The organism is Kitasatospora sp. MAA19, assembly GCF_029894125.1.
Taxonomy (GTDB): Bacteria; Actinomycetota; Actinomycetes; order Streptomycetales; family Streptomycetaceae; genus Kitasatospora.
In genome coordinates this window covers 114,852-171,993 of the sequence record NZ_JARXYZ010000003.1, presented here as the reverse complement: position 1 = coordinate 171,993, position 57,142 = coordinate 114,852, and the positions used below count along the sequence as shown (strand labels likewise).

The window sequence follows — 57,142 nt, the reverse complement described above, 5'->3', positions numbered from 1 at the left end:
TCCCTGCGCCGCACGCTCCTGTCGTCGATCCCGGGTGCCGCTGTCACCAGCATCCGCATCGACGGCGTCCTGCACGAGTTCACCACCGTGCCGGGCGTCAAGGAGGACGTGACCGACCTCATCCTCAACATCAAGCAGCTGGTCGTCTCCTCGGAGCACGACGAGCCGGTCGTGATGTACCTGCGCAAGCAGGGCCCGGGTGTCGTCACCGCCGCCGACATCGCCCCGCCGGCGGGTGTCGAGGTGCACAACCCGGAGCTGGTCCTCGCCACGCTGAACGGCAAGGGCAAGCTGGAGATGGAGCTGACCGTCGAGCGCGGTCGCGGCTACGTCTCCGCCGTCCAGAACAAGGCCTCCGGCCAGGAGATCGGCCGCATCCCGGTCGACTCGATCTACAGCCCGGTGCTGAAGGTCACCTACAAGGTCGAGGCCACCCGTGTCGAGCAGCGGACCGACTTCGACAAGCTGATCGTCGACGTCGAGACCAAGCCCGCCATGCGTCCGCGCGACGCCATGGCCTCGGCCGGCAAGACCCTGGTGGAGCTGTTCGGTCTCGCCCGCGAGCTGAACATCGACGCCGAGGGCATCGACATGGGCCCGTCCCCGACGGACGCCGCCCTGGCCGCCGACCTGGCGCTGCCGATCGAGGAGCTGGAGCTCACCGTCCGCTCCTACAACTGCCTCAAGCGCGAGGGCATCCACACCGTGGGTGAGCTCGTCGCCCGCTCCGAGGCCGACCTGCTCGACATCCGCAACTTTGGTGCGAAGTCGATCGACGAGGTCAAGGCGAAGCTGGCCGGCATGGGCCTGGCCCTCAAGGACAGCCCGCCCGGGTTCGACCCGACCGCGGCCGCCGACGCCTTCGGCGCCGACGACCTGGACGACGCGGGTTACGCGGAGACCGAGCAGTACTGAGAGACTTGACCGCGGAGGCGGTTCTCCGGAACCGCCTCCGTCGTCGTGAAAGTCGTGCGGGCACCGTGCTCGTACGCCCGCTGCGGTACCTGGTACGGCCGCAGTAGGAGATTCAAGGAGTAATTCCATGCCGCGTCCCACCAAGGGTGCCCGCCTCGGCGGCGGCCCGCACCACGAGCCGCTGCTGCTCGCCGGTCTGTGCCGGGAGCTCTTCCAGTACGGCCGCATCACCACGACCGAGGCCAAGGCCCGTCGGATGCGCCCGCTGGCGGAGAAGCTGATCACCAAGGCGAAGAAGGGCGACATCCACAACCGTCGCCTGGTGCGCAAGACCATCACCGACATCTCGGTGCTGCACACCCTCTTCACCGAGATCGCGCCGCGCTACGAGAACCGCCCGGGTGGTTACACCCGTATCACCAAGATCGGTCCCCGTCGTGGCGACAACGCCCCGATGGCCGTGATCGAGCTGGTCGAGGCGCTGACCGTCGCGCAGACCGCCGTCGGCGAGGCCGAGGGCGCCACCAAGCGCGCCGTCAAGGAGGCCGACGAGGCCGCCGCCGTCGCCAAGGCCGACGAGGCCGAGGCCGCCGAGCAGGCCTGACACCTCCAGGTGTGATGCGGGCCCGCTTCCCCAGCGATGGGGGAGCGGGCCCGTTCCCTTGTGCCGGGACCGATCGCGGGAGAAGAGAAGCAGTGGTCAACGATTGCGCCGAGCAGCCGCCGGTGAAGGACGGCCCGGCCGACGGGTACGTCCGGGTGCGGCTCGATCTCGCCTACCAGGGCGCCGAGTTCTCCGGCTGGGCCCGCCAGCGCGGCGGCCGCCGGACGGTCCAGGAGGAGATCGAGACCGCGCTGCAGATCGTCACCCGCAGCCCGGAGCTCTTCCCGCTGACCGTGGCCGGCCGCACCGACGCCGGGGTGCACGCCCGCGGCCAGGTCGCACACGTCGACCTGCCGGCCGAGCTGTGGGAGGCGCACCGCGAGAAGCTGCTGCGCCGGCTGGCAGGCCGGCTGCCCGGGGACGTCCGGATCTACCGGGTCGGCGAGGCCCCGGCCGGGTTCGACGCCCGCTTCTCGGCGATCTGGCGCCGGTACGCCTACCGGGTCGCCGACCACCCCGGCGGGGTCGACCCGCTGCTGCGCGGGCACGTGCTGTGGCACGACCGCCCGCTGGACGTCGACCGGATGAACGCGGCCGCCGAACTGCTGCTCGGCGAGCACGACTTCGCCGCGTACTGCAAGAAGCGCGAGGGCGCGACCACCATCCGCACCCTGCTGGAGCTGCACTGGGACCGTGTCCCGGTGGACTCCTACGCCGCCCAGGAGGGCACGCTCGCGGTCGCCACCGTCCGCGCCGACGCGTTCTGCCACAACATGGTCCGGGCGCTGGTCGGCGCGATGCTGCTGGTCGGGGACGGGCACCGGCCGGTGGAGTTCCCGGGCGAGGTGCTGGCCGGCGGGGTCCGCAACTCGGCCGTCAACGTGATCCGGCCGTACGGGCTCACCCTTGAGGAGGTCGGCTACCCGCCGGACGACCAGCTCGCCGAGCGGAACCGGCAGGCCAGGCGGATGCGCACCTTGCCTGGTCAGCCGCCCGTCGCGTAATCCGTTTTGGCCGGGCGCGTCGGCTTGGGACAATCGTCCGCATGGGACACGTCGAGATTTCGCACCTGGAGTACTACCTGCCGGACGGGCGGGTGCTGTTCGACGACGCGTCCTTCCGGGTCGGTGAGGGCGCGGCGGTCGCCCTGGTCGGCGCCAACGGGGCCGGCAAGACCACCCTGCTGCGGATGATCGCGGGGGACATCCAGCCGCACGGCGGCACGGTGACGATCAGCGGCGGGCTCGGCGTGATGCGCCAGTTCGTCGGCACCACCGGCCGCGAGGACCAGCAGGCCACCCCGGGCGCACTGCCGCCGGACGCCTCGGTCCGCGACCTGCTGGTGTCCGTCGCCCCCGGGCGGATCGCCGTCGCGGCCCGCGCGGTGGACGCCGCCGAGCTGGCGATGATCGCCCAGGACGACGAGAAGACCCAGATGACCTACGCCCAGTCGCTCTCCGACTGGGCCGACGTCGGCGGCTACGACTACGAGACCGACTGGGACGTCTGCACCATGGCGGCCCTCGGGGTGCCCTTCGACAAGGCCCAGTGGCGTGGCCTGAACACCCTCTCGGGCGGCGAGCAGAAGCGGCTGGTGCTGGAGGCGCTGCTGCGCGGCCCCGAGGAGGTGCTGCTGCTCGACGAGCCCGACAACTACCTGGACGTCCCCGGCAAGCGCTGGCTGGAGGAGGCCGTCAAGGCCACCTCGAAGACCGTCCTGTTCATCTCGCACGACCGCGAACTGCTCTCCCGCACCGCCGACAAGATCATCAGCGTCGAGACCGGCGCGGCCGGCAGCAGCGTCTGGGTGCACGGCGGCGGCTTCGACACCTTCCACGAGGCCCGCGAGGCCCGTTTCGAGCGCTTCGAGGAGCTGCGCCGCCGCTGGGACGAGGAGCGCGCCAAGCTCAAGAGGCTGGTCGTCAACCTGCGCCAGGCCGCGTCCGTCAGCCACGAGATGGCCTCCCGCTACGCCGCCGCCCAGACCCGGCTGAAGAAGTTCGAGGACGCCGGCCCGCCGGAGGCGCCGCCGCGCGAGCAGAGCATCTCCATGCGGCTCAAGGGCGGGCGGACGGGCGTCCGCGCCGTCACCGTGGAGGGGCTGGAGCTCACCGGCCTGATGAAGCCCTTCGACCTGGAGGTGTTCTACGGCGAGCGGGTCGGCGTGCTCGGCTCCAACGGCTCCGGCAAGTCGCACTTCCTGCGGCTGCTGGCCGGCGACGAGAGCGTCGCGCACACCGGCAGCTGGAGGCTCGGCGCCCGCGTCGTCCCCGGCCACTTCCGGCAGACCCACGCCCATCCGGAGCTGTTCGGCCGGACGGTGCGCTCGATCATCGAGGAGGAGCACGCGCTCAGCCGCGGCGCCGCGATGAGCGCGCTGCGCCGCTACGAGCTGGACCGGCAGGAGGAGCAGAAGTTCGAGTCGCTGTCCGGCGGGCAGCAGGCCCGGCTGATGATCCTCAAGCTCGAACTCACCGGTGTGACGGCCCTGTTGCTCGACGAGCCGACCGACAACCTGGACCTGGAGAGCGCCGAGGCGCTGCAGGCCGGGCTGGAGGCCTTCGACGGCACCGTGCTGTGCGTCACCCACGACCGCTGGTTCGCCAAGACCTTCGACCGCTACCTGGTGTTCGGCGCGGACGGCCGGGTCTACGAATCGCCCGAGCCGGTCTGGGACGTGAGCCGGGTGGAGCGCGAACGCTGAGGGGTCGGCGGGGCCCTTCGGACGGTCGTCGCCGGCCGATTTTTGACCGCTTCCCGCCCGCCCGGTAACCTGGACGCTTGATGTGCGTATTGGCTCGCTCTATCTCACGTGAGAGGTCGGTACGCCGGAGACATCAGGTCGACGACCAGCGGTCCCCCTTGAATTGCGTCCAAGGTTGACCAGGCTGCTCTTCCGTCCGGGTGCTCCTGTCAGGACTCACTCACTGAAAAGCGAAGGCTACGACCGTGCGTACGTACAGCCCCAAGCCCGGCGACGTCCAGCGTCAGTGGCACGTCATCGACGCGACCGACGTCGTGCTGGGCCGCCTGGCTTCCCAGGCCGCCAACCTCCTCCGGGGCAAGCACAAGGCGATCTACGCGCCGCACGTTGACACTGGTGACTTCGTCATCATCATCAACGCCGACAAGGTGCACCTGTCCGGTAACAAGAAGACCCAGAAGCTGGCCTACCGCCACTCGGGCTTCCCGGGCGGTCTGCGGTCGGTGCGCTACGACGACCTGCTGGCGAACAACCCGGAGAAGGCCGTCGAGAAGGCCATCAAGGGCATGATCCCCAAGAACAGCCTGGGCCGTCAGATGCTCTCGAAGCTGAAGGTCTACTCGGGCGACCAGCACCCGCACGCTGCCCAGCAGCCGGTGCCGTTCGAGATCACCCAGGTCGCGCAGTAATTCGGCCACCAAGCCCCCCAACACTGAAAAGAGCTGAGGAACACCGTGGCCGAGACCACTGAAACCCTTGAGGTCGACTTCGACGAGGCCGCCGAGGCCGTCGAGGGCGAGTACACCTCCGAGGAGAGCTACACCTCCGAGTCGCTGGCCGGCCGCTTCGGCGAGGCCGTCCCCGGCGCCGGCCTGGGTCGTCGCAAGGAGGCGATCGCCCGCGTGCGCATCGTCCCCGGCACCGGCCAGTGGAAGATCAACGGTCGCACCCTGGAGAACTACTTCCCCAACAAGGTGCACCAGCAGACCGTGAACGAGCCCTTCAAGCTCCTGGAGCTTGACGGCCGTTACGACGTCGTCGCCCGCATCACCGGTGGCGGCGTCTCCGGTCAGGCCTACGCGCTGCGCCTCGGCGTGGCCCGTGCCCTGAACGAGGCCGACGTGGACAACAACCGCGCCGCCCTCAAGAAGGCCGGCTTCCTGATGCGTGACGCGCGTGCCGTCGAGCGCAAGAAGGCCGGTCTCAAGAAGGCCCGCAAGGCGCCGCAGTACAGCAAGCGCTAATCGCGTCCCTGGGGGTGCGGTCCGCCCTGGCGGCGCACCCCTGGTTGCGCGGACTGTCGCCCCGGAGTACCACGTGTACTCCGGGGCGACGTGTTACCCGGCTATCGTGCGGCGGCCGGGGACCATCGGTTGGGTTGCGAGCAGTGGTGATGGAGGACGGGACAGTGGGACGACTCTTCGGTACGGACGGCGTGCGCGGGGTGGCCAACGAGGGCCTGACGGCCGAGCTCGCGCTCGGACTGTCGGTCGCGGCGGCCCATGTGCTCGGAGAGGCCGGCGCCTTCGACGGCCACCGGCCGGTCGCGGTGGTCGGCCGGGACCCGCGCGCCTCGGGCGAGTTCCTGGAGGCCGCCGTCATCGCCGGCCTGGCGAGCGCCGGCGTCGACGTGCTCCGGGTCGGCGTGCTGCCCACCCCGGCCGTGGCGTACCTCACCGGCGCGCTCGGCGCCGACTTCGGCGTGATGCTGTCCGCCAGCCACAACGCGATGCCGGACAACGGCATCAAGTTCCTCGCCCGCGGCGGCCACAAGCTGGACGACCGGATCGAGGACGCGATCGAGGCCCACTACGGCACGCACACGCTCGGCGGCGAGGACTGGAACCGCCCGACCGGCGCGGCCGTCGGCCGGGTGCGCGAGTACACCGAGGGCTTCGACAAGTACGTCGCCCACCTGATCGGCGTCCTGCCCAACCGCCTCGACGGCATCAAGGTGGTCATCGACGGCGCCCACGGCGCGGCCGCCTACGTCGCGCCCGAGGCCTTCGCCCGGGCCGGTGCCGAGGTCGTCCACACCCTGGGGGCGGAGCCCACCGGCCTCAACATCAACGACGGCGTCGGCTCCACCCACCTGGACCGGCTGCGGACCGCCATGCTGGAGCACCGCGCCGACCTCGGCATCGCCCTGGACGGCGACGCCGACCGCTGCCTGGCCGCCGACGCGGACGGCAACGAGGTGGACGGCGACCAGATCATCGCGATCCTGGCCGTCGCCATGAAGGAGGCCGGCACGCTGCGCCGCAACACCGCGGTGGCCACCGTGATGTCCAATCTCGGCTTCAAGCTGGCCATGGAGCGCGAGGGCGTCGAGCTGGTGGAGACCGCCGTCGGCGACCGCTACGTGCTGGAGGCGATGAAGGAGCACGGCTTCGCGCTGGGCGGTGAGCAGTCCGGCCACGTCATCCTGCTCGACCACGCCACCACCGGCGACGGCACCCTGACCGGCCTGATGCTGGGCGCCCGGCTGGCCGCCACCAAGCAGCCGCTGGCCGACCTGGCCACCGTGATGACCCGTCTGCCGCAGCAGCTGATCAACGTCAAGGGCGTCGACAAGAGCCGGGTGAACACCAGCGCCGAGCTGGCCGCCGCGGTCGCCGAGGCCGAGGCCGAACTGGGCTCCACCGGCCGGGTGCTGCTGCGCCCCTCCGGCACCGAGCCGCTGGTCCGGGTCATGGTCGAGGCCGCCGACCCGGTGCAGGCCGAGGCCGTCGCGCAGCGGCTGGCCGAGGCCGTGCGGATGTACCTGGGCTGAGCCCCGACTGCGCCCGGGCCGAACCCCGGACACGACGAAAGGGCCCCCGCCGGGGGCCCTTTCGTCGTGTCGTCGTGTCGTCGTGTCGTCGTGTCAGAGCTTGCGCAGCAGGGCCCGGCGGACCTTGTGGTCCGCCCCCTTCTGCAGGATCAGGGTGGCCCGGCCGCGGGTCGGCAGCACGTTCTCCAGCAGGTTCGGCTTGTTGATGGTGCGCCAGACCTGGCGGCCGTACTCCATCGCCTCCTCCTCCGGCACCTCGGTGAAGCGGCGGAAGTAGGAGTTCGGGTCCTGGAAGGCGGTCTGCCGGAGCTTGCGGAAGCGGTCCAGGTACCAGTGCTCGATGTCGTCGGTACGGGCGTCGACGTAGATCGAGAAGTCGAAGTAGTCGGCCACCGCCAGGCGGGTGCGCCCGTCGGTGCCGGGCAGGGCCGGCTGGAGCACGTTCAGGCCCTCGACGATCAGGATGTCCGGACGCTCCACGGTGAGCCGCTCGCCCTGCACGATGTCGTACACCAGGTGCGAGTACACCGGCGCGGTGACCCGCTCCTTGCCCGCCTTCACGTCCGCGACGAAGCGCATCAGCGCCCGGCGGTCGTACGACTCCGGGAAGCCCTTGCGGGCCATCAGGCCGCGGCGGCGCAACTCGGCGTTGGGCAGCAGGAAGCCGTCCGTGGTCACCAGCTCGACCCGCGGGTGCTCGGGCCAGCGGGCGAGCAGGGCCTGGAGCAGCCGGGCGGTGGTCGACTTGCCGACTGCTACAGAGCCGGCCACGCCGATGATGAACGGGGTGCGGGTGCGCTCGGTGTCCGGCGTGTCCAGGAACGTGCCCAGCGTGCCGCGCAGCTCGTGCGTGGCATGGATGTACAGGTTCAGCAGCCGGGAGAGCGGCAGGTAGACGTCGCGGACCTCGTCCAGGTCGAGGGCGGTACCGAGGCCGCGGAGCCGTTCCACCTCCTCGGCGGTCAGCGGCAGCGGCGTACGCTCGCGCAGTGCGCTCCACTCGGCCCGACTGAGGTCGACGTAGGGGGACGGCGACGGGCCGGGCGTGGCGGCGCCCCGCGTACAGAGTTCGGTCAGCACATGCTCCATTGTGAGCCGTGGCGGCGTTCACGGTGGTTGTGGTGTCGGTCACGCACTGTTCGCAGGAAGCGGGAAAAGGGTCCCAGAACCGCCCTTATGCTGGCACGCATGTGCGGAATTGTTGGATACGTGGGCGCGCAGTCCGCCCTCGACGTAGTAATCGCAGGCCTGCAGCGACTGGAGTACCGGGGCTACGACTCGGCCGGTGTCGCGGTGCAGGCGCAGGACTCCGACGGGCAGTGGAGTCTGGTCACCGACAAGCGGGCCGGCAAGCTCGCCAACCTGGAGAAGTCGCTCACCGAGACCCCTCTGCCCGGCGGCACCACCGGCATCGGCCACACCCGCTGGGCCACCCACGGCGGCCCGACGGACGCCAACGCCCACCCCCATCTGGACGACCACCTCCGGGTGGCCGTGGTGCACAACGGCATCATCGAGAACTTCGCCCAGCTGCGGGCCGAGATCGCCGAGCGCGGCCACACCCTCCGTTCCGAGACCGACACCGAGGTCGTCGCGCACCTGCTCGGCGAGGTCTACGAGGGTGACCTCGCCGAGGCCATGCGGGTGGTCTGCCGCCGCCTCGACGGCGCCTTCACCCTCGTCGCCGTGCACGCCGACGCGCCGGACGTGGTCGTCGGGGCCCGCCGCAACTCGCCGCTGGTGGTCGGGCGCGGCGAGGGCGAGAACTTCCTCGCCTCCGACGTCTCCGCGTTCATCGCGCACACCCGCGAGGCCGTCGAGCTGGGCCAGGACCAGGTCGTCGAGCTGCGCCGGGAGTCCGTCACGGTGACCAACTTCGACGGCACCCCCGCCGAGGTGCGTGAGTACCACGTGGACTGGGACGCCTCGGCCGCCGAGAAGGGCGGCTACGACTACTTCATGCTCAAGGAGATCGCCGAGCAGCCGAAGGCCGTCGCCGACACCCTGCTCGGCCGGATCGGCACGGACGGCCGGCTCACCCTCGACGAGCTGCGCATCTCCGACGCCGACCTGCGCTCGGTCGACAAGGTCGTCATCGTCGCGTGCGGCACGGCCTTCCACGCCGGCATGATCGCCAAGTACGCGATCGAGCACTGGACCCGCATCCCCTGCGAGGTCGAGGTCGCCTCCGAGTTCCGCTACCGCGACCCGATCATGGGCCCGGGCACGCTGGTCATCGCCATCTCGCAGTCCGGCGAGACCATGGACACCCTGATGGCCCTGCGGCACGCCCGCGAGCAGGGCGCCAAGGTGCTGGCGATCTGCAACACCAACGGCTCCACGATCCCGCGCGAGTCGGACGCGGTGCTGTACACCCACGCCGGCCCCGAGGTCGCCGTCGCCTCCACCAAGGCGTTCCTGACCCAGCTGGTCGCCTGCTACCTGGTCGCCCTCTACCTGGGCCAGGTGCGCGGCACCAAGTGGGGCGACGAGATCTTCGCCGTCATCAAGGAGCTGGGCGACGCGCCCAAGCAGGTCGAGCAGGTGCTGCAGACCATGGAGCCGGTGCGCGAGCTGGCCCGCTCCCTGGCCGACGCCCGCTCGGTGCTGTTCCTCGGCCGTCACGTCGGCTTCCCGGTGGCCCTGGAGGGCGCGCTCAAGCTCAAGGAGCTGGCGTACATGCACGCCGAGGGCTTCGCGGCGGGCGAGCTCAAGCACGGCCCGATCGCGCTGATCGAGGAGGGTCTGCCGGTCGTCGTGGTCGTGCCCTCGCCGCGCGGGCGGTCGATCCTGCACGACAAGATCGTCTCCAACATCCAGGAGATCCGGGCCCGTGGTGCCCGCACGATCGTGATCGCCGAGGAGGGCGACGAGGCGGTTGTCCCGTACGCGGACCACCTGATCCGCATCCCGGCCACCCCGACCCTGCTCCAGCCGCTGGTCTCCACCGTGCCGCTGCAGGTCTTCGCCTGCGAGCTGGCGACGGCCAAGGGCCACGAGGTCGACCAGCCGCGCAACCTGGCGAAGTCGGTCACCGTCGAGTAAGGCGCCCTGCGCCCACGGCGCCCCTGCGGTGGCTGCGTCCTACCGCAGGGGCGCCGTGTCGTTTCCGCGGCGGTCGTCGGGCCGTGGCGCGGGCCCGGGGCACGCCCTAACGTCGGCGGTAGCCGACTGCTGAAGGAGCCTCCGCATGCGCCACGCCCATCGTGTCGAACAGGTCCGGGCCGCCGAGGCCGAACTGATGGCGCGGCTGCCGGAGGGGACGCTGATGCAGCGGGCGGCCGCCGGGCTGGCGGCGACCTGTGCCCGGCTGCTGACCCGCCGTCGGGGGCGGGTGTACGGCAGCCGGGTGGTGGTGCTGGCGGGCAGCGGGGACAACGGGGGTGACGCCCTGTACGCCGGGGCGGCGCTGGCCCGGCGCGGGGCGCGGGTGGCGGCGGTGCTGCTGGCGCCGGAGCGGGTGCACACGGGTGGGCTGGCCGCGCTGCGGGCGGCAGGTGGCCGGGTGGTGCTGGACCGGGAAGCCGGCCTGGCCGACTTCTCGCGTGCGGACCTGGTGCTGGACGGCATCGTCGGCATCGGCGGCCGGGGCGGGCTGCGCTCCGAGGCCCGGCCTTACGCGCAGGCCCCGCGGCGCGGCGTCGTGGTGGCCGTGGACCTGCCCAGCGGGGTGAACGCCGACACCGGCGAGGTACCGGGCGAGGCGCTGCGCGCGGACGTCACGGTCTGCTTCGGCACGTACAAGCCCGGCCTGCTGGTCGACCCGGGCGCCTCGTACACGGGGGCCGTCCAGTTGGTCGGGATCGGGCTGGAGCCGCCCGCGCCGGAGGTGACGGCCCTGCAGCACGCGGACGTGGCGGCGCTGCTGCCGCGGCCGGCCGTCGAGAGCGACAAGTACCGGCGGGGCGTGGTCGGGGTGGCGGCCGGTTCGGCGACGTACCCGGGCGCGGCGCTGCTGGCGGTCGCCGGGGCGCTGCGGGGCGGCGCGGGCGCCGTCCGGTACGTCGGCACGGCGGCCGAGGAGGTGGTGCGACGCTTCCCGGAGGTGCTGGTCACGGAGGGCGGCCCGGCCGGGGCCGGGCGGGTGCAGGCCTGGGTGGTCGGGCCGGGCGGCGGCGAGGGGGCGCGGCAGGCGCTGGCCGAGGCGCTGGCGAGCGACGTCCCGGTGCTGGTGGACGCGGACGGGCTGACCGAACTGGCCCGGCTCGGCCCGGGCGTGCTGGCCGGCCGGACGGCGCCCACCCTGCTCACCCCGCACACCGGTGAGGCCGCCCGGCTGCTCGCGGGCGCCGCCGGCAGCACGCCGCCGGCCGCCGAGGAGCTGGCCGCGACCCGGCTGGCCACCGCCCGCCGGCTGGCCGGCGACTACCGGGCGACGGTCCTGCTCAAGGGCTCCACCACGGTGATCGCCGACCCGGGCGGCGCCGTCCGGGTCAACCCGACCGGCACGTCCTGGCTGGCCACCGCCGGCAGCGGCGACGTCCTGGCCGGCCTGGCGGGCTCCTTGCTGGCCGCCGGACTGTCGCCGCTGGACGCCGCGTCCGTGGGCGCCTACCTGCACGGTCTGGCGGGCCGTCACGCGGCGGGCGACCCGGGCGCGCCGGTGACGGCGCTGGGGGTGGCGCAGGCGCTGACCGCGGTGTGGCGGGCGGTGCGGGAGCCGTAGCCGGGGCGGGACGGGCGGACGGGGCGGAACCGATCGGCCGTCCGGGGACGTCCGGAACAGGGTGACGAGCGGTGCGCCGCAGGTCGGCGCGGTGCCCGGGACCCGGGCGTCGGCCGCCCCCGCCGACGGCCCGTTCGGCGAGGACTCCGGGATGTCTGGGAGACTGACCCTGATGACAACTGCGAACACGACCGGCACGGCCACCCTGACCGACGGCGTACGGGCCGAGGCGACGATCGATCTGGCCGCCCTGCGTGGCAACCTCGCCGCACTGCGCGAGCGCGTCGGCAGCTCGGCGGTGATGCTCGCGGTCAAGGCGGACGCCTATGGCCACGGCGCGGTCGAGTGCGCCCGGGAAGCGGTCGCGAACGGGGTCGGCTGGCTCGGCTGCGCCACGCCCGAGGAGGCGCTGGCGCTGCGGGCCGCGGGCATCCGCCCGGAGCAGGCCCGCATCCTGTGCTGGCTGTGGACGCCGGGCGGGCCGTGGCGGGAGGCGCTGCGCGCGGACCTCGACATCTCGGTCAGCGGCCAGTGGGCGCTGGACGAGCTGCTGTCGGCCGTCCGGGAGACCGGCATCGCGGCCCGGGTCCATCTGAAGGCGGACACCGGTCTCGGCCGCAACGGCTGCCAGCCGCACGACTGGCCGCACCTGGTGGCCGCCGCCCGCCGCGCCGAGGCGGAGGGGCTGCTGACCGTGGTCGGCGTCTGGTCGCACTTCGCCGCCGCCGACGAGCCGGGCCACCCGTCGATCCAGGCCCAGCTGGACTCCTTCCGTGCCGCGCTGGTCCAGGCCGAGGCCGCCGGGCTGCGCCCGCAGGTGCGGCACCTGGCGAACTCGCCGGCCACCCTGCTGCTTCCGCAGTCCCACTTCGACCTGGTCCGCACCGGCCTGGCCGCGTACGGGCTGTCGCCGGTGCCGGAGGTCGGGTCGCCGGCCGACTTCGGGCTGCGCCCGGTGATGGCGCTGACCGCGCGGCTGGCGCTGGTCAAGCACGTCCCGGGCGGGCACGGGGTCAGCTACGGCCACCACTACGTGACGCCGGGCCCGACCACGTTGGGCCTGGTCCCGGTCGGCTACGGCGACGGCGTCCCGCGGCACGCCAGCGGCACCGGACCGGTGCAGATCGGCGGCAAGTGGCACACGGTCGCCGGCCGGGTGGCGATGGACCAGTTCGTCGTGGACCTGGGCGGCGACACCCCCGGGATCGGCGAGGAGGTGCTGCTGTTCGGCAACGGCGAGCACGGCGAGCCGACCGCCGAGGACTGGGGCCGGGCCTGCGGCACCATCTCGTACGAGATCGTGACCCGGATCGGCGCCCGGGTCCCGCGCCGCTACCTGGGCGGCAGCCAGATCGAGGGCCTGACCGCATGACGGCCGGAGCGGCCGAGGACGGCCCGGTCTCGGCGGTGGCCAAGGCGGCCGGCGCGGCCTCCGGGGTGAGCCGGGCGGGCGTGATCGGGATCTCGGTCGGCGTGCTGGCGGCCGGGGCGGCCGCCGGGGTGGCGATCGAGCGGCTGACCGTCGGCCGGGCGACCCGCCGCCGGGCCCGGGCCGAACTGGACGCCGAGGCCCCGTACGGCTCGCTGCGCGGGCGCCCGCGCACGGTGGCCGCGCCGGACGGCACCGAGCTGTACGTCGAACTGGACGGCACCGGCTGGTCCGAGCCGGACGGCGGCACCCCCGGCGCCGAGCCGCTGACCGTGGTGTTCTGCCACGGCTACTGCCTCAGCCAGGACAGCTGGCACTTCCAGCGGGCCGCGCTGCGCGAGGGCCTGCGGCTGGTCTTCTGGGACCAGCGCAGCCACGGCCGCTCCGAGCGCTCCCGCTCCTACCTGGCCGGCGAGCCGGCCAGCATCGACCAGCTGGGCGGGGACCTCAAGGCGGTGATCGACGCCGTCGCGCCGACCGGGCCGCTGGTGCTGGTGGGCCACTCGATGGGCGGCATGACGGTGATGGCGCTGGCCGACCAGCACCCGGAGCTGTTCCGCGAGCGGGTGACCGGCGTCGCGCTGATCGGCACGCTGGCGGGGGACTGGAACGAGGTCAGCCTCGGCCTGCCGTCGGCCGGCGCGAAGCTGTTCAAGAAGGTCGCGCCCGGGATGATGCGGCTGCTGGGCCGCCAGGTCGAGCTGGTGGAGGCGACCAGACGGCTGGGTTCGGACGTCACCTCCGTCTTCTACCGGAAGTTCTCCTTCGGCGGGAGGGACGTCGACCCGGCCGTGGTGCGGTTCGCCGAGCAGCTGCTGGACGCCACCCCGATCGACGTGGTCGCCGAGTTCTACCCGGTGTTCGGCGCGCACGAGAAGTACGCGGCGCTCGCTGCCCTGCACGGACTGCCGACGCTGGTGCTGGCCGGTACGAAGGATCTGCTGACGCCGTCGGCGCACAGCGAGGCGATGGCCGAGCGGCTGCCCGGCGCGGAGCTGGTCCTGGTGGAGGGCGCCGGGCACCTGGTGATGCTGGAGCGCCCGGAACTGGTCGACGACGAGCTGGCGGCGTTGCTGCGCCGGGCCGCCGAACTCGCCGGCGTCGCGCCGCCGCCCCCGGCGGTCCTGGACCAGGCCTGAGCCCCGCCCTGAGGCCGCCCGGCACACGCCGGGTCGGCGATGTGGCACGGTAGCGGGGGCGGCCGGTGGTCGGAACGCCGGTACGGACGAAGGGCACGACACGCGCATGGGCTCGCACGCCACTCTCACCGTCCCCACCCCGGAGCGGATGGGCCGGCTCGGCCGGGAGCTGGCCGCGCTGCTGCGGCCGGGGGACCTGGTACTGCTCTCCGGCGAGCTGGGGGCCGGGAAGACCACGCTGACCCGGGGCCTGGGGGAGGGACTGCAGGTCCGCGGGGCGGTGACCTCACCGACCTTCGTGATCGCCCGGGTGCACCCGTCGCTGGTCGGCGGCCCGGCGCTGGTGCACGTGGACGCGTACCGGCTCGGCGGGGACCTGGACGAGATGGAGGACCTCGACCTGGACGTGTCGCTGCCGGAGTCGGTGGTCGTGGTCGAGTGGGGCGAGGGCAAGGTCGAGCGGCTGTCCGAGGACCGGCTGGAGGTGCGGATCGAGCGCGCTCTCGGCGACACCGCCGACGAGGACGACCTGGACCCGCGCCGGGTGGTGCTGACCGGCGTCGGCCCGCGCTGGACGGGCGTCGCGCTGGAGGCGCTCGCCTGAGCCGGTGCGCCCTTTTGCCGACGGGCTGTCGGTAAGTGTTGCGGGCGGGGTGCCGGGCGTGGTGGGATGGGTGCTGCGGTTAGGTCTGCCTAACTAGGGAGGCGCCATGTCGAGCACCACCCCCGCCCCGGAGCGCGCCGTGCACGGCGCCGGGGCCGGAGAGTCCGCCCGCCGCGCTCCGGGGGAGCCGATGCGGGCGCTGCTGGCCGCCTGCGCGGCCGCCGAGGCGGTGTCCACCCCGCCCGGGCCGGAGCCCCGGGAAGCCGAGGAACCGGAGACCGGAACGCCCCGCGCGGCCTAGCCTGCCCCGGGGCCCGTCCGGCGGGCCGGGGCGTCAGGCGATCACGACCACCTTGGTGTCCTTCGGCGCGAAGTCCCAGAGCAGCTGGCCCTCCGGGCGACCGCTGCGGATGCCGCCGGTCTTCGCCTTCGGGTCGACGGTCGGCGTGGCGCCGTCCACGGTCGCGCTGAAGCCGAACACCACGCCGTTCTGCTGCGCGAAGCGCACCACGTGCTCGACCTGCCGGCCGTCCGTCCCGGTGGTGCCGGCGGTGCGGCTGTAGACCGCGTAGCTGCCCGGGGCCGGTTCGACCGAGCCCGGGGTGACCGGGAAGGCGGCCGTGACCTGCGGGGTCTTCTTCGGGTCGACCAGCCAGACGTAGTGGCTGCCGATCGAGTAGACCACCCGCGTGCCGGTGCCCGAGGTGGTCGGCAGCGCCGGGACCGTCGGGGTGGCCGAGGCGCTCGGCGTCGCGGAGGCGGCCGGCCCGCTGGACGTCGTGGTACTGGCGACCGGCTTGGCGCCGCCGGCCCGGTCCTGAGCGCCGTTGGCCTGGAAGGCCAGCAGGCTCACCACCGCCAGGGCCCCCAGGGTCAGCCCCGTGACCACCACACCAGGACCCATCTTCGCCACGTGCTGCTCCCGCCGCCGTCCCTTTACGTACCGCCCCATCGTGCCAGGTTCGCCCGGCGGGGGAGCGGCGCCCCGGATGTGTGTTCCGGGTCAGCACGCCCGAGCGATCAGCCGGTCGGCTCAACGTCGGTCTAACCTTGACCCCGTGCTGCTGCTCGCGTTCGACACCGCTACCCCCGCCGTCACCGCCGCCGTCCACGACGGCACGGCCGTCCTCGCCGAGACCCACCAGGTCGACGCCCGGCGCCACGGCGAACTGCTCCTGCCCGCGATCGACCGGGTCCTGCGGGCGGCCGGTGTGGACAAGCACCGGCTCACCGGCATCGCGGTGGGCGTCGGCCCCGGCCCGTACACCGGCCTGCGGGTCGGTCTGGTGACCGCCGCCGCGCTCGGCCACGCGCTCGGGCTGCCGGTGCACGGCGTCTGCACCCTGGACGCGATCGCCCACCAGGCCCGCGCCGAGGGCCTGGCCGGGCAGCCGTTCACGGTGGCCACCGACGCGCGCCGCAAGGAGGTCTACTGGGCCTGCTACGACGCCGACGGCCGGCGCACCGAGGGCCCCGGCGTGGACCGCCCGGCCGAGCTGACCCCGCAGCCGCGCTCGGTCGGCGCCGGCGCGCTGCTCTACCCCGAGGCCTTCCCCGGCGCGCACGGCCCCGAGCACGTGTCGGCCGGCGCCCTGGCCGCCTTCGCCGCCGCCGAGCTGGCCGCCGGGCGCGAGCTGCTGCCGAACGTCCCGCTGTACCTGCGCCGTCCGGACGCCCAGGTCCCGGCGGGCTACAAGGCGGTGCTCCCGGCGTGAACCACGGCACCACCCTGCGCCCGATGCGCTGGTGGGACATCGCGCCGGTGCTGGAGCTGGAGCTGGAGCTCTTCCCCGAGGACGCCTGGTCCACCGGGATGTACTGGTCCGAGCTGGCCGAGACCCACTCCGGCGGCACCCGCCACTACACCGTCGCCACCACCCCGGACGGCGCCGTCGTCGGCTACGCCGGACTGATGGTGATCGCCGGCGAGGGCGACGTCCAGACCATCGCCGTCGACCGGCGCCACCAGGGCGCCGGCCTCGGCGCGGCGCTGCTCACCGACCTGATCCGGGAGGCCGCCCGGCGCGGCTGCGCCGAACTGCTGCTGGAGGTGCGGGTGGACAACCCGCGCGCCCAGCGGCTGTACGAGCGCTACGGCTTCCAGCCGGTGGGCATCCGGCGCGGCTACTACCAGCCCGCCAACGTCGACGCGCTGGTGATGCGCCTCGACCACCCGAGCACTGACCCGAAGGACCTTAAGGACACCCGCCATGGCTGACGAACCGCTCGTCCTCGGCATCGAGACCTCCTGCGACGAGACCGGCGTCGGCATCGTGCGCGGCACCACGCTGCTGGCCGACGCGGTCGCCTCCAGCGTCAACGACCACGCCCGCTTCGGCGGCGTCGTCCCGGAGATCGCCAGTCGCGCGCACCTGGAGGCGATGGTCCCGACCATCCAGCGCGCCCTGGACACCGCCGGCGTCAAGGCCGCCGACCTGGACGGCATCGCCGTCACCGCCGGCCCCGGCCTGGCCGGCGCGCTGCTGGTCGGCGTCAGTGCCGCCAAGGCGTACGCCTGGGCGCTGGACAAGCCGCTGTACGGGGTCAACCACCTCGCCTCGCACATCTGCGTCGACCAGCTGGAGCACGGCCGGCTGCCCTCGCCGACGATGGCGCTGCTGGTCTCCGGCGGGCACTCCTCGCTGCTGCTCAGTGAGGACATCACCAGCGACGTCCGCCCGCTCGGCGCGACCATCGACGACGCGGCCGGCGAGGCCTTCGACAAGGTCGCCCGGGTGCTCGGCCTGGGCTTCCCCGGTGGCCCCGTGGTCGACCGCACCGCCCGCGAGGGCGACCGCAAGGCGATCGCCTTCCCGCGCGGCCTGAGCGGCCGGAACGACCCGGCGTACGACTTCTCCTTCTCCGGCCTGAAGACCGCCGTCGCCCGCTGGGTGGAGGCCAAGCGCCGGGCCGGCGAGGAGGTGCCGATCGCCGACGTGGCGGCGTCCTTCCAGGAGGCCGTCACCGACGTGCTCACCCGCAAGGCCGTCAAGGCGTGCAAGGACAACGGCGTCGACCACCTGATGATCGGCGGCGGGGTGGCCGCCAACTCGCGGCTGCGCGAGATGGCCCAGCAGCGCTGCGACCGGGCCGGCATCCGGCTGCGGGTGCCCCGGCCGGGCCTGTGCACCGACAACGGCGCGATGGTGGCCGCACTGGGCTCCGAGATGGTGTGGCGTGACCGCACCCCGTCCGCGTTCGACCTGTCCGCGGACTCCTCGCTGCCGGTGACCGAGGTGCACGTGCCCCACCCGGACTTCCACGGCCAGGCCTACGCGGCCCTCACCGGCGGCACCGAGTGACCGTCGCCGCGATGTGGGAGGCCCGCGCCGCCGCCGGGCGCGGGCCCGAACTCACCGCCTGGGTACGGGAGTCGGCGCTGCCCGCAGTGCGCGGCTCGGCCGGGCTGGAACGTGCCGAGCTGTTCGGTGCGCCCGGCGAGAGGGTGCTGCTGATCACCTGGTGGAGCGGCGAGCCGGTGCCGGTCGCCGACCCGCCGGCCGAGCTGCTCGGCCGCCCGGTGCACCGCTGGTCCTTCACCAGCGAGCACGTCGAATAGGCCCTGGACGGGAACCGCCGCCGTGGCCGCTACCGTGCATAGCTGAGAAGAAGCTGGACGGGAACCGGGAGCGCGGTGCGGTGAACAGGGACGGTCGGAGCAGGACCAGGACGTACGCGGTGGGGGCGCTGGCCCTGCTGGCCCTGGCCACCGGATGCGGCGACAACGGCGGCGGCGCCGCGGCCCCGGCGGGCGGTGGCACCTCGGCGGCCGGACCCCGGCCCACCGGCGCCGCCGCGCCGACCAGCGCGGCCGGCACCCCCGCCCCGACCGCCCCGGCCCCGGCCGGCGCGGACGCGGCGGCCTGGGCGAAGTGGAACCTCAAGCCGCTGGCACCGGCCCCCGCGCCGCCCACCGACAAGCCCATCAAGCTCGAACGGACCGGCACCGTGCCGGTGTTCAGCGAGGTGAAGACGACCGACAAGGTCGTCTTCATCACCATCGACGACGGCGCCGAGAAGGACCCGAAGTTCGTCGAGATGCTGACCGAGCTCAAGGTGCCGATCTCGATGTTCCTGACCCGGGACATCGTCAAGAACGACTACGGCTACTTCAAGCCGCTCCAGGCGCTCGGCAACCACATCCAGAACCACACCGTGGACCACCCGGTGATGAGCAAGATCCCGGCGGAGAAGCAGAAGTCCGAGATCTGCGACGCGCAGTCCGCGCTCACCCAGCAGTACGGCACCGCCCCGCTGCTGTTCCGCCCGCCGTTCGGGGACGGCGCCAACACCCCGACGCTGAACAACTCGGTGCAGCAGTGCGGTCCGCGCGCGATCGTGCTCTGGCGCGAGTCGATGCAGATCCACGACATGCAGTACCAGGCGGCGGACAAGAAGCTGAAGTCCGGGGACATCATCCTGGCGCACTTCCGCGGCCCGAAGGAGCTCAAGGGCGCCACGATGACCCAGATGTTCGGCGACCTGCTGGCCCGGATCCAGGAGCAGGGCTTCTCGGTGGCCCGGCTGGAGGACTACATCCAGGCGCCCGCCTCGTAGCCCTCCCGGCCCGTACGGCCGTCAGACCGGCTGCCCCAGCATCATCAGGGGCCCGTTGTCGGTGCGGCTGAGGATCACCGTGACGGAGTTCGGCCCGGAGGGCTTGAGCTGGCGGCGCAGCTCCTCCGGGGTGATCGCCATCCCGCGCTTCTTGATCACCACCGTGCCGACCCCGCGCTCGCGCAGCAGCGCCTTCAGCCGCTTGATGTGGAACGGCAGCACGTCGGTGAGCTCGAAGGCGTGCGCGTACGGGGTGGCGACCAGCTCGTCCGAGGTCAGGTAGGCGATCTTCGGGTCGATCAGCCGGCCGCCCACCTGCTCGGCCACCTCGGCCACCAGGTGGGCCCGGATCACCGCGCCGTCCGGCTCGTACAGGTAGCGTCCGACCGGGCCGGCCGGCGGGTCGGGCAGGTCGCCGCCGGTGAGGCTGGCGGCCTGCGGCAGCAGGGTGGCGCGGTGCGGGTGGGCGGCCTCGGTGCCGAACCAGAGCACCGCCTCCTTGACGTCCCCGTGGTCGGAGACCCACTCCGCCTCGGCGTCCGCCGGGACGGCCTCGTGCGGGATGCCCGGCGCCACCTTCAGCGCGCCGATCGGGGTCCGGCGGCCGGCCTCGATCGCCCAGGAGAGCGGCGGGGCGTACGCCTCCGGATCGAACACCCGGCCGCGCGAGGTCCGCCGGGCGGGGTCGGTGAACACCGCGTCGTAGCCGGTGACGTCCACCTCGGCGACGTCCGCGCAGCGCACCCGGACCAGGTCGGCCAGGCCCAGGGCGGCCGCGTTGGCGGCGGTGGCCGCGCAGGCCGCCGGGTCCCGGTCGACGGCCAGCACCTCGATCCCGGCCCGGGCCAGCGCCAGCACGTCCCCGCCGATGCCGCAGCACAGGTCGGCCAGCCGCCGGACGCCCAGCTCGGCGAACCGCCGCGCCCGCCACTCGGCCACGCTGCGCCGGGTGGACTGCTCGACGCCGTTGGGCGTGAAGTACATCAGGTCGGCGTCCGCCCCGAACTTCGCCCGGGCCCGCTGCCGCAGCCGGGCCTGCCCGAACGCCGCCGACACCAGCTCGGCCGGGTGCTCCCGCCGCAGCCGGGTGGCCAGGGCCAGCTCCTCCTCGGGCGCGAACTCGCGCAGCTCGGCGAGCAGGGCCTGGCCCTCGGGAGTCAGCAGCGGCTGGAGGTTCTCGGTGTCCACGGGGCCATTCTGACCGGTCAGCGGCGGTGGGCCGTGGACGCCCCGGCGGGCGGCGGATCCGCCCCGCCGACAGGCGGGCCGACCGTACACGCGTACGGCCATCCGTCCGTGGCGCGGGTTCTCGGGCGCGCCGTTGGCACTCTGGTTGACTGAGTGCTAACACCGGCCTATGGTCGTCCTTGGCACTCCCCAGTGGGGGAGTGCTAACGCGAAGACGCGTGCCTGACCCCCGCGACGGCAGGCTCGCAAGTTCGCTCCTACCCGTTAGAAACCCCGTAATCTCCGAAGGGGAGCTCGGACGTGACCACCAGCAGCAAGGTTGCCATCAAGCCGCTTGAGGACCGCATCGTGGTCCAGCCGCTCGACGCCGAGACCACCACGGCCTCCGGCCTGGTTATCCCGGACACCGCCAAGGAGAAGCCCCAGGAGGGCGTCGTCCTGGCTGTCGGCCCGGGCCGCTTCGAGGATGGCCAGCGTCTGCCGCTCGACGTCGCCGTCGGTGACATCGTCCTGTACTCGAAGTACGGCGGCACCGAGGTGAAGTACCAGGGCGAGGAGTACCTCGTCCTCTCGGCCCGCGACGTTCTCGCGATCATCGAGAAGTAAGTCGTTCCGACCCGCCCCGGATCCGTGTCCCAAGTGACAGGGGCCCGGGGCGTGGTTGTTGGTTCACGTAGTTCGGCGGCCGGTGGGCCGGTCGTAGCCCCGAGGGAATAGGGAACATGGCGAAGATCCTGCAGTTCGACGAGGACGCCCGCCGCTCGCTGGAGCGCGGTGTCAACAAGCTGGCCGACACCGTCAAGGTGACCATCGGCCCCAAGGGCCGCAACGTCGTCATCGACAAGAAGTTCGGCGCCCCGACCATCACCAACGACGGTGTCACCATCGCCCGTGAGGTCGAGCTGGACGACCCGTACGAGAACCTTGGCGCGCAGCTCGTCAAGGAGGTCGCCACCAAGACCAACGACGTCGCGGGTGACGGCACCACCACCGCCACCGTGCTGGCCCAGGCCCTGGTCAACGAGGGTCTGCGCAACGTCGCCGCCGGCGCCGGCCCGGCCGCTCTGAAGAAGGGCATCGACAAGGCCGTCGCCGCCGTCTCCGAGCACCTGCTGTCCATCGCCCGTGAGATCGAGGGCAAGGACGACGTCGCCGCCGTCGCGTCCCTCTCCGCGCAGGACACCCAGGTCGGCGAGCTGATCGCCGAGGCGATCGACAAGGTCGGCAAGGACGGTGTCATCACCGTCGAGGAGTCGAACACCTTCGGCGTGGAGCTGGACTTCACCGAGGGCATGCAGTTCGACAAGGGCTACCTGTCGCCGTACTTCGTCACCGACGCGGAGCGGCAGGAGGCGGTCCTGGAGGACCCGTACATCCTGATCAACCAGGGCAAGATCTCCTCCATCCAGGAGCTGCTGCCGCTGCTGGAGAAGATCCTGCAGGGCGGTGCCTCCAAGCCGCTGCTGATCATCGCCGAGGACGTCGACGGCGAGGCGCTGTCCACCCTCGTGGTGAACAAGATCCGCGGCACCTTCAACGCGGTCGCCGTCAAGGCCCCGGGCTTCGGCGACCGCCGCAAGGCGATCCTCGGCGACCTGGCCACCCTGACCGGCGGCACGGTCATCTCCGAGGAGGTCGGCCTCAAGCTCGACCAGGTCGGCCTGGACGTGCTGGGCACCGCCCGCCGCGTGACCATCACCAAGGACGAGACGACCGTCGTCGACGGTGCCGGTGACACCGAGGCCGTGGCCGGCCGCGTCGCCCAGATCAAGGGCGAGATCGCCGCCACCGACTCCGACTGGGACCGCGAGAAGCTGCAGGAGCGCCTGGCCAAGCTGGCCGGCGGCGTCTGCGTCATCAAGGTCGGCGCCGCCACCGAGGTGGAGCTGAAGGAGCGCAAGCACCGCCTGGAGGACGCCATCTCGGCGACCCGTGCCGCGGTCGAGGAGGGCATCGTCGCCGGTGGTGGCGCCTCCCTGGTGCACGCCGCCAAGGTGCTGAACGACGGCCTGGGCCTGTCGGGTGACGAGGCGACCGGTGTCGCGGTGGTCCGCAAGGCGCTGCACGAGCCGCTGCGCTGGATCGCCCAGAACGCCGGCCTGGAGGGCTACGTCATCACCTCCAAGGTCTCCGAGCTGGAGGCCGGCCAGGGCTACAACGCCGCCACCGGCGAGTACGGCGACCTGGTGAAGGCCGGCGTCATCGACCCGGTCAAGGTCACCCGTTCCGCCCTGGAGAACGCGGCCTCGATCGCCTCCCTGCTGCTCACCACCGAGACCCTCGTGGTGGAGAAGAAGGAGGAGGAGGCCGACAACGGTCACGGCCACTCCCACGGTCACGGCCACTCGCACTGACGCCTGACGGTGACCGGAGGCCCGGTCCGCGCCCCTCGGGGTGCGGCCGGGCCTCCGGCGCGCCCGGCGTTTGACCCTTCAACTATCAGTAGAATTTTGCCATTGGCAAAGATTGCCTTATAACTGAGGCATGATCGAGGCCCGCCACCTGCGCGTTCTGCGTGCCGTCGCCCGCACCGGCTCCTTCTCCGCCGCCGCTCGCGAGTTGGGCTGTACGCAGCCCGCCATCAGTCAGCAGATGAAGGCCCTGGAGAAGTCGGTGGACACCCCGCTGGTGGTCCGTTCCGGCCGGGGCATGCAGCTCAGCGAGGCGGGGCGGGTCCTGCTCAAGCATGCCACCGGGATCCTGGCCGGGCTCTCCGCCGCCGAGGAGGAGATCGCCGCGATCGCCGGGCTGCGGGCCGGACGGGTGCGACTGGTCTCCTTCCCGACCGCGAGCTCCACCCTGGTGCCGCCCGCGGTCGCCCGCCTGCGGGACAGCCATCCGGGGGTGTGCGTGTCGCTGGTCGAGGCGGAGCCGCCGGAGTCGCTGGCGATGCTGCGCGGCGGCGAGTGCGAGATCGCGCTGGCCTTCCGCTACCCGCAGTCCGACGGGGCCGCCGCGCTGCCGGCGCCCGCGCACGGGACGCCGCGCGAGGCCCGGGCCGAGGCCAACCTGGAGGCGCAGCAGCTGAGCGCCGGCTCCGACTGGTCCGATCTGGTGGTCACCCCGCTGCTGGACGACCCGCTGGTGGGCCTGCTGCCCGCCGCACACCGGCTGGCGGGGCGCGGCAGGCCGGTGGAGCTGGCGGAGCTGGCGGGGGAGCAGTGGATCGCGGGCTGCCCGCAGTGCCGGGGGCACCTGGTGGAGCTGTGCGCGGCGGCGGGTTTCGAGCCCCGGATCGACTTCGCGACCGACGACTACCCGGCGGTGGTCGGCCTGGTGGCGGCCGGGCTGGGGGTGGCGGTGCTGCCCCGGCTGGCGCTGGAGTCGGTGCGCCCCGACGGGGTGTCGACGGTGCCGGTGCGGACCGCCGCGGGGGCGCCGGCGGTGCGGCAGGTGGTCGCGCTGACCCTGCCGGATCTGGCCGAGGTGCCGGCCGTGGCGCTGATGCTGGAGCGGCTGGCGGGGGCGGCCGGACGCTGACGTCCGGCGGTCGGGCGGGCCCGGAGGCCGGGCGGGCTCCGGAGGTCGGGAGGGGCCTGCGGGTGGCCCTGGGTCCCGAACCGGGCTGGACAGCCTGAGGCGCCGCGAAGAAACGTTTCTTCACGGCGCGCCACGGAGGCGGAGCTAGTGCTGCGCGACCGCCGGCGGGGTCAGCGGGACCTCCACCAGCCGGTGCCGCGAGCGCCCCAGCATCTCCTCGCGCTCGTCCTCGGTCATCCCACCCCAGACGCCGTACGGCTCGCGGACCGCCAGCGCGTGCGCCGCGCACTCGGTGATCACCGGACAGCGCATGCAGACCTCCTTGGCGCTGGCCTCACGCGAACTGCGCGCGGCCCCCCGCTCGCCTTCGGGGTGGAAGAAGAGCGAGCTGTCCACGCCACGGCAGGCTGCGGAGAGCTGCCAGTCCCAGAGGTCCGCGTTGGGGCCGGGGAGGCGGGAGAAATCTGCCATGGCTCATTCCCTTCAGAGGCTCGTCGGCCGTGGGCCGGCGCTCAGCGGGCTGCTGCTGGGCGGCGCGGCGGGGCGTCGATGCACTGGTGTGGACACCTGGAAATATGACTTACGGCAACTCCATGGACAAGTCACCCACAGAGTGGCACAACAGTCAATGACCATACGAAAGCTATAAAAACGGGCAAAGTGGGCAATGAGTTCGCCGGGTGCGGGCGTGGCAATCGGGTGGCCGGGGGGGGGCGCACGACACTCCGTACCGGTGTGCGGGTCGTACGCCGACCGCGCGCGAGCTGGGCAAAAGTGCGGCGTGTGCACCGCGATGCGGCTGATCGGTAACGGGTCGGCCACGTACAGTGGTGGAGATGGCCCTGAAGGCCGTAACTCATTCGAGTGACGGTCGTTGGAAGTGTGGAGGCGGTTAGCGGGCGCCGGACGTCGGGAACGATCGCGGGGAAGTTGAGGCGATCAGCACGGAGTCTGTCGCCGATCGGCCGTGTCGGAGAGGTTCGTACCAGCCAGGAGGCTCAACGTGACGCGGATCAGCTGCGGAGGACGACGGTCATGACTTCCGTTCTCGTTTGCGACGATTCCCCGCTCGCCCGCGAGGCGCTTCGCCGCGCGGTCGCGACCGTACCCGGTGTGGACCGGGTCACCACCGCGACGAACGGGGAGGAGGTCCTCCGCCGCTGGGTGGCCGACCGCTCCGATCTCGTTCTGATGGACGTCCGAATGCCCGGCCTCGGCGGGGTCGAGACGGTCCGGCGGCTGCTGTCCGCCGATCCGGGCGCGCGGATCATCATGCTCACCGTCGCCGAGGACCTCGACGGGGTCGCGCTCGCGGTGGCCGCGGGCGCCCGCGGGTACCTGCACAAGGACGCCTCGCGCGCCGAGCTGCGGGCCACCGTCACCCAGGCCCTCGCCGACCCGACCTGGCGGCTCGCTCCGCGCCGCCTGCGCAGTCCCGACATGGGCGCGGCGCCCACGTTGACGGCGCGTGAGATCCAGGTGCTGGAGGGCATGAGCCACGGGCGCAGCAACGCCGAGATCGGCCGCGAGCTGTTCCTGTCCGAGGACACCGTCAAGACTCACGCCCGACGGCTGTTCAAGAAGCTCGGGGCCTCCGACCGCGCCCACGCGGTGGCGCTGGGTTTCCGCTGGGGCCTGGTCCGCTGACCGCCGGTGGCGCCGCCGGCTGCGGCGCACCGCCGGCGGTTCCCGGGACGGACGCCGTACGGGCGTGTGACGTTACGGCCCCGAGGTTGCACCATGGAGGAGTGGAGCACCTCGGGGACCAGCGGACAGGCACTGCGGCGAACCACACGGTCGCAGGACACTCGGCGGACGGCGCGACAGGCGGGACCACCGACGGCGGCGGGGCGGGAGGCGGCACGGTGCAGGAGGGGCCGGTGGTGCGCGGCGGCACGCCGAACGGTGCCGCACCGCATAACGTTCCGGTGCACAACTCCGGACGCGGTGCCGCGTTTTCCCGCTCGACCAGGCACCATGGACCGATGCGTGACGACGTCGCCGGTGCGGCCGGCCAGGCGGACCCGGTGGAGGCCGAGCCCTCCGGCCCCGGTGGCGATCCGTCGTACGCCGACCCCGGTGGCCCCGGCGCGGAGTCCGGCCCCGGTCGCCCGCCGGTGCTCGGCGCCGGCGGCTCGCCGCTGGTGGGCGAGCTGGTCGCGGCCGCCGTCCGCGGTGAGGGCCCGGCCATCGACGCCCTGCTCGCCTACGTCCACCCGCTGGCGCTGCGCTACTGCCGCGGTCGGCTGGTCCGGCTGCCCGGCGGCGCCCGGCACCACGTGGACGACGTCGCGCAGGAGGTCTGCGTCGCGGTGCTGTGCGCGCTGCCCCGGTACAAGGACCAGGGGCGGCCGTTCGAGGCCTTCGTCTACGGCATCGCCGCGCACAAGATCGCGGATCTGCAGCGGGCCGCGATGCGCGGGCCCGGTTCGACGGTCGTCCCGCAGGACGACCTGCCGGAGGTGCCGGACGAGGCGCTCGGCCCGGAGGAGCAGGCGCTGCTGAGCAGCGACGCGGCCTGGGCCAAGGAACTGCTCTCCAACCTGCCGGCCCGTCAGCGCGAACTGGTGCTGTTGCGGGTCGCCGCCGGGCTCTCGGCGGAGGAGACCGGCGAGGTGCTGGGGATGTCGCCGGGCGCCGTCCGGGTGGCGCAGCACCGGGCGCTCAGCCGGCTGCGGGCGCTCGCCGAGGAGTCCTCCTGAACCCCTGACCGGCCGGAATGAGCCACGGGTGGCCGGTGTTGTCAAGGGCACACGAGGACACATTCGCGGTGCCAGTACGATGGGGTATCGGCGCCTGGGCGGGTTGCCAAAGTTTCGCGGGTGCGCGTGGGGTTCCCTTGGAGGTTCCTCCAAGGCCATCCGGCTTCGGCAGTCTGCGCGAGTGAGCGATTTACGCGCCCCCACCCTCAGGGCGTGAGCGGATTAGGCCGGCCACGGAAGGTATCCCCAAATGTCTTACAACGCCGCAGGCGTACCCGAGAAGTTCGCGATGCTCGGGCTCACGTTCGATGACGTCCTGCTGCTGCCCGGGGCCTCCGCGGTGCTGCCGAACCAGGTCGACACCTCCTCGCGGGTCTCCCGGAACGTGCGCGTCAACATCCCGCTGCTCTCCGCGGCGATGGACAAGGTCACCGAGGCGCGGATGGCGATCTCGATGGCCCGCCAGGGTGGCGTGGGCGTGCTGCACCGCAACCTGTCGGTCGAGGACCAGGCCAACCAGGTCGACCTGGTGAAGCGCTCCGAGTCCGGCATGGTCACCGACCCGATCACGGTCGGCCCGGACACCACGCTGGCCGAGGCCGACGCGCTGTGCGCCAAGTTCCGCATCTCCGGCGTGCCGATCGCCGACGAGGCCGGCAAGCTGCTCGGCATCGTCACCAACCGCGACATGGCCTTCGAGTCGGACCGCAGCCGCCAGGTCCGCGAGATCATGACCCCGATGCCGCTGATCACCGGCAAGGTCGGCATCTCCGGCGAGGACGCGATGGCGCTGCTGCGCCGCCACAAGATCGAGAAGCTCCCGCTGGTCGACGACGAGGGCCGGATCAAGGGCCTGATCACCGTCAAGGACTTCGTCAAGGCCGAGCAGTACCCGAACGCCGCCAAGGACGCCGAGGGCCGGCTGCTGGTCGGCGCCGCCGTCGGCGCCAGCGCCGAGGCGTTCGACCGGGCCCAGGCCCTGGTCGAGGCCGGCGCGGACTTCCTGGTGGTGGACACCTCGCACGGCCACAGCCACAACGCGCTGGCCTGGATCGAGAAGATCAAGTCGGCCGTCGGGATCGACGTGGTCGGCGGCAACGTGGCCACCCGGGACGGCGCCCAGGCGCTGATCGACGCCGGCGTGGACGGCGTCAAGGTCGGTGTCGGCCCCGGCTCCATCTGCACCACCCGCGTGGTCGCCGGCATCGGCGTCCCGCAGATCACCGCCATCTACGAGGCCGCCCAGGCCTGCCAGGCGGCCGGCGTGCCGGTCATCGGCGACGGCGGCCTGCAGTACTCCGGCGACATCGGCAAGGCGCTGGCCGCCGGCGCCGACACCGTGATGCTGGGCTCGCTGCTGGCCGGCTGCGAGGAGTCCCCGGGCGAGCTGATGTTCATCAACGGCAAGCAGTTCAAGTCCTACCGCGGCATGGGCTCGCTGGGCGCCATGCAGTCCCGCGGCCAGGGCCGCTCGTACTCCAAGGACCGCTACTTCCAGGCCGAGGTGGCCTCGGACGACAAGCTCGTCCCCGAGGGCATCGAGGGCCAGGTGCCCTACCGCGGCCCGCTGTCGGCCGTGCTGCACCAGCTGGTCGGCGGCCTGCGCCAGACCATGGGCTACGTCGGCGCCGCCACCATCGCCGAGATGGAGAGCAAGGGCCGCTTCGTCCGGATCACCTCGGCGGGCCTCAAGGAGAGCCACCCGCACGACATCCAGATGACCGTCGAGGCGCCGAACTACTCCAACCGCTGAGTCGTCCGAACCGTCGAGGGGCCCGTCGCCGCGCTCGTGGCGACGGGCCCCTCCGGTGCGTCCGGGGGCGGGGGTGCCGGGGGCGTCTGGGCAGGACGCCGCGGAGGCGAGCGCGCGAGTTCCAGGGTGCGGGATACTGGGGGCGGCCGGGGTGACCCGGCGGGCATGAGCAACAAACCAGAAGGGCTCGAAGTGACTGAGATCGAGATCGGGCGAGGCAAGCGCGGCCGACGGGCGTACTCCTTCGACGACATCGCCGTCGTCCCCAGCCGCCGTACCCGGGACCCGAAGGAGGTCTCGATCGCCTGGCAGATCGACGCCTACCGCTTCGAGCTGCCGTTCCTGGCCGCCCCGATGGACAGCGTGGTCTCGCCGCAGCAGGCCATCGCCATCGGCCGCCTCGGCGGCCTCGGCGTGCTGAACCTGGAAGGCCTCTGGACCCGCTACGAGGACCCGCAGCCGCTGCTCGACGAGATCGCCACGATCACCGACGAGGCCGCCGCGACCCGCCGCCTGCAGGAGATCTACGCCGCGCCGATCCGCGCCGAGCTGATCAAGCAGCGGATCCAGGAGGTCCGCGACTCCGGCGTGGTCACCGCCGCCGCGCTCTCGCCGCAGCGCACCGCCGAGTTCTCCAAGGCCGTCGTGGACGCCGGCGTCGACGTCTTCGTCATCCGCGGCACCACCGTCTCGGCCGAGCACGTCTCCAGCGCCGCCGAGCCGCTCAACCTCAAGCAGTTCATCTACGAGCTGGACGTCCCGGTGATCGTCGGCGGCTGCGCCACCTACACCGCCGCCCTGCACCTGATGCGCACCGGCGCGGCTGGCGTGCTGGTCGGCTTCGGCGGCGGCGCCGCCCACACCACCCGCGGCGTCCTCGGCATCCAGGTGCCGATGGCCACCGCCGTCGCCGACGTGGCCGCCGCCCGCCGCGACTACATGGACGAGTCCGGCGGCCGCTACGTGCACGTGATCGCGGACGGCGGCGTCGGCTACAGCGGCGACATCCCGAAGGCCGTCGCCTGCGGCGCCGACGCGGTGATGATCGGTGCCGCGCTGGCCCGGGCCACCGACGCGCCCGGCAAGGGCTTCCACTGGGGCATGGAGGCCGTCCACGAGGAGCTGCCGCGCGGCAAGCGGGTGGACCTCGGCACGGTCGGCACCACCGAGGAGATCCTGACCGGTCCGTCGCACACCCCCGACGGCACCATGAACCTGTTCGGTGCGCTGCGCCGCGCGATGGCCACCACCGGCTACACCGAGCTCAAGGAGTTCCAGCGGGTCGAGGTGACCGTCAACCCGGCGCTCAACCACCGCTGAGGCACGTGTGGCGAAGGCCTCCGCCGGTTCGGGCGGGGGCCTTCGGGCTGTCCGGGGGTCAGCCGCGGTTGGCGGTGCGGCGGGTGAGGAGGAACCCGCCGACCAGGGCGATGCCGTAGAAGGCGAGGTCGAGCGCGCGCAGCTCGGCGCGCCAGTGCGCCAGGACGTCGTGCGGCAGTCCGCGCGGGCCCGGGCCGGCCGCGTGCACCCGGCGGACCTGGCCGGTCAGCTGGCCCAGCAGCAGCGCGCCGGCCGCGAGCACCGCGCCGAGCAGCGGCAGCACCCGGCTGCGGCCGCCGAGGCGGCCGAGCGGTAGGGCGACCAGGGCGGCGAGGGCGATGGCCAGCCAGCCGAGGCTGTCCGCGGCTCGGGCCGGTGCGCAGCCGTACGCCAGACCGCCGAGCAGCATGGCGAGGACGGCGAGGGCGACCGCCAGGGCGGTGCGGCGGCGCGGGCCCCTCCGGGGGGAGGCGGCGGCCGGGACGTATCCGGCCACCGGGACACCGGGCATACCGGGCGCGACGTAGCCCTCGGGGGTGTCCGGGGCGGGTGCGACCGAGTAGTGCTGGGCGGTGCGCGGCCGGCCCGACTGGCCGTCAGGGCCCGGTGCGGGTGCGGTCATGGGCATCGGATCCCCCCGGAAAGACGATGAGCTGCCGAACGGTAGCAGCGCCCCGGGCGGATCTTGGCGAGTTTTCGATCACAGATCGGGCACGGAGCGCCGGGCCGGATCCGGTATGTCCCGGCTTGCGTTCCGGGGGGCGGGTGGTCGCGGCCCCCGGGGACAGGGGATGATGGAGGCTTGGGCGTTCGGGCCTGAGGCCGGGCCGACACGCCGTCACCACGACTGCCGGCAGCACATGGGGGAACGTTCCGAATGACCCAGGCGCAGGGTTCCACCGGCCGCCTCCTGGCCGGCCGCTACCGGCTGAACGCGGTGCTCGGACGCGGCGGTATGGGCACCGTCTGGCGCGCCGAGGACGAGATGCTGGGCCGGACCGTCGCGGTCAAGGAACTGCGGATGAACGCCAGCGTCGAGGAGGAGGAGAAGCACCGGCTGATCGTCCGGACGCTGCGCGAGGCCAAGGCCACCGCCCGGATCCGGCACAGCTCGGCGGTCACCGTCTTCGACGTGGTCGAGGAGGACGACCGGCCGTGGATCGTCATGGAGCTGGTCGAGTCCCGCTCGCTGGCCGACGTCATCCGCGAGGACGGACCGCTCGCCCCCGCCCGGGCCGCCGAGATCGCGCTCGACGTGCTCGGCGTGCTGAGTGCCGCGCACGCGCTGGGCATCCTGCACCGGGACGTCAAGCCGTCCAACGTGCTGATCGGCGAGGACGGCCGGGTCGTGCTCACCGACTTCGGCATCGCCAGTGTGGAGGGCGACGCCTCGGTCACCTCCACCGGCATGCTGGTCGGCGCGCCCTCGTACATATCCCCGGAGCGGGCCCGCGGGCAGAAGCCCGGACCGCCGGCCGACCTGTGGTCGCTGGGCGGCACGCTGTACGCGATGGTCGAGGGCCGGCCGCCGTACGACCGGGGCTCGGCGCTGGCCACCCTGACCGCGGTGATGACCGAGGACCTGACCGCCCCCGTGAACGCCGGGGCCCTGCAGCCGGTGATCGAGGGGCTGCTGGCCAAGGACCCGGGCGAGCGGCTGGACGCCTCGCAGACCCGGTCGATGCTGAAGCGGGTCGTCGCGGAGGCCACCGCGAAGGCCGAGTCGACGACCGAGCACGCGGTGCCGATCGAGCAGCCGGCCGCCGCCGCGGAGCCGGAGGAGGCCCCGGCGGCAGCCGCGGCCAAGGCCGAGGAGGGCCGCAAGCGGTCCATCGGCGGGCTGCTGGGGACGGTCCGGGTGGGCAGCCGGGTCAAGGCCGAGGAGCCGGCCGCCGCGGTGGAGCCCGGCGCGGAGCCGGCGTCCGAGGCCGCGTCGGCGCCGGCGTCGGCACCGGATTCGGCTTCGACCCCGGCTCCGGCGACCGAGCCGATCCGGCCGGTGACCAGCGAGTGGACGCTGGGCGCCACCCAGGCGGCCGGTGCCGACCCGCGCAACGGCCGGCGGCGGCTGGCCGTGGTCACCGTGGTGCTGGTCCTGCTGCTGATCGCCGGCGTGGTCGCGGTGGTTCAGGCCGTCGGCAGCGGGGACGGCGAGTCGGCGAACGGCGCGGGTGCCACCGCGCCGGTGGCGGCCGGCAGCGAGACCGGGCCGAGCGGGACCCCGGCGGCGACCGGGACCCCGGCGGCGACCGGGCCGGCCGCCGACACGCCCGGCACCGAGGCGCCCGACACCGCCGCGGCCACCACGCCGCCCGCCGCTCCGCCGCCCGCCCCCGCTCCTGTGCAGACCCCGACCCCGACCCCCACCCCGACCCCGACCCCGACTCCGCCGGGGGCCGCCGTTCCGGCCGGCTACCACGAGTACAAGGACCCGAGCGGCTTCTCGGTCGTCCTGCCCGACTGGCTGCAGCCGTCCGGGTCGGAGAGCACCCGCCGCATCTTCAAGGGCAACGGCAGCACCCTGACCATCGAGTGGACCACCAGCCCCGGCCCCAGTGCCCTCGCCGACTGGCAGGACTCCGAGCCGGGCCTGCGTTCGAAGGTCACCAACTACCAGCGGGTCAACCTGGCGGCGCTCACCTACCGGCAGTGGACCAACGCGGCGGACTGGGAGTGGACCAGCGGCACGCCGCGCACGCACTCGCTCAACCGGGGCTTCGTCACCGGGAACCCGGCCAAGTACGGCTACGCGATCTACTGGATCACCCCGGACGCGGACTGGGGCTCCCCGGCCAACTCCCAGGCCCGGGACGCGGCCTTCGCCAGCTTCCAGCCCGCGCCGTAGGACGTGGCACCAGGGCCTGCCGGGCCCCGCGGCCGGACCGGCCCTAGCCGATCAGGCGGGCCTTGGCCCGGGTGAACTCCTCGTCGGTGAGCGCGCCGGAGGCGTGCAGGGCGGCCAACCGCTCCAGCTGGCCGAGGAGTTGATCGCCGGCGTTCAGCTCGGCGGGGGGCGGCGTCGGTCGGCGTCGGCTTGGTCGGCGGGGCGGTGCGGGCGCGCCGGGCGGCTTCCCGGAGCCGCTCGGCGAAGACGTCGGCCTTGGCCACGTCCTCGAACCGGTGCGAGCCGGTCAGCGCGACGACCGTGAGGACGTCGCCGTTGAGCTTGGTCCTGGTCACGGTCGCGTCCGTGACCGCCGTAAGCGGAACTGGGACTGGCGGTTTACCGTCCTTGAGGAAGAGCAGTCGGTGGGTGGTGAGGACGAGCACCCCCTTGCGGAAGTGGTCGGGATGGCGCCCGGCGGTGGAGGCGACCGGATTCTCGCCGTCGATGACGGCGGCCTCGACCGTGCGTACGGCCTCGGCCTGGTTGGCTTTGTTGTTGTTGCCCGCCACCTTGAAGGCGGTGTCGATCAGCTCGGTCCAGTCCATGGGACCGAGCGTAAAGGAGCCGCTCAGTAGGCTGCTCGGTGAGCGAGAGGAACTGGCATGCGAGGCGGCCCGGGTCAGTTGCTGGCGGGGCGGTACCGGCTGACGGACCGTCCCGAACCGCTGCGCGCCCTGGCGGTGGACGACCGGACCGGGGAGTCCGTGCTGCTGCGCGCCCTGGAGCTGCCCCCGCTGCTGACCGGCGGTCAGGACCTGGACGGTGAGGTGCCCGCGCAGGCCGACCGGCTGGTCCGCCGGGTGGCGGCGGTCGGCTCGGCCGCGCCGACCAGGCACCCCCGGCTGCTGCGCGGGGTCGGTGCCTTCGTCGAGGGCGAGCTGTTGTGGACGGTGGAGGAGCGGCCGGGCGCCATGACGCTGGCCGATCTCGTGGCCGCCGGTCCGGTGCCGCCCTACCGGGCTGCCGAGCTGGCGGCGGACCTGGCCGGCGCGCTGCGGGCGCTGCACGAGGACGGGCTCGTGCACGGGAACCTGACCGCCGAGTCGGTGCTGGTCTGCGAGGACGGCGCGGCGATGCTCGGCGGGCTGCTGGCGGGGGTGGCGCAGGAGGCGCTGGCCGAGGACCTCGGCGGGCCGGGCGGGCGCCGCCGGTACGACGTGCGGGCCACCCTGGTCGGACCGGTGGCGGAGCGTTGGCCGCTGGACGGTGGCCCGGCGGGCGACTGCTGGGCGCTCGGGGTGCTGGTGCAGCGGCTGGTCACCGGCCGCTCGCCGTTTCCGGACGGCGGCGTCCCGGAGCTGGTGACGGCGGTCCGGGACGGCCGGCGGGAGCCCTCGGCGGTCTGCGGGCCGCTGGCGCCGCTGGTCGAGCGGCTGCTGCAGCCCGACCCCTCGCGGCGCCCGACCGCGGAGCAGGTCCGCCGGGAGCTGTCGGCGCTGCTCGCGGGCGCGCCGGAGCCGGTCGACGAGGAGTGGGCGGCGCGGGCCCTGGTGCCGCGGCCGGACGGCCCGCTGGTGCCGCGCCGACGCGGGCGGGGCGAGCGCGGTGGGCGGGGCGAGCGTGGCAAGCGTGGCGGGCAGGGCGGCGGGCAGGTGGAGACCGCCGCGGGGGACGGGACCGGGCGGTCGGCCGAGGTGCGGCCGCCGCGGATACCCCCGGCGCTGCTGGGCCCGCTGTTGGTGGGGGGCGTGTTCGTGCTGCTGGTGCTGGGGATAACCGCGGTGGTGCTGTTCGCAGGCTGACGGCCCGGCTCCGTCCCGGTACGCCGGTCCGGCGGGTGGGCGTGATTACCGGGGTCGGCAAGGTACGCCTAATGTGTGCGTGGGACTTGTTCGAACAGTGGTCTGCACCAGGCCCCTCCGTCGCGGTGACGGCAGGCGGATGCGAGGGGGAGCGGTCGCCGATGGGCGTGCAGGACCGGCCGGAGACGGCCGAGGCGGAGCGGCTGCTGGCCGGGCGGTACGAGTTGGGCGACCGGCTCGGCCGGGGCGGCATGGGGACGGTCTGGCGGGCCTGGGACCGGATGCTCGACCGCGAGGTCGCGGTCAAGGAGCTGACCGTCAACCACCTGCCCGAGGACGAGCTGCAGATCCTGCACGCCCGGATGAAGCGGGAGGCCAGTGCGGCCGCCCGGATCAAGCACCCCGGCGTGATCACGGTGCACGACGTGCTGGAGCAGGACGGCCGGCCGTGGATCGTGATGGAGCTGGTGGACGGCCGCTCGCTCGCCGACGTGATCAGCCAGGACGGCACCCTGCAGCCGCGCGCCGTCGCCGAGGTCGGGAGCCAGGTGCTCGCCGCGCTGCACCGCGGCCACCAACTCGGCGTCCTGCACCGGGACGTGAAGCCGGCCAACGTGCTGCTGGAGCGCGGCACCGGGCGGGTGGTGCTGCTGGACTTCGGCATCGCGACGTACGAGGGCTCGGCCGAGCTGACCCGCCCGGGCGACCTGGTCGGCTCGCCGGACTACCTGGCGCCGGAGCTCGCCCAGGGCGAGCGGCCCGGGCCGGCCTCGGACCTGTGGGGCCTCGGGGCGACGCTGTACGCCGCGGTGGAGGGCCAGTCGCCGTTCCGCCGGACCTCGCCGATCACCACGCTGGCCGCGGTGGTGGGCGAGCCGCTGCCGGAGCCGCGTCGGGCCGGGCCGCTGGGGCCGGTGCTGGCCGCGCTGATGTCCAAGGACCCGGCCGAGCGGCCGACCGCGGACGAGGCCGCCCGGATGCTGGCCGAGGTGCAGGTCGGGCACACGATCAGCCTGAAGTCGGTCGCGCCGGTGCGGATGCCCACCCAGTCGGTGCCGGTGGTGGACCGCGGCGAGCACCCGGTGGCGGAGGAGGACCGCGAGGAGGACGCGGCGGACACGGCGCAGGAGGGGGCCGAGGAACCGACCGCCGAGGCCGTCGTGGACACCGCCGGGGGCGTGGTGGCCGGGGCACCGGCGCTCGCCGCCGTGACCGCGCCGGTGGCGCACCCCATTGCGCCTGCGCGCGGACCGGCCAAGCGCCGCAACACCCTGAAGATCGTCGCGATCGCGCTGGCTGTCGGCCTGCTGGCGGCCGGGGCCACCTTCTTCGCCACCCGGCCCGGCGGCGGCCGCTCGGCCGACGACTCCGGCCCGACCGCCCCGACCTCCCCGGTCACCCCGGCCGCCTCCGCCACCTCGGACCCGAGCGGTGGTCCCGGCCAGGAGCCGGCCGCGCCCCCCGGCTACCACTGGGTGGACGACCCGGCCGGCTTCCGCTTCCCGCTGCCCTCGGGCACCCCGGCCTGGCAGCGCAGTGCCGCGTCCGACAACCAGATCTTCTACAGCCCCGACGGCAAGGTGCACTACCTGCAGTTCGCCGTCACCGTCGGCCAGTCGGTCAAGCCGCTGGAGCACATGCGGCAGATGGAGACCTCCGTCTCCAAGTCGCTGAAGGAGTACAAGCAGCACAAGCTGACCAGCGTCGCGGTGAACGGCCACGAGGCGGCCGTCTGGGAGTTCAGCTACGCCGCGCAGGGAGGTGGCCGCCGCCGGGCGATCGAGGCCGAGTTCATCGACGACGACGGCACCAGCTACGCGATCTACTCGTCCAGCCCGGAGAAGGGCAACGAGTGGAACGAGGCCGAACAGCGCTTCAACGCGGTGCTCCACTACTTCACGCCGACCCGCTGATCCGTCGCGCCCACCCGCCGGCCGGTGGGCGCCCGCTTTCGCCCGACTCCGGCAGATTCTTGTTACCGACGGGTACCGGACCGGCCGCCGAGCGCCTAGGCTGCGCCGTATGTCGGACCTCACAGCAGACGCAGTGGCCACCGAACACCCGGCGACCGGGAACCCGCCCGCCCCCGGCGGCGGCCGGACCGTCGCGGCGGCCGTCCCGCCGTCCCTGGTCACCCGGCTGGCCGCCGGCGTCACCGCCACCGGCGAGCCCAGCCTGGTGGAGACCGTCGCCCCGCTGACCGGTGAGCGGCTGGCGAGCCTGCCGCAGTCCACCCCGGCCGACGTCGAGGTCGCCTTCGAGCTGGCCCGCCGCGCCCAGGCGGCCTGGGCCGCGCTGCCGGTGCGCCGCCGCGCGGCCGTCCTGCTGCGCTTCCACGACCTGCTGCTCCGGCGGCAGGACGAGGTGCTGGACCTCATCCAGGCCGAGACCGGCAAGGCCCGGCTGCACGCCTTCGAGGAGGTGCTGGCCGTCGCGATGGCCGCCCGGCACTACGGACGGGCCGCGCACGGATACCTCAGGGACAAGCGGCACGGCGGGGCGCTGCCGGTGCTCACCCACGCGATCGAGGCTCGCCGCCCCAAGGGCGTGGTCGGCCACATCTCGCCCTGGAACTACCCGCTGGAGCTGTCCATCGGCGACGCCCTGCCCGCCTTCGTGGCCGGCAACGCCGTGGTCAACAAGCCGGACACGCAGACCGCGCTGACCGCGCTGTGGGCCCGCGAGCTGCTGGTCGAGGCCGGGCTGCCGGCCGACCTGTGGCAGGTCGTGATCGGCGACGGCCCGGTGATCGGCCCCGCCGTGGTGGAGCACGCCGACTACGTCTCGTTCACCGGCTCCACCCGCACCGGTCGCGAGGTCGCCCAGCGCGCCGCCGCCCGACTGGTCGGCGCCTCGCTCGAACTCGGCGGCAAGAACGCCATGCTGGTGCTCTCCGACGCCGACCTCGACCGGGCCGCCGCGGGCGCCGTCCGGGCCTGCTTCTCCTCCGCCGGGCAGCTGTGCATCTCGATCGAGCGGCTGTTGGTGCACCGCTCGGTGGCCGACGACTTCCTGGAGCGCTTCGCCGCCCGCACCCGGGCGCTGCGCCTGGGCGGCGGCCTCGCCTACGGCGCCGACATGGGCTCGCTGGTCTCGGTGCGCCAGCTGGAGACCACCACCCGGCACGTGGAGGAGGCGGTCAAGGCGGGTGCCACCGTGCTGGCCGGCGGCCGGGCCAGGCCCGACCTCGGCCCGTACTTCTTCGAGCCGACCATCCTCGACGGGGTGACCCCGGACATGGCGGTCTGCGGCGAGGAGACCTTCGGCCCGGTCGTCTCCGTCTACCGTTTCGACACCGAGGACGAGGCGGTGGCCGCTGCCAACTCCACGCCGTACGGCCTGAACTCCAGCGTCTGGACCAGGGACCTGCGGCGCGGGCGGGCGGTCGCGGCCCGGTTGCGCACCGGCACGGTCAACGTCAACGAGGCCTACGCGGCCGCGTACGGCTCGGTCGGCTCGCCGATGGGCGGCATGGGCGACTCCGGGCTCGGCCGCCGCCACGGCGCCGAGGGCATCCTGCGCTTCACCGAGGCGCAGACCATCGCGACCCAGCGGCTGATGCCGATCGCGCCCTCGTTCGGCCTGGACGACCGGCAGTTCGCCGCGGTGATGACCGGCGGGCTGCGGGCGTTGAAGGCGCTGCGGTTCAAGTAGCCGTCCCGGTGGAGGAGTACGACCCGGGGTACGGCCGGTCGGCCGCACCCCGGGGGTCCGACCCTGGGGTCAGGCCCGGGAGGAGGGGACAACTCGCCTCTCCCGTAGTCAGGTTCGCGTCTCGAAGGAGCAATGGCAGATGGTGGAGTCCGGCGGTGCGGCGGAGTTCGACTACGACGTGGTCGTGGTCGGCTCCGGCTTCGGTGGTTCGGTCGCCGCGCTGCGGCTGACCGAGAAGGGCTACCGGGTCGCCGTCCTGGAGGCCGGGCGGCGCTTCGACCGGGACGAACTGCCCAGGAACTCCTGGGACCTGTCGAACTACCTGTGGGCGCCGAAGCTCGGGCTGTACGGGATCCAGCGGATCCACCTGCTGGCCAACGTGCTGATCCTGGCCGGCGCCGGGGTCGGCGGCGGCTCGCTGAACTACGCCAACACCCTGTACGTGCCGCCGAAGGCCTTCTTCGAGGACCGCCAGTGGCGCCACATCACCGATTGGCAGGAGGAGCTGGCGCCGTTCTACGACCAGGCGCAGCGGATGCTCGGGGTCCGGCTCAACCCGACCGTCACCCCCTCGGACGTGCACCTCAAGGCGGCCGCCGAGCAGCTGGGCGTCGGCGACACCTTCCACATGGCACCGGTCGGGGTCTTCTTCGGGGACGGCCAGGACGCCGGCGGCAGGGCCAAGGCGGCGCCCGGGGACGAGGTCGCCGACCCGTACTTCGGCGGCGCCGGGCCGGCCCGCAAGGCCTGCGTGGAGTGCGGCGAGTGCATGACCGGCTGCCGGCACGGGGCCAAGAACATGCTCACCGAGAACTACCTGTACCTGGCCGAGCGGGGCGGCGCCGAGATCCACCCGCTCACCACGGTGGCCCGGATCCGCGAGTGCGGCGGGGCCGACGGGAGCCGCGGCTTCGCGGTGGACGTGCGCCGCACCGACGCCCGCTCCCGGACCGACCGGGTGAAGGCGGGTGCGCGGACCATCACCGCCGCCCGGGTGGTGGTCGCGGCCGGCACCTACGGCACCCAGTCGCTGCTGCACCGGATGCGCGAGGCGGGGCACCTGCCCGGGATCTCCGCCCGGCTCGGCGAGCTGACCCGGACCAACTCCGAGGCACTGGTGGGCGCGCAGACCACCGACCGGCGCTACGGCTCCCGGGCGGACTTCACCAAGGGGGTGGCGATCACCTCCTCGATCCACCCGGACGCCAACACCCACATCGAGCCGGTCCGCTACGGCAAGGGCTCCAACGCGATGGGCGCGCTGTCGATCGCCCAGGTCAAGGGCGGCGGACGGGCCCCGCGCTGGCTGCGCTACCTGGGCGACTCGGTGCGCCACCCGGTGACCTTCGCCCGCTCGATGAACCAGCACCGTTGGTCCGAGAAGACGATCATCGGCCTGGTGATGCAGTCGCTGGACAACTCGATCACCGTCTCGCTGAAGAAGGGCCCGCTCGGCAGGAGCCGGCTCACCTCCGCCCAGGGCCACGGAGCCCCCAACCCGACCTGGATCCCGGCCGCCGAGCAGGGCGCCCAGGCGCTGGCCGAGCAGATCAACGGCTTCGCGGGCAGCACCGTCGGCGAGATCTTCGACATCCCGATGACCGCCCACTTCCTCGGCGGCTGCCCGATCGGCGACGCCCCCGAGACCGGCGTGGTCGACCCCTACCACCGGCTGTACGGGCACCCGGGGATCAGCGTGGTCGACGGCGCGGCCGTCTCCGCGAACCTCGGGGTGAACCCCTCGCTGACCATCACCGCGCAGGCCGAGCGCGCCATGTCGATGTGGCCCAACAAGGGCGAGGCGGACGGCCGTCCGGCCCCGGGCGAGGCCTACCGGCGGGTCGCCCCGGTGGCGCCCGCCCGGCCGGCCGTCCCGGAGGACGCGTTCGGTGCGCTCCGGCTGCCGCTGCTGCCCGTCCCGGAGGTCCCGAAGAAGCGCGGCTGAGCGGGCCGCGGCGGGCCAACCCGCCCGGCCCGGTGCCCGGTTGACATTCGTTCGGATCCGATGGGATAAACGGGCTTTCTGGGGGACCAGGAACTCGTCGAGCGGGGGGAAACCGGTCCATGGCCATCTGCGCGTCGTGCGGTGCGGCATCGGTGGAAGGGGCGCCCGCCTGCGCCTCGTGCGGACGGCCGTCGGCGCCGCCCCCGCCGACGGCCGCCATGCCGGTCGTACCGCCCGCTGCACCCCCTGCTGCACCGCCCCCGCCGGCGTACGGTCCGCCGCCCGGCTACGGCCCGCCGCCACCTCCGCCGCCCGGCTACGGCCCGCTGCCGCCCGGCCCCGGCTACCCGCCGTCCGCCGGCCCGCCCGCGCTGGGCAGCTGGGGCGCCGGACGGCCGTACGACCCGCAGGCCGGCCGGCCGACCGCGCTGAGCCGGCTGGTCGGTGCGGACTGGCGCCCGGCGCTCCTGACCGCCGTCGCGCCGACCGCGGTGCTGCTCCTGACCGCGCTGATCGTGGCGATCCCGAGCGACTACCAGTTCTCCTACCTGTTCCGGGCGCCCGAGTTCGGCGAGCGCTTCGGTGCCGCCCTGTCGCTGGCGCTGAACGCGCTCGGCGCGCCGTTCAAGCTGGGGTACACCACCCCGCTGAAGCGTGGCGACGCGGAGGGCTCGGACCTGCTGCTCCGGATGGTGCCGCTGACGGTCACCGTGCTGTGGATGCTGGCGCTCTGGCTCGGCGTACGGGCGGGGGCGCGCCGCCGCCGGGCCGCCGGCCTCCAGCTGAGCCGCGGCCAGGCCGCGGGCGAGGCGCTGCGCACCGCGGTGGTCCTGGCGGCGGTGACCGCGCTGCTCGGACTGGTCGGCGGGACGACCTGGCAGCCGCAGGCCGCCGGCGGGCGCTACTCCGGCCTCGTCGGCCGCGCCCTCGGGGTGACGTACACCGTGGACTCCGGCTGGCTGGAGGCGACCGGCTGGACCGCCCTGCTCGCCGCGCTGACGGCTTTCGCCGTCTACGGCACCGACGCGCTGCGCTGGGCCGCCTGGCGCAGCCGGGCGGTGCGCGGCTGGGCGGTGGCCGCGCTCACCGCCGGCCAGGCGCTGGCGCTGTCGCTGGGCCTGGCCTCGGTGACGGGCTTCGTGCTGGTCGCCGCCAACAGCGACAAGGGCTGGCAGACCGCGATCTCGCTGGCCTTCCTGCCGAACCTCGGCCTGGGCCTGCTCGGCCTGGGCTCGGGCGCGACCCTGCGCGGGTTCAGCGGGACGTCCGGCGCGGCGTCCGCGATCGACGGCGACTGGCGGGGTGGCCCCGACCGCATGGAGTTCTCCTTCTTCGACCTGCACGACCAGAGCGCCGACTGGCGCTGGACCGGCCTGCTGGCACTCGCCGCGACCGGCGTCCTCGGCTGGTCGGCGTACCGGCGGCGGCTGGACGCGGCCGACCGGCTCCGGCTGGCGGCCGTCCACGCCGTGGTGCTCACCGCTCTGATGGCGGCGGGCGGCGCGCTGATGACCATCTCGACGTCCTCCGCGAACCCGGGGTGGGGCACCACCTACAACCAGCTGGGCGTGTCCCGGGAGACCTCGATCGGTCTGGTGTTCGTCAGCGTGCTGGTGGCCAACCTGGTCTGGGCGGCGATCGGCGCGCTGGTGGTGCCGTCGGTGCTGGCGGCCGTCGGCGGCCGGGGTGCGGCGGCCCCCCAGGGGGCCTACGGCCCGGCCCCGTACGGCGACGCCCCGTACGGCGCGGTGCCGCCGCAGCCGGGCGCGCCGTACCAGGCCGCCCCAGGGCCGCAGCCGTACGCGTCCGGGGCGGGGGTGAGCGACGTGGTCGGCTCGCACGACGCCCCGCCGGTGCCCTCGCCGGGCGCGGGGACTCCGGCCGAGGAACCGGTCGATCCGAGCGTCTGGCGCAAGCAGCCCTGAGCGCGGCGGCCCTGCGCGCGGTGGTCCTGAGCGCGGCGGTCCGGACCGCGTGAGCCCGGACAGGGCAAAGGGCCCCGCGGGGGAACGGGGCCCTTTGTCGCTCAGCACGCGGCGTCAGGGCTGCGCCGGTGCTGGGGTGACGGCGCCGGGGGAGGAGCGCCGTCGGGTCGGTCGGCTTCGGGGTCGCGCCCGCGCGGCCCGGCGTGGGTGGCCGGTGGCGCGGGGCGCGCACGCTCGCGGTGCGGCGGGTCGGCGCGCAGGTCTGCGCCGGGCCTTCGCTCACGGAGTGTGAGGGCGCGTACGGCGTCGCCGCACAAGGCGGCGGCATCGGTCGGGGTCTCCGCAGTGCGCCTGCCGGCCGCCGGGAGAACCGCTTCCACGCAGCATCGTGCTGGACGGAGGGCTTGCTCTGCAACCGATTCGGCACAGTTCGGCACAGTCCATTTGGTGCGGGTGCAGACCCGAGGACGCCGTTCGGGCACGGGTGCACGCCCGGTTCAGGCCGGCGGGCGATGGTGGGCAGGCGTCGACGCACGGCGTCGATGATCACGGTGTGTAGTGGTGTGAGTGGCTGCGGCGCACTGGGACGCGCGTAGCGGCGCGGGGACGGGACGGGGTGTGCGCCCGGGGTGTGCCCGGCTCGCGGCGGGGGTGCGACGGTCGGCCCCGGGCGTCCCCGGCGCCGGCCGTCCCACCTCTCGGTCCAGTCGCGGCCGGGGTCGCTGTCCCCTGCTGGCCGGCCGCGGCACCCGCGCACGGTCCCACGGCGCCGCGCTCCCGGCGGGCCGGGGCGGTGGCGCCACATGCGCCGGTGGACTGGGATGAAGCTCCACGCGTGGTCCTGCAGTCCGTACGGCGGCGCCCTTGGCCGGGGCGAAGGCGGCGCGCCTGGCGGGCGCGGCGCGGTCGTACGGTCGTCAGAAGCAACGAAAGACGGCCCCGCGCGGTCACGGTCGTTTGGACGGGCAGACGAGTGAAACCGGACAGCCCGGTAGAATCGGTGTCCAGACACCCCCACCCGTCGCCGCCGCGGCCCCCGCCGGGGAAGCGGTTCGGTGTGACACCTCTCGTACCGCTGCCGGAAGGCCGTCTGTGTCCTCTGCAATTCCCGTCCAGTCCGCGCCGGACAACGACACCGTCCTGGTGGTCGACTTCGGTGCCCAGTACGCCCAGCTCATCGCCCGTCGGGTGCGTGAGGCGCGGGTCTACAGCGAGATCGTGCCGAGCAGCATGCCGGTCGCCGAGATGCTCGCCAAGAACCCCAAGGCGATCATCCTCTCCGGCGGCCCGTCGTCGGTCTACGAAGAGGGCGCGCCGCAGCTCGACCGCGCGATCTTCGAGGCCGGGGTCCCGGTCTTCGGCATGTGCTACGGCTTCCAGCTGATGGCCAAGACCCTCGGCGGCACCGTCGACAACACCGGCTCCCGCGAGTACGGCCGCACCCCGCTGACCGTCAGCCGCCCCGGCTCCACCCTGTTCGAGGGCGTCCCGGCGCAGCACTCGGTGTGGATGTCGCACGGCGACGCCTGCTCCGCCGCCCCGGAGGGCTTCACCGTCACCGCCTCCACCGACGTGGTGCCGGTCGCGGCCTTCGAGAACGACGAGGCGCGCCTCTACGGCGTCCAGTACCACCCCGAGGTGCTGCACTCCGACCACGGCCAGCAGATCCTGGAGCACTTCCTCTACCGCGGCGCCGGCCTCGCCCCGACCTGGACCACCGGCAGCGTGGTCGAGGAGCAGGTCGCGCTGATCCGTGCCCAGGTCGGCACCAAGCGCGCGATCTGCGGCCTCTCCGGCGGCGTGGACTCCGCGGTCGCGGCCGCCCTGGTCAACAAGGCCATCGGCGAGCAGCTGACCTGCGTGTACGTCGACCACGGTCTGATGCGCAAGGGTGAGACCGAGCAGGTCGAGAAGGACTTCGTGGCGGCCACCGGCGTGCAGCTGAAGGTGGTCGACGCCGCGGAGCGCTTCCTGAACGCGCTGAAGGGGGTCACCGACCCCGAGGAGAAGCGCAAGATCATCGGCCGGGAGTTCATCCGGGTCTTCGAGCAGGCCCAGGCCGAGATCATCGCCGAGGCCGGCGAGCACGGCGAGTCGGTCGACTTCCTGGTCCAGGGCACCCTGTACCCGGACGTGGTGGAGTCCGGCGGCGGCACCGGCACCGCCAACATCAAGTCCCACCACAACGTCGGCGGCCTGCCCGAGGACCTGCAGTTCCAGCTGGTCGAGCCGCTGCGCAAGCTGTTCAAGGACGAGGTCCGGATGGTCGGCCAGGAGCTGGGCCTGCCGGAGGAGATCGTCCAGCGCCAGCCGTTCCCGGGCCCGGGCCTGGGCATCCGGATCGTCGGCGAGGTCACCCGGGAGCGGCTGGACCTGCTCCGCGACGCCGACGCGATCGTCCGCGAGGAGCTGACCGCGGCCGGCCTGGACCGCGAGATCTGGCAGTGCCCGGTCGTGCTGCTCGCCGACGTGCGCAGCGTGGGCGTGCAGGGCGACGGCCGCACCTACGGTCACCCGATCGTGCTGCGCCCGGTCTCGTCCGAGGACGCCATGACCGCCGACTGGTCGCGCCTGCCGTACGACGTGCTGGCCCGGATCTCCACCCGGATCACCAACGAGGTCCGCGACGTGAACCGCGTCGTCGTCGACGTCACCAGCAAGCCGCCGGGCACCATCGAGTGGGAGTGAGCACTCCCGCCGGCCGGTAGGGCTGTCCGACGGATCTCGTCGGACAGCCGCTGAGTCGGTGCCGAACGGCCGCGCCGTCGTTCCCGTATACAGGGGAACGGCGGCGCGGCCGTTCTCGGTGCGGCGGCCGCCGACCGGGTGGGACCTCCCACCGAAAGCGATCGGGAGCGGGCAGAATGCGGACCGGACCTGTCAGGAGTGGCGGGCCGTGAGGGAAGGTGTGAGCGATGTCGGAGGTCAGCAACTCCGCGGCGGTCGACGGTGGAGCGGTCGGTCTGGCCGACCGGGTGGCGCAGTGGAGGGCGTTCGCGTCCAGGTACCCGCTGCTGCCGCTGCGGCTCTTCCTCGGCGTCACCTTCGTGTACGCGGCCCTCGACAAGCTGTCCGACGCGCACTACCTGGCCGGGGCGGGCGACCCGGCGTCGTTCGTCTCGCAGACCCAGGCGGCCAGGGCCGGCAGCCCGATCTCCTTCCTGCTCGGCGCCGCCCTGGACGCGCCCACCCTGTTCGCGCTGGCCATCGCCTTCGGTGAGCTGGCGGTCGGCCTCGGCACCCTGCTCGGCCTCTGGGGCCGGGCCGCGGCGCTCGGCGGCGTGATGATCAGCCTCAGCCTCTGGCTGACCGTCAGCTGGAGCATCTCGCCGTACTACCTCGGCAACGACCTCGCCTACCTGATGGCCTGGACGCCGCTGCTGCTGGCCGGCACGCCGTACCTGTCGGTGGACGGCTACCTCGCCCGGCGGGCCGGCCGGGACCGCGAGCGCGGGCTGGCCGAGGACCACGTCAAGCGCCGGGCGCTGGTGGACGGCGGGATCGCCGCCGTCGCGATCGGCGGCGCCGGGCTGCTCACCGGCTCGCTCACCCGGACCTTCGGCCGGGACGAGCGGGACCCGTCCACGCAGGCCTCGTCCCAGCAGGAACCGGCAAAGCAGGAGCCGGCGAAGCAGGAACCGCCCAAGCAGTCCGCGGCCCCCGCCAACACCGGCCAGGCGCCCGCCGGGTCGGCCCCCTCGGTGTCGGCCGCGAGCGTGCCGGTCGGCGGCTCGGCCCAGGTCAAGGACCCGGCCACCGGGGACGCGGTCTACATCGTGCAGCCCACGGCGGGCCAGTACTGCGGCCTGTCCTCGGTGTGCACCCACTCCGGCTGCGCCGTCGACGCCCCGAAGAACGGCCGGCTGTACTGCCCCTGCCACGGCTCCCGGTTCGACGCCGCCACCGGCGCGGTGGTCACCGGGCCGGCGGTCAAACCGCTGCCGAAGTACACCGTCACCAAGGACGGGGACAAGCTGAACCTCGGGCCGCTGCAGAGCTGAGCGCGGGGGCCGGCCCTTGTGAAGGCCGGTCCTGAACGGCCGGCCCTGGGCGGTCAGGGCTCGCGGTCGGTGCGGCCGCGCCGGGTGACCGCCGCGACCGCGCCGGCCAGGCCGCCGAGGCCGAGCACGATGAAGGTGACCGGGATGACGATCCGGCCGTTCACCGTCTGGTCGTTGAGCGCCGCGACCAGGTAGACCACGGCGATCGTGGTGAACAGTCCGCCCGCGATCAGCGAGAACAGGTCGAGCGGGTGCTTCCTCACTGCTGGACCACCTTGATGTTGCCGATCCCGACCGCGAGTTCGAGGTCGAGCGTGCCCTTGGACGAGTGACCGCTGCCGGGTTGCAGCAGGTAGGTGTGGCGGCCGGTGCCGTCGTTGCGGTCACCGGGGATCGAGACGTCGCCGAGGCCCATCCGGGTCACCAGGTTCACCGTCGCGTCCGGCGGCAGGAGGACGGTCAGCTCGCCGGCACCGAGTTCGACCTTGCTGGTGAGGGTGGTCCCGGCCGGGTCGAGCCCGGTCAGGTCCAGCCGGATCCGGCCGGCGCCGAGGGAGTACTTGGGCTGCAGGTCGGCCGTCGCGACGACGGTGAAGTCGCGCTGGCCGACGGCGTTCTGCACGGAGTCCGTCGAGCGGCCGACGAAGACCAGCGCCAGGGTGAGCAGCAGGCCCGTCATCGCGAGCTTGCGGGCCCGGCCGAACTTCGCGCCGAGCAGCAGCGTCAGACCGATCACCAGCAGCGCGGTGGCCAGCACGGTCGCACTCAGCACGGTGACGCCGGTGTGGCCGGCGGAGGCGGACCAGACCGCGGCACCCGCGCCGATCGCCAGCAGCAGGCCGAAGAAGCCGAGCGCGGACCGCTCCCGCGGGTGCCGGACGGCGGTGGGCCGCGGCCTGCGGGGCGGGCCGTCCTTGCGCAGTGGGTCGCCCGCGGGCAGGTCGGCGCGCCGCCACCAGGGCTGGGCCGGGCCGCCCACCGGGGGCACCGGGGTGCCGAACGGCGGGGTGGTGGTGGCGCCGTAGGGGTTGCGCTCGGGGTGGCGCGGGTCCCACAGGTAGCCGGTCGGGCCGGGGGCGGGGGAGTCGGCGGGCACCGTTCCGGCGGCGCGCTCCGCGGCGTGCCGGGCGCGGGCGGCCTCGTCCTCCTCCGGCCAGGGCCACGGGTGCGGGCCGGCCGGGTCCGCGTCGGGGTAGTGGCGGTCGTACGGGCCGCCGCGGCGGCGTCCGCGCAGCCGGCCTCGGCGGCGCTCCGGGTCGTAGCGCACCGCCAGGAAGACCAGGCCCGCGAGCAGCAGCAGCGGGAACAGCTGGTCGTCCTGGCCCATCGAGGAGAAGAACACCCCGGTGCCGATCACCGTCAGCAGCACCGCGCCGACCGACTGGCCGTCGACCCGGCCGGTGAGCACCCGCTGGAGTTCGGTGCGCCCGTGCCGGCTGCCGCCCTTGCCGTCCGGCACCGACTCGGTGGGGACGATCAGCCAGGCCAGGCCGTACAGGAACAGCCCGAGGCCGCCGGAGAGGCAGAGCACCACGGTGACCACCCGGAAGACCACCGGGTCGATGTCCAGGTGTCGCCCGAGGCCGCCGCAGACGCCGGCCACCACGCGGTGGTGCTCGGTCCTGGTCAGCGGCGGGCGGTCCGGTTCCGGCGGGGCGGCGGGCCCGGCCTCCTGGATGCGGTGGTCCTCGGTCATGACCACCATCCTCCCGGCTGGCCCGGCCCGGCCCAACCGGTGCGAGCCCTGTCCGGACCCTGACTTGTCCCTGAGAACCGCCTAGGGACACACCCTGATGCGCCCGCGCACACGAGCGTGGAACCATCGGTGGCGTGGCAGCACCCGGTACCGACCCCCGCCCCCTCGCCCCCGACGCCGCGTCGTCGGCCGGCGCCGACCCGACCGCGCCCGACGGCGGGCGGCCGCCGTACCGCCGGCTCTACCGCAGCCCGCAGGGGCGGATGCTCGGCGGGGTCGCGCACGGTCTCGCGGTGCACCTCGGGCTGCCGGTGCGGTGGGTCCGGCTCGCGTTCGTGCTGCTCTTCTTCGCGCAGGGGATCGGGACCCTGCTGTACGCGGCGTTCTGGTTCGTGGTGCCGATCGGCATCGGCGAACCCGCGCAGCGCGGCGGCACCCACTGGATGTACGTCAACGGCGCCTTCGTCCCGGCCGGGGCGGGGCAGCAGCCGGGCGGGGCGCTGAGCAAGGGCCGCAGCGGCTGGCTCGGCCGGCTGCGCGAACTGCTCCAGCACGCGCTCCAGGGCGAGCCGGTCGCCGCGGTCCCCGCGGAGGGGGAGGGCGCCGCGCCCGCCGGCAAGACCGGCCAGGGCGGCCTCGGCCAGCTCGCCGCCCTGGTGATGACCGTGATCGGCCTGATCGCCCTGCTCAACGCGCTCGGCCTGCAGACCGCCAAGCCGTACACCTGGCCGCTGCTGGCGATCGGGGTGGGTGTCGCGCTGGTCTGGCGGCAGGCCGACGACTCGCGCTGGCAGCGCTGGTTCGGCCTGGAGGAGGGCGACAAGCGGCGCGGCGCCTACACCCGGGTCGGCGCCGGCGTGCTGCTCGTGGTGGCCGGCACCATCGCCTTCCTCGCCATGCAGGGCAGCGGTTCGACGCTCGGCTCGGTGGTCGAGGCCTCGCTCGCCGTGCTCGCCGGCGTCCTGGTGCTGCTCGGCCCGTACGGGCTGCGCCTGTGGCAGGACCTCGGCGCCGAGCGCACCGCCCGCATCCGCGCCCAGGAGCGCGCCGAGATCGCCGCGCACGTCCACGACTCGGTGCTGCACACGCTGACCCTGATCCAGCGCCGGGCCGAGGACCCCAAGGAGGTGCTGAGGCTGGCCCGCGCCCAGGAGCGCGAGCTGCGGCTGTGGCTGTACCGCCCGGAGGCCGCCGCCGAGGCCGCGCCCGACACCATGGCGGAGAGCCTGCGCGCCGTCGTCGCCGAGGTCGAGGACCGGCACGGCGTCCCGGTCGAGGTCGTGATCGTCGGTGACTGCCCGATGGACGAGCGGATCGCGGCACAGATGCAGGCCGCGAGGGAGGCGACCGTCAACGCGGCCAAGTACGGTGGCGGGGGACCGGTCCAGGTCTACGCCGAGGTGGAGGGGAGGACGGTGTCGGTGTTCGTCCGCGACCACGGCCCCGGCTTCGACCCCGACACGGTGCCCGAGGACCGGATGGGCGTACGGGAGTCGATCATCGGCCGCATGAAGCGCAACGGCGGCACCGCACGGGTGCGGCCCGCGCCGGACGGCGGGACCGAGGTCGAGCTGGAGATGGAGAGAACGAATGACTGAGGCAGCGCCGATCGGGGTCCCCGCGGCCGAGGACTCCGGGCGTACCGCGCGGGTCGTCCTGGTGGACGACCACCGGATGTTCCGCACGGGGGTGCGGGCCGAGATCGGCCGCACCGAGACGACCGGCATCGACGTGGTCGGCGAGGCCGACGACGTCGAGTCGGCGGTCCGGGTGGTCGCCGAGACCCGGCCGGACGTGGTGCTGCTCGACGTCCACCTGCCCGGCGGCGGCGGTGTCGAGGTGCTGCGCCGCTCGGCCGGGCTGATGGGCGAGCAGGGCGGGGTCAAGTTCCTGGCCCTGTCGGTGTCGGACGCCGCCGAGGACGTCATCGGCGTCATCCGCGGCGGCGCGCGCGGCTACGTCACCAAGACCATCACCGGCACCGACCTGGTCAACGCGATCTTCCGGATCGCCGACGGCGACGCGGTGTTCTCGCCCCGGCTGGCCGGCTTCGTCCTGGACGCCTTCGCCGCCACCGACACCCCGCCGGTCGACGAGGACCTGGACCGCCTCACCCAGCGCGAGCGCGAGGTGCTCCGCCTGATCGCGCGCGGTTACGCGTACAAGGAGATCGCCAAGCAGCTCTTCATCTCGGTGAAGACGGTCGAGAGTCACGTCTCCGCCGTCCTGCGCAAGCTCCAGCTGAGCAACCGGCACGAACTGACCCGCTGGGCCACCGCCCGCCGGCTGGTCTGAGCCGCGCCGGGAGCCGTGCGCTGAGCTGTGCCCGCGTGGTGGCCCGAGCCCGTTCGGCCCGAATTTCCCGGGCCGGGCGGGCTTGTCGGTGGGTGGCCATAGACTCGGAGTGCCATGAGTAGCCTCTTTGACGACCTCCCGCTCCCCGGTTTCGAGGCACCCGCCGCCGGGTCGAAGCAGCCCGCCGCCCCCCTCGACGAGGAGCCCCCGCCGTACGAGGACGACGCCCCGTACGAGGCCTACGAGGAGGCCATCCCGGAGGGGCTGTTCCAGACCGACCACGCCGCCGAGACCGCGCGCGACGCCTGGTACCGCAACGGCGCCGCCCGGACGGTGGTGGACCCGGCGCAGCTGCTGGAGGGCATGAACGACCCGCAGCGCGAGGCGGTGCTGCACGCGGGCTCGCCGCTGCTCATCGTGGCGGGCGCCGGCTCCGGCAAGACCCGGGTGCTGACCCACCGGATCGCCCACCTGCTCGGCGCCCGCGGCGTGCAGCCGGGCGAGATCCTGGCGATCACCTTCACCAACAAGGCCGCCGGCGAGATGCGCGAGCGCGTCGAGGCGCTGGTCGGCCCGCGGGCCCGGGCGATGTGGGTGTCCACCTTCCACAGCGCGTGCGTGCGGATCCTGCGCCGCGAGTCCAAGGTGCTGGGCTTCACGTCCAGTTTCTCGATCTACGACTCGGCCGACTCGCAGCGGCTGATGTCACTGGTCTGCCGCGACCTCGACCTGGACCCGAAGCAGTTCCCGCCGAAGTCCTTCACGGCGAAGATCAGCAACCTGAAGAACGAGCTGATCGACGAGGAGACCTTCGCCGACCAGGCCGCCAACCCGATGGAGAAGAAGCTCGCCGAGGCGTACACGCTGTACCAGCGGCGGCTGCGCGAGGCCAACGCGCTGGACTTCGACGACATCATCATGACGACGGTGAACCTGCTCCAGGCCTTCCCCGACGTCGCGGAGCACTACCGGCGCCGGTTCCGGCACATCCTGGTCGACGAGTACCAGGACACCAACCACGCCCAGTACATGCTCGTCCGCGAGCTGAGCGGGGGATCCGTCGCGGCCGCGCCGAAGCGCACGGTGGACGGGGAGTTCGTGAACCCGGCGGCCGGGCGGCTGGCCGAGGTGCCGCCGGCCGAGCTGTGCGTCGTCGGTGACGCGGACCAGTCGATCTACGCCTTCCGCGGCGCGACGATCCGCAACATCCTCCAGTTCGAGGAGGACTACCCGAACGCGACCACGATCCTGCTGGAGCAGAACTACCGCTCCACGCAGACCATCCTGAGCGCCGCCAACGCCGTCATCGAGCGCAACGCCAACCGGCGCGAGAAGAAGCTCTGGACGGCCGGCGAGCACGGCGAGCGGGTCGTCGGCTACGTCGCGGACGACGAGCACGGCGAGGCCCAGTTCATCGCCGACGAGATCGACCGGCTCACCGACGCGGGCGACGCCAAGCCCGGCGACGTCGCAATCTTCTACCGGACCAACGCCCAGTCCCGGGTGTTCGAGGAGGTGTTCATCCGGGTCGGTTTGCCGTACAAGGTGGTCGGCGGGGTGCGCTTCTACGAGCGCAAGGAGGTCCGGGACGTCCTGGCGTACCTGCGGGTGCTCTCCAACCCGGAGGACACCGTGCCGCTGCGCCGGATCCTCAACGTGCCCAAGCGCGGCATCGGCGAGCGGGCCGAGGCGATGGTCGACGCGCTGGCCGCGCGGGAGCGGATCTCCTTCGCCCAGGCGCTGGTGCGGGTCGACGAGGCGTACGGGATGGCCGCGCGCTCGGCCAACGCGGTGAAGAAGTTCAACACCCTGATGGCCGGGCTGCGGCAGGTCGTCGAGTCGGGCGCGGGCCCGGCCGCGGTGCTGGAGGCCGTCCTGGAGGAGACCGGCTACCTGGCCGAACTCCAGGCCTCCACCGACCCGCAGGACGAGACCCGGGTGGAGAACCTGCAGGAGCTGGCCTCCGTCGCCCTCGAGTACGAGCAGGACCCGGGCGAGCGGCCCGACGCCGGTGAGGACGGCACCCCGCCGGTCGGCTCGCTCGCCGACTTCCTGGAGCGGGTCGCGCTGGTCGCCGACTCCGACCAGATCCCGGACGAGGACGAGGAGGGCCAGGGCGTCATCACGATGATGACCCTGCACACCGCCAAGGGCCTGGAGTTCCCGGTGGTCTTCCTGACCGGCATGGAGGACGGGATCTTCCCGCACATGCGGGCGCTCAACCAGGTCAAGGAGCTGGAGGAGGAGCGGCGGCTCGCCTACGTGGGGCTCACCCGGGCGCGGGAGCGGCTCTACCTGACCCGCTCGGTGCTGCGCAGCGCCTGGGGGCAGCCCGCGTACAACCCGGCCTCGCGGTTCCTGGAGGAGATCCCGGAGAACCTGGTGGAGTGGAAGCGGACGGGGGCGGCGCAGGCGCCGGCCGCGCGCGGCTTCTCCTCGGGTTCGTCCTGGGGCAAGTCCTCGTCGGGGGGCGGCGGTTCGCGCTCCTCGTCGGCTTCCTCGGCCTCCTCGAAGCCCAAGGCGGGCTGGGGGCAGTCGGCGCGGCGCGGCGGCCAGGTCGTGGAGCGGGACGTCGTCTCGCTGGCGGTCGGGGACCGGGTCACCCACGACACCTTCGGGCTGGGCACGGTGGTGGGCGTCACCGGCGTCGGCGACCGGGCGCAGGCCACGGTCGACTTCGGTTCGGAGGGCCGCAAGCAACTGCTGTTGCGCTACGCGCCGGTGGAGAAGCTCTGACGGGGAGGGTTTCTAGCGCGGGTCGAGCCCGTTCGAGAGGAACCACGGCAGCGGGTCGACCGGCCCGCTGCCGGCCGGGCGGATCTCGAAGTGCAGGTGCGGGCCCGTGCTGTTGCCGCTGCTGCCGACGAAGGCGATGACGTCGCCCTGCTTCACCGGTCCCTTGCGGACCTTGTACGCCCTCAGGTGGCAGTACCAGGCCTCGGTGCCGTCGGGCATCTTCAGTATCGACATGTAGCCGTACGACGGGTTCCACAGGGTGCGGATCGTGCCGTCGGTGACGGCCATGACCTGGGAGCCGCCGTCCACCGGGAAGTCGATGCCGGTGTGGCGGTTGGCCCAGTGGGTGCCGGCCTCGCCGAACAGTTCGCCGAGGCCGTGCTGGGCGACCGGCATGACCACCTTGGGCTTGGCGGGCTCGGCGGTCGGCTGTGCGGTCGGGTCGTCGGTGGGCTGGGCGCCGGCCAGCGGCTGGCGGGCGTCGCCGCGGGAGGCCTGGGTCGGGCCGCCGGCCGCAACCGCCTGCTGCGCGGCCGCCTTGGCGGCCTCGGCGCCGCCGTCGGCCGGGTTGTCCGGGGCCTCGGCCGCCGTGTGCGGCGCGGTCCGGCCGGCCGCCTGGGCGCGCTGGTCGGTCTCGCCCTGCACGGTGACGGCCGCCGCGGCGGCGACCCCGAGCGCGGCCACCGACGGCAGCGCGACCCGCAGCAGGGCCGTCCGGGTGGCCGCCTTGGCGGCGCCGCGGCGCTCGGCGCGGGACTGTTCGCGGGCGGCGAGGCGCAGCTCCGCACGGGTCGGGCGGGCGGCTGCGTCGGGAGCCATCGGGGGCTGCCTCCTCGGTGGGCCTCGGGGCGCGTCGTCGGGCAGGGGGACCGGCAGGGGAAAGCGACGGGGGAAAGCGGGGGAAAACAGCCGAGACTGTAGCCGCAAGGCCGATGCCCCGGAAAAACCTCCGATTGTCAAGAGCTCGGCCGGGGGTCTGTGCGGAGGGCGGGCGGACGGGTATACCCACTGGTAGCAAGGCCGGTGGCTGTGACTTTGCCCTCCTCTTGGGAGGTGGCACGGCCAACCGGGCCGGGTGGCGCTAACCTCCCCTCAGGTTGGTTATTGACCGTTAACCGCGCCCGTGGTCCGCAGGGTCCGGTCGGATGGTGGACGACGAGGTCCAGCAGGAGGCAGTGATGAGTGTGTCGGGGCCGATCCGTGTGGTGGTCGCCAAGCCGGGGCTCGACGGTCACGACCGGGGCGCCAAGGTCATCGCGCGCGCCCTGCGCGACGCCGGTATGGAGGTCATCTACACCGGGCTGCACCAGACGCCCGAGCAGGTCGTCGACACCGCGATCCAGGAGGACGCGGACGGCATCGGGCTGTCGATCCTCTCCGGCGCCCACATGACGCTGTGCGCGCGGGTGTTGGAGCTGCTGAAGGAGCGCGACGCGGCGGACATCAAGGTCTTCTGCGGCGGGATCATCCCGGACGAGGACATCGCCGAGCTGAAGGCGATGGGCGTCGCGGACATCTTCACCCCGGGCACGCCGACCCGGGAGGTCGTCGCCTGGGTCGAGGCCAACCTGCGGGCGGCCGGCTGAGGTTGACGGTACGGGCGGGCCGGTCCTCGGGGACCGGCCCGCTTCGTCGTTCCGGGGACCGGCCCGCCCCTTCGGGGACCGGCCCGTCGCTTCGTGGGTGCCGGTCGTCAGGCGTCGAGTTCGGCCAGCATCGCGGCCCGGAAGCGCAGCGTTCCGGCCAGCCGGGCGAAGGTCTCCGACCAGGCGGAGTCCGGGGCGGCCTCGGCGGCCAGCTCCTCCACGGCGGCCGCGGTCTCCGGGGCGAGCGCGCGCTCCGTCATCCCGAGCACCCCGCTGTGGCTCCACGGGTACGCGCCGGAGCCGGCGGCGCGGGCCAGGGCCGTCACCACGGCGGTGGACAGCGGCGGCGTCCACGGCGTGCCGCAGGCGCCGAGCAGTTGGAAGGCCTCGCCGAGGCCGTGCACCTCGATGAACGCGGCCGTCCAGGCGGCCCGTTCCCCGGGCGGGAGGACAGCCAGCAGCTTGGCGGGGGCGCCGGTGACGCGGGGAGCGCGGGCCCGTCCGGCGCCGCGGGCGGGTGGTGTGGGCGCCGGGCCGAGCAGGGCCCGGGCCCAGTCGGCGTCGTGCTGGCGGACGGCGGCGCGCGCCCAGGCCTCCCGCAGGTCGTCGGCCCAGCTGCTGCTGGTCTCGTCGATGCTGTCGCCGACCCGCAGGGCGAGCAGTTGCTCCGGGGTCAGCCCGGTGCTCTCCGGCCAGAGCCGCAGCGGCGCGGCGGCGACCACCTCGCCGAACCACCAGGCCCGTTCGCCGCGGCCGGTGGGGGACTTGAGCGGTATGCCGTCGCGCTGCATGGCCGCGTCGCACTCGGCGGGCGGGGTGACCAGCAGGTGCGTCCCGGCGTCGGAGAGACGGACGGCGGCGCTCGCCCGCTCGGCCATCCGCCGGGCGAGGGCCGAGCCGGGCAGGGTGGACAGCAGCTCGGCGGCGGTGGCGCGGACGTTCTTGCTGCGGTCGCCGAGGGCGGCCTCCAGGAACGGCTCGTCGGCGGGGGAGAGGCCGTCCTGCAGGGCGTCCAGGAAGAGCAGGCGGTCCTCGGCCCGCTCGGTGGACCAGGTGCCGCTCAGCAGTTCCAGGCCGGCGGCCGGATCGTGGCGGCGCAGCAGGGTGAGGTGGGTGACCCGTTCGGCGAACAGGCCCTCGTGCCACAGGTGGTGGTCGACGGGCTGCCCGGGCCGCTCGGCCGGGTCGGGGGCGGCGGTGCGCAGCACGAACCGCCAGTCGGGGTTCTGCTCGGCCAGCCAGCGGCCCAGCGGGCCGGCCAGTGCGACGGCGTCGGAGCGCAGCTCGCTGCGGGCGCGGGCGGCGTCGAGCAGGCCGGGTATCAGCGCGCCGGGCGGGCGCAGGCCCCGGGCGCGGACGGTGGCGAGCCACTGCGGGAGCAGTTCGGCGAGGTTGGCCAGGGTGGCGCCGCCGCTGCCGGTCCGGCCGGTTAGCAGGACGGCGAGGCGGCGGGCGGCCGCCGCGGGCAGCTCCGGGCGGGGGTCCTCGGGCGCGGGCGGGCCGGGCGGTCCGGCGGCGGGCACGGGCAGGGCGCCGGCCCGGCGGCGGACGGTCGCGAGGGCGGCCAGCTCCAGCAGGGCGGTGGCCGGATCGGCCGGGTCGACGGTGTCGGCGAGGGGGAGGGCGGTGACCGGGAGCGGGCGGCGGTCGGTGCCGAGCAGGGCGGTGGTGTGCAGGGTCTCCCACGGGTCCTGGGTGATCGTCATTTTCTGTGCTCCTGACGTGCGTTGGACCGGTCGGTCCTAGACGGTGGTGAGGCCGATCGGGCGGTCGTGGCCGGCCCAGGCCGTGACCGGGGCGAAGCCCTGGTGGCCGTACTCGCCGAAGACCGTCAGCGGGCGGCCGGTGGAGACGGCGGCCAGCCGCCACAGCGCCGCCTCCGGAAGGGCCGAGGTGTGCACGGGCAGGGTGTGGTGCCCGTCCGTCAGGTACCAGCCGTCCGGGGTGCGGACCGGTACGGCGCCGGCGAGGACGGTCGGCCAACTCTCCAGCCACGGGTCGTCGGCGACGGCGGTGCCGTAGCCGGCCACCGCCTCGGCGACGGTGAGGCCGGCGGGCGGGCCGGCCGGGCCGGGCTCGGGGGCGCCGTAGCGGGTGCCGAGGGCGGCGCGCAGCGGCCGGGCGCCGGGGTGGAAGGCCAGCTCGGCCTCCAGCAGGTGGCCGGTGGGCAGGGCGAGGTCGGGGGCCTGGCCGGGGCGGCCGAAGGCGAGCAGCAGGGCGGGGCGGCCGGTCTTGGCGCCGCGCAGCCAGACCCGGCGGGTGGTGAGCCGGTCGTCGGACGTGTCCCGGCTGCCGAGCGCCAGCCAGCGGTCGCGGACGGTGGGGCCGGCCAGGATCTCGGCGGTGTCGGTGGGGTAGCCGACCCGGGTGCGGACGGTGGCGGCCAGCTCGGGCGGCAGTTCGTCGACCCGGGTGGCGGCGGTGGCGAGCAGGTGGAGCATCGCGTACTCCTCCAGGAGCCGGTCCTGCGGGGTGGCGTCGAGTGCGCGGACCCGGGTGGCCAGGCCAGGGGCCTGGGCGTCGACCATCCGGGCGGCGACCTCCTCCCAGGGCCCGGCGGTGGACTGGTCGGCCAGGCCGTGCCGGACCCGGTCGGCCAGGCGCAGCCGGAGCTCGGCCGCGCCCGCCGCCACCCGGGCGCCGCGCCGCTCGGCCCGACGGCGGGCGGCGGCCGGGTCGGCCGGGGCCGCGACGCGCTTCTCGGCACGCTCCTCGCGGGCCTTGAGCCAGTCAGCCGCCCACTCGGCGGGTTCGGCGGCCGGGACGGCCTCCGGGGCGCCGCTCCACAGCAGGAGGAGCCCGAGCGCGTGCTTGCACGGGAACTTCCGGCTGGGGCAGCTG

The 57,142-nt window shown here is 73.8% G+C and carries 48 protein-coding genes (2 of these 48 only partly in view); 37 read left to right on the top strand and 11 right to left on the bottom strand.

All coding sequences use genetic code 11. From position 1 onward, the window contains the following. The 7 genes from P3T27_RS06270 to glmM form a co-directional block, all read left to right on the top strand. Window positions 1-915, top strand: partial view of a DNA-directed RNA polymerase subunit alpha gene (locus P3T27_RS06270; RefSeq protein WP_030055844.1) — the 3' portion only. Its footprint begins 108 nt before the window's first position; only the last 915 of its 1,023 coding nucleotides appear in the window; the start codon falls outside the window, past its left edge; its stop codon occupies window positions 913-915. A 127-nt stretch (window positions 916-1,042) separates the two neighbouring features. Then, window positions 1,043-1,519, top strand: a complete 477-nt coding sequence (gene rplQ / locus P3T27_RS06265) for a 50S ribosomal protein L17 (protein WP_280675110.1) — start codon at window positions 1,043-1,045, stop codon at window positions 1,517-1,519. Between the two features lie 92 nt (window positions 1,520-1,611). Further along, window positions 1,612-2,523, top strand: a complete 912-nt coding sequence (gene truA / locus P3T27_RS06260; protein WP_280675108.1) for a tRNA pseudouridine(38-40) synthase TruA — start codon at window positions 1,612-1,614, stop codon at window positions 2,521-2,523. Between the two features lie 41 nt (window positions 2,524-2,564). Beyond that, complete coding sequence (locus P3T27_RS06255) at window positions 2,565-4,223, top strand: ATP-binding cassette domain-containing protein (RefSeq protein WP_280675106.1); 1,659 nt, start codon at window positions 2,565-2,567, stop codon at window positions 4,221-4,223. Between the two features lie 245 nt (window positions 4,224-4,468). Continuing rightward, a complete protein-coding gene (gene rplM, locus P3T27_RS06250; RefSeq protein WP_030055846.1) occupies window positions 4,469-4,912 on the top strand; it encodes a 50S ribosomal protein L13 in 444 nt (147 codons plus the stop codon). Window positions 4,913-4,957: 45 nt separating this feature from the next. Further along, entirely contained in the window at window positions 4,958-5,467 is a 510-nt protein-coding gene (rpsI, locus tag P3T27_RS06245) for a 30S ribosomal protein S9 (protein ID WP_280675102.1), read from the top strand. 164 nt (window positions 5,468-5,631) lie between these two features. Next, window positions 5,632-6,996, top strand: a complete 1,365-nt coding sequence (gene glmM, locus P3T27_RS06240) for a phosphoglucosamine mutase (RefSeq protein WP_280675100.1) — start codon at window positions 5,632-5,634, stop codon at window positions 6,994-6,996. 93 nt (window positions 6,997-7,089) lie between these two features. Here glmM and coaA read toward each other — a convergent pair whose 3' ends face one another. Beyond that, a complete protein-coding gene (coaA, locus tag P3T27_RS06235) occupies window positions 7,090-8,085 on the bottom strand; it encodes a type I pantothenate kinase (protein WP_280675098.1) in 996 nt (331 codons plus the stop codon). A 99-nt stretch (window positions 8,086-8,184) separates the two neighbouring features. Here coaA and glmS point away from each other — a divergent pair, with 99 nt between their 5' ends. The 6 genes from glmS to P3T27_RS06205 all read left to right on the top strand — a co-directional run bounded on the left by glmS (window position 8,185) and on the right by P3T27_RS06205 (window position 15,135). Then, window positions 8,185-10,041, top strand: a complete 1,857-nt coding sequence (glmS, locus tag P3T27_RS06230; RefSeq protein ID WP_280675096.1) for a glutamine--fructose-6-phosphate transaminase (isomerizing) — start codon at window positions 8,185-8,187, stop codon at window positions 10,039-10,041. Between the two features lie 145 nt (window positions 10,042-10,186). After that, the gene (locus P3T27_RS06225) at window positions 10,187-11,662 is read left to right on the top strand and encodes an NAD(P)H-hydrate dehydratase (RefSeq protein ID WP_280675094.1); all 1,476 of its coding nucleotides are present in this window, start codon (window positions 10,187-10,189) and stop codon (window positions 11,660-11,662) included. A 172-nt stretch (window positions 11,663-11,834) separates the two neighbouring features. Next, window positions 11,835-13,034, top strand: a complete 1,200-nt coding sequence (alr, locus tag P3T27_RS06220) for an alanine racemase (protein ID WP_280675092.1) — start codon at window positions 11,835-11,837, stop codon at window positions 13,032-13,034. Continuing rightward, window positions 13,031-14,230, top strand: a complete 1,200-nt coding sequence (locus P3T27_RS06215; RefSeq protein ID WP_280675090.1) for an alpha/beta hydrolase — start codon at window positions 13,031-13,033, stop codon at window positions 14,228-14,230. Before alr ends, P3T27_RS06215 begins: the two co-directional genes overlap by 4 nt. A gap of 106 nt (window positions 14,231-14,336) precedes the next feature. Continuing rightward, entirely contained in the window at window positions 14,337-14,834 is a 498-nt protein-coding gene (tsaE, locus tag P3T27_RS06210; RefSeq protein ID WP_280675087.1) for a tRNA (adenosine(37)-N6)-threonylcarbamoyltransferase complex ATPase subunit type 1 TsaE, read from the top strand. A gap of 106 nt (window positions 14,835-14,940) precedes the next feature. Next, entirely contained in the window at window positions 14,941-15,135 is a 195-nt protein-coding gene (locus P3T27_RS06205) for a hypothetical protein (RefSeq protein ID WP_280675085.1), read from the top strand. A 33-nt stretch (window positions 15,136-15,168) separates the two neighbouring features. Here P3T27_RS06205 and P3T27_RS06200 read toward each other — a convergent pair whose 3' ends face one another. Continuing rightward, window positions 15,169-15,738, bottom strand: a complete 570-nt coding sequence (locus P3T27_RS06200) for a hypothetical protein (RefSeq protein ID WP_280675764.1) — start codon at window positions 15,736-15,738, stop codon at window positions 15,169-15,171. 154 nt (window positions 15,739-15,892) lie between these two features. Here P3T27_RS06200 and tsaB point away from each other — a divergent pair, with 154 nt between their 5' ends. From tsaB to P3T27_RS06175, 5 genes are all read left to right on the top strand, one after another. After that, complete coding sequence (tsaB, locus tag P3T27_RS06195; RefSeq protein ID WP_280675083.1) at window positions 15,893-16,549, top strand: tRNA (adenosine(37)-N6)-threonylcarbamoyltransferase complex dimerization subunit type 1 TsaB; 657 nt, start codon at window positions 15,893-15,895, stop codon at window positions 16,547-16,549. Window positions 16,550-16,572: 23 nt separating this feature from the next. Next, complete coding sequence (rimI, locus tag P3T27_RS06190) at window positions 16,573-17,052, top strand: ribosomal protein S18-alanine N-acetyltransferase (RefSeq protein ID WP_280675762.1); 480 nt, start codon at window positions 16,573-16,575, stop codon at window positions 17,050-17,052. Beyond that, window positions 17,045-18,136 (top strand): tRNA (adenosine(37)-N6)-threonylcarbamoyltransferase complex transferase subunit TsaD, encoded by a 1,092-nt coding sequence (gene tsaD, locus P3T27_RS06185; protein ID WP_280675081.1) that lies wholly within the window; start codon window positions 17,045-17,047, stop codon window positions 18,134-18,136. Before rimI ends, tsaD begins: the two co-directional genes overlap by 8 nt. Next, window positions 18,133-18,393, top strand: coding sequence for a hypothetical protein (locus tag P3T27_RS06180; protein WP_280675080.1), 261 nt, complete (start codon window positions 18,133-18,135; stop codon window positions 18,391-18,393). Before tsaD ends, P3T27_RS06180 begins: the two co-directional genes overlap by 4 nt. Window positions 18,394-18,473: 80 nt before the next feature. After that, window positions 18,474-19,391, top strand: coding sequence for a polysaccharide deacetylase family protein (locus P3T27_RS06175; protein WP_280675078.1), 918 nt, complete (start codon window positions 18,474-18,476; stop codon window positions 19,389-19,391). Window positions 19,392-19,412: 21 nt separating this feature from the next. Here the strand turns inward: P3T27_RS06175 and P3T27_RS06170 are convergent, their stop codons facing one another. Further along, window positions 19,413-20,600 carry a class I SAM-dependent methyltransferase gene (locus P3T27_RS06170; protein ID WP_280675760.1) on the bottom strand — a complete coding sequence of 396 codons (1,188 nt, stop codon included), beginning with the start codon at window positions 20,598-20,600 and terminating at the stop codon, window positions 19,413-19,415. Window positions 20,601-20,879: 279 nt separating this feature from the next. On the opposite strand from P3T27_RS06170, the gene groES reads away from it, so the two are divergent. From groES to P3T27_RS06155, 3 genes are all read left to right on the top strand, one after another. Beyond that, the gene (gene groES, locus P3T27_RS06165) at window positions 20,880-21,185 is read left to right on the top strand and encodes a co-chaperone GroES (RefSeq protein WP_014136232.1); all 306 of its coding nucleotides are present in this window, start codon (window positions 20,880-20,882) and stop codon (window positions 21,183-21,185) included. A 116-nt stretch (window positions 21,186-21,301) separates the two neighbouring features. Then, complete coding sequence (gene groL / locus P3T27_RS06160) at window positions 21,302-22,933, top strand: chaperonin GroEL (RefSeq protein ID WP_280675075.1); 1,632 nt, start codon at window positions 21,302-21,304, stop codon at window positions 22,931-22,933. 130 nt (window positions 22,934-23,063) lie between these two features. Beyond that, window positions 23,064-24,059 (top strand): LysR family transcriptional regulator, encoded by a 996-nt coding sequence (locus P3T27_RS06155; RefSeq protein WP_280675073.1) that lies wholly within the window; start codon window positions 23,064-23,066, stop codon window positions 24,057-24,059. 144 nt (window positions 24,060-24,203) lie between these two features. Here P3T27_RS06155 and P3T27_RS06150 read toward each other — a convergent pair whose 3' ends face one another. Next, a complete protein-coding gene (locus P3T27_RS06150) occupies window positions 24,204-24,530 on the bottom strand; it encodes a WhiB family transcriptional regulator (RefSeq protein WP_280675071.1) in 327 nt (108 codons plus the stop codon). Between the two features lie 564 nt (window positions 24,531-25,094). Between P3T27_RS06150 and P3T27_RS06145 the strand changes: the two genes are divergently transcribed. The 4 genes from P3T27_RS06145 (at window position 25,095) to P3T27_RS06130 (ending at window position 29,834) form a co-directional block, all read left to right on the top strand. Then, window positions 25,095-25,706, top strand: coding sequence for a response regulator transcription factor (locus P3T27_RS06145; RefSeq protein WP_014136228.1), 612 nt, complete (start codon window positions 25,095-25,097; stop codon window positions 25,704-25,706). Between the two features lie 338 nt (window positions 25,707-26,044). Next, entirely contained in the window at window positions 26,045-26,761 is a 717-nt protein-coding gene (locus P3T27_RS06140) for a sigma-70 family RNA polymerase sigma factor (RefSeq protein ID WP_280675069.1), read from the top strand. A 250-nt stretch (window positions 26,762-27,011) separates the two neighbouring features. Then, window positions 27,012-28,514: an IMP dehydrogenase gene (guaB, locus tag P3T27_RS06135; RefSeq protein ID WP_280675067.1), complete on the top strand. Its 1,503-nt coding sequence runs from the start codon at window positions 27,012-27,014 to the stop codon at window positions 28,512-28,514. A gap of 192 nt (window positions 28,515-28,706) precedes the next feature. Further along, window positions 28,707-29,834: a GuaB3 family IMP dehydrogenase-related protein gene (locus P3T27_RS06130; RefSeq protein ID WP_280675065.1), complete on the top strand. Its 1,128-nt coding sequence runs from the start codon at window positions 28,707-28,709 to the stop codon at window positions 29,832-29,834. Between the two features lie 58 nt (window positions 29,835-29,892). Here the strand turns inward: P3T27_RS06130 and P3T27_RS06125 are convergent, their stop codons facing one another. Further along, complete coding sequence (locus P3T27_RS06125) at window positions 29,893-30,456, bottom strand: hypothetical protein (RefSeq protein WP_280675063.1); 564 nt, start codon at window positions 30,454-30,456, stop codon at window positions 29,893-29,895. 255 nt (window positions 30,457-30,711) lie between these two features. On the opposite strand from P3T27_RS06125, the gene P3T27_RS06120 reads away from it, so the two are divergent. Then, window positions 30,712-32,679 carry a serine/threonine-protein kinase gene (locus tag P3T27_RS06120; protein WP_280675061.1) on the top strand — a complete coding sequence of 656 codons (1,968 nt, stop codon included), beginning with the start codon at window positions 30,712-30,714 and terminating at the stop codon, window positions 32,677-32,679. Here the strand turns inward: P3T27_RS06120 and P3T27_RS06115 are convergent. Beyond that, window positions 32,589-33,266 (bottom strand): hypothetical protein, encoded by a 678-nt coding sequence (locus P3T27_RS06115; protein WP_280675059.1) that lies wholly within the window; start codon window positions 33,264-33,266, stop codon window positions 32,589-32,591. The two genes, P3T27_RS06120 and P3T27_RS06115, sit on opposite strands and share 91 nt — an antisense overlap. A 57-nt stretch (window positions 33,267-33,323) precedes the next feature. On the opposite strand from P3T27_RS06115, the gene P3T27_RS06110 reads away from it, so the two are divergent. The 7 genes from P3T27_RS06110 to P3T27_RS40980 all read left to right on the top strand — a co-directional run bounded on the left by P3T27_RS06110 (window position 33,324) and on the right by P3T27_RS40980 (window position 45,988). Further along, a complete protein-coding gene (locus P3T27_RS06110; protein ID WP_280675058.1) occupies window positions 33,324-34,463 on the top strand; it encodes a protein kinase in 1,140 nt (379 codons plus the stop codon). A 161-nt stretch (window positions 34,464-34,624) separates the two neighbouring features. Then, window positions 34,625-36,376 (top strand): serine/threonine-protein kinase, encoded by a 1,752-nt coding sequence (locus P3T27_RS06105; RefSeq protein WP_280675056.1) that lies wholly within the window; start codon window positions 34,625-34,627, stop codon window positions 36,374-36,376. 109 nt (window positions 36,377-36,485) lie between these two features. Next, entirely contained in the window at window positions 36,486-38,117 is a 1,632-nt protein-coding gene (locus P3T27_RS06100; RefSeq protein ID WP_280675054.1) for a succinic semialdehyde dehydrogenase, read from the top strand. Window positions 38,118-38,256: 139 nt separating this feature from the next. Continuing rightward, window positions 38,257-40,062, top strand: coding sequence for a GMC family oxidoreductase (locus P3T27_RS06095; RefSeq protein ID WP_280675052.1), 1,806 nt, complete (start codon window positions 38,257-38,259; stop codon window positions 40,060-40,062). Between the two features lie 218 nt (window positions 40,063-40,280). Continuing rightward, window positions 40,281-41,987, top strand: coding sequence for a hypothetical protein (locus tag P3T27_RS06090; RefSeq protein ID WP_280675050.1), 1,707 nt, complete (start codon window positions 40,281-40,283; stop codon window positions 41,985-41,987). Window positions 41,988-43,079: 1,092 nt separating this feature from the next. Beyond that, the gene (guaA, locus tag P3T27_RS06085; RefSeq protein WP_280675048.1) at window positions 43,080-44,675 is read left to right on the top strand and encodes a glutamine-hydrolyzing GMP synthase; all 1,596 of its coding nucleotides are present in this window, start codon (window positions 43,080-43,082) and stop codon (window positions 44,673-44,675) included. A 227-nt stretch (window positions 44,676-44,902) separates the two neighbouring features. Then, the gene (locus tag P3T27_RS40980; protein ID WP_348534061.1) at window positions 44,903-45,988 is read left to right on the top strand and encodes a Rieske 2Fe-2S domain-containing protein; all 1,086 of its coding nucleotides are present in this window, start codon (window positions 44,903-44,905) and stop codon (window positions 45,986-45,988) included. Between the two features lie 53 nt (window positions 45,989-46,041). Here the strand turns inward: P3T27_RS40980 and P3T27_RS06070 are convergent, their stop codons facing one another. After that, window positions 46,042-46,251, bottom strand: a complete 210-nt coding sequence (locus P3T27_RS06070) for a hypothetical protein (protein WP_280675046.1) — start codon at window positions 46,249-46,251, stop codon at window positions 46,042-46,044. Continuing rightward, complete coding sequence (locus P3T27_RS06065) at window positions 46,248-47,684, bottom strand: PspC domain-containing protein (RefSeq protein ID WP_280675044.1); 1,437 nt, start codon at window positions 47,682-47,684, stop codon at window positions 46,248-46,250. The genes P3T27_RS06070 and P3T27_RS06065 overlap by 4 nt, the downstream gene beginning before the upstream one ends. 134 nt (window positions 47,685-47,818) lie before the next feature. Here P3T27_RS06065 and P3T27_RS06060 point away from each other — a divergent pair, with 134 nt between their 5' ends. From P3T27_RS06060 to pcrA, 3 genes are all read left to right on the top strand, one after another. Beyond that, window positions 47,819-49,282, top strand: a complete 1,464-nt coding sequence (locus tag P3T27_RS06060) for an ATP-binding protein (protein WP_280675042.1) — start codon at window positions 47,819-47,821, stop codon at window positions 49,280-49,282. Continuing rightward, window positions 49,275-49,979 (top strand): response regulator transcription factor, encoded by a 705-nt coding sequence (locus P3T27_RS06055; protein ID WP_280675039.1) that lies wholly within the window; start codon window positions 49,275-49,277, stop codon window positions 49,977-49,979. The genes P3T27_RS06060 and P3T27_RS06055 overlap by 8 nt, the downstream gene beginning before the upstream one ends. Before the next feature lie 114 nt (window positions 49,980-50,093). Next, window positions 50,094-52,715, top strand: a complete 2,622-nt coding sequence (pcrA, locus tag P3T27_RS06050; protein ID WP_280675037.1) for a DNA helicase PcrA — start codon at window positions 50,094-50,096, stop codon at window positions 52,713-52,715. Between the two features lie 12 nt (window positions 52,716-52,727). On the opposite strand, the gene P3T27_RS06045 is transcribed toward pcrA, so the two are convergent. Then, entirely contained in the window at window positions 52,728-53,534 is an 807-nt protein-coding gene (locus P3T27_RS06045; RefSeq protein ID WP_280675035.1) for a M23 family metallopeptidase, read from the bottom strand. Window positions 53,535-53,893: 359 nt separating this feature from the next. On the opposite strand from P3T27_RS06045, the gene P3T27_RS06040 reads away from it, so the two are divergent. After that, window positions 53,894-54,301, top strand: coding sequence for a cobalamin B12-binding domain-containing protein (locus P3T27_RS06040; protein WP_280675033.1), 408 nt, complete (start codon window positions 53,894-53,896; stop codon window positions 54,299-54,301). A gap of 107 nt (window positions 54,302-54,408) precedes the next feature. Here P3T27_RS06040 and P3T27_RS06035 read toward each other — a convergent pair whose 3' ends face one another. Further along, window positions 54,409-56,007, bottom strand: a complete 1,599-nt coding sequence (locus P3T27_RS06035; protein WP_280675031.1) for a DUF5691 domain-containing protein — start codon at window positions 56,005-56,007, stop codon at window positions 54,409-54,411. A gap of 36 nt (window positions 56,008-56,043) precedes the next feature. Then, window positions 56,044-57,142 carry the 3' portion of an SWIM zinc finger domain-containing protein gene (locus tag P3T27_RS06030; RefSeq protein WP_280675029.1) on the bottom strand. It continues 200 nt past the right edge of the window, so the window shows 1,099 of its 1,299 coding nt (coding positions 201-1,299); the start codon falls outside the window, past its right edge — the gene reads right to left on this strand; the stop codon is at window positions 56,044-56,046.

Bases quoted from the DNA above. Each gene is read 5' to 3' on its own strand.
- alr (WP_280675092.1), top strand. From the start codon at position 11,835: ATGACAACTGCGAACACGACCGGCACGGCCACCCTGACCGACGGCGTA.
- P3T27_RS06225 (WP_280675094.1), top strand. From the start codon at position 10,187: ATGCGCCACGCCCATCGTGTCGAACAGGTCCGGGCCGCCGAGGCCGAA.
- P3T27_RS06090 (WP_280675050.1), top strand. From the start codon at position 40,281: ATGCCGGTCGTACCGCCCGCTGCACCCCCTGCTGCACCGCCCCCGCCG.
- P3T27_RS06205 (WP_280675085.1), top strand. From the start codon at position 14,941: ATGTCGAGCACCACCCCCGCCCCGGAGCGCGCCGTGCACGGCGCCGGG.
- glmS (WP_280675096.1), top strand. From the start codon at position 8,185: ATGTGCGGAATTGTTGGATACGTGGGCGCGCAGTCCGCCCTCGACGTA.
- groL (WP_280675075.1), top strand. From the start codon at position 21,302: ATGGCGAAGATCCTGCAGTTCGACGAGGACGCCCGCCGCTCGCTGGAG.
- P3T27_RS06100 (WP_280675054.1), top strand. From the start codon at position 36,486: ATGTCGGACCTCACAGCAGACGCAGTGGCCACCGAACACCCGGCGACC.
- P3T27_RS06215 (WP_280675090.1), top strand. From the start codon at position 13,031: ATGACGGCCGGAGCGGCCGAGGACGGCCCGGTCTCGGCGGTGGCCAAG.
- P3T27_RS06105 (WP_280675056.1), top strand. From the start codon at position 34,625: ATGGGCGTGCAGGACCGGCCGGAGACGGCCGAGGCGGAGCGGCTGCTG.
- P3T27_RS06055 (WP_280675039.1), top strand. From the start codon at position 49,275: ATGACTGAGGCAGCGCCGATCGGGGTCCCCGCGGCCGAGGACTCCGGG.
- tsaE (WP_280675087.1), top strand. From the start codon at position 14,337: ATGGGCTCGCACGCCACTCTCACCGTCCCCACCCCGGAGCGGATGGGC.
- rimI (WP_280675762.1), top strand. From the start codon at position 16,573: ATGCGCTGGTGGGACATCGCGCCGGTGCTGGAGCTGGAGCTGGAGCTC.
- P3T27_RS06150 (WP_280675071.1), bottom strand. From the start codon at position 24,530: ATGGCAGATTTCTCCCGCCTCCCCGGCCCCAACGCGGACCTCTGGGAC.
- P3T27_RS06110 (WP_280675058.1), top strand. From the start codon at position 33,324: ATGCGAGGCGGCCCGGGTCAGTTGCTGGCGGGGCGGTACCGGCTGACG.
- tsaD (WP_280675081.1), top strand. From the start codon at position 17,045: ATGGCTGACGAACCGCTCGTCCTCGGCATCGAGACCTCCTGCGACGAG.
- P3T27_RS06065 (WP_280675044.1), bottom strand. From the start codon at position 47,684: ATGACCGAGGACCACCGCATCCAGGAGGCCGGGCCCGCCGCCCCGCCG.
- P3T27_RS06115 (WP_280675059.1), bottom strand. From the start codon at position 33,266: ATGGACTGGACCGAGCTGATCGACACCGCCTTCAAGGTGGCGGGCAAC.
- P3T27_RS06095 (WP_280675052.1), top strand. From the start codon at position 38,257: ATGGTGGAGTCCGGCGGTGCGGCGGAGTTCGACTACGACGTGGTCGTG.
- P3T27_RS06155 (WP_280675073.1), top strand. From the start codon at position 23,064: ATGATCGAGGCCCGCCACCTGCGCGTTCTGCGTGCCGTCGCCCGCACC.
- P3T27_RS06120 (WP_280675061.1), top strand. From the start codon at position 30,712: ATGACCCAGGCGCAGGGTTCCACCGGCCGCCTCCTGGCCGGCCGCTAC.
- P3T27_RS06140 (WP_280675069.1), top strand. From the start codon at position 26,045: ATGCGTGACGACGTCGCCGGTGCGGCCGGCCAGGCGGACCCGGTGGAG.
- P3T27_RS06045 (WP_280675035.1), bottom strand. From the start codon at position 53,534: ATGGCTCCCGACGCAGCCGCCCGCCCGACCCGTGCGGAGCTGCGCCTC.
- guaB (WP_280675067.1), top strand. From the start codon at position 27,012: ATGTCTTACAACGCCGCAGGCGTACCCGAGAAGTTCGCGATGCTCGGG.
- pcrA (WP_280675037.1), top strand. From the start codon at position 50,094: ATGAGTAGCCTCTTTGACGACCTCCCGCTCCCCGGTTTCGAGGCACCC.
- P3T27_RS06125 (WP_280675063.1), bottom strand. From the start codon at position 30,456: ATGACCGCACCCGCACCGGGCCCTGACGGCCAGTCGGGCCGGCCGCGC.
- rplQ (WP_280675110.1), top strand. From the start codon at position 1,043: ATGCCGCGTCCCACCAAGGGTGCCCGCCTCGGCGGCGGCCCGCACCAC.
- P3T27_RS06145 (WP_014136228.1), top strand. From the start codon at position 25,095: ATGACTTCCGTTCTCGTTTGCGACGATTCCCCGCTCGCCCGCGAGGCG.
- P3T27_RS06255 (WP_280675106.1), top strand. From the start codon at position 2,565: ATGGGACACGTCGAGATTTCGCACCTGGAGTACTACCTGCCGGACGGG.
- P3T27_RS06040 (WP_280675033.1), top strand. From the start codon at position 53,894: ATGAGTGTGTCGGGGCCGATCCGTGTGGTGGTCGCCAAGCCGGGGCTC.
- P3T27_RS40980 (WP_348534061.1), top strand. From the start codon at position 44,903: ATGTCGGAGGTCAGCAACTCCGCGGCGGTCGACGGTGGAGCGGTCGGT.
- coaA (WP_280675098.1), bottom strand. From the start codon at position 8,085: ATGGAGCATGTGCTGACCGAACTCTGTACGCGGGGCGCCGCCACGCCC.
- P3T27_RS06035 (WP_280675031.1), bottom strand. From the start codon at position 56,007: ATGACGATCACCCAGGACCCGTGGGAGACCCTGCACACCACCGCCCTG.
- P3T27_RS06200 (WP_280675764.1), bottom strand. From the start codon at position 15,738: ATGGGTCCTGGTGTGGTGGTCACGGGGCTGACCCTGGGGGCCCTGGCG.